At 56.4% G+C, this 56,578-nt stretch carries 52 protein-coding genes and 1 pseudogene (1 of these 53 cut by a window edge); 27 read left to right on the forward strand and 26 right to left on the reverse strand.

All coding sequences use genetic code 11. The features are described 5' to 3' along the window. A pseudogene (locus tag QZ869_RS19725) lies at positions 1-410 on the forward strand (methyl-accepting chemotaxis protein); the annotation flags it as partial. 273 nt (positions 411-683) lie between these two features. Here the strand turns inward: QZ869_RS19725 and QZ869_RS19730 are convergent. After that, positions 684-1,421, reverse strand: coding sequence for an SDR family oxidoreductase (locus tag QZ869_RS19730; protein WP_296106779.1), 738 nt, complete (start codon positions 1,419-1,421; stop codon positions 684-686). A gap of 100 nt (positions 1,422-1,521) precedes the next feature. Here QZ869_RS19730 and QZ869_RS19735 point away from each other — a divergent pair, with 100 nt between their 5' ends. Both QZ869_RS19735 and QZ869_RS19740 read left to right on the forward strand, forming a co-directional pair. Continuing rightward, positions 1,522-2,409, forward strand: a complete 888-nt coding sequence (locus QZ869_RS19735) for an AraC family transcriptional regulator (protein ID WP_296106782.1) — start codon at positions 1,522-1,524, stop codon at positions 2,407-2,409. A 263-nt stretch (positions 2,410-2,672) separates the two neighbouring features. After that, complete coding sequence (locus tag QZ869_RS19740; protein WP_296106784.1) at positions 2,673-2,891, forward strand: hypothetical protein; 219 nt, start codon at positions 2,673-2,675, stop codon at positions 2,889-2,891. Positions 2,892-2,950: 59 nt separating this feature from the next. Here QZ869_RS19740 and gshB read toward each other — a convergent pair whose 3' ends face one another. From gshB to QZ869_RS19760, 4 genes are all read right to left on the reverse strand, one after another. Beyond that, a complete protein-coding gene (gene gshB, locus QZ869_RS19745; RefSeq protein WP_296015475.1) occupies positions 2,951-3,907 on the reverse strand; it encodes a glutathione synthase in 957 nt (318 codons plus the stop codon). A 141-nt stretch (positions 3,908-4,048) separates the two neighbouring features. Continuing rightward, positions 4,049-4,663 (reverse strand): biliverdin-producing heme oxygenase, encoded by a 615-nt coding sequence (locus QZ869_RS19750; protein WP_296106787.1) that lies wholly within the window; start codon positions 4,661-4,663, stop codon positions 4,049-4,051. Between the two features lie 355 nt (positions 4,664-5,018). Beyond that, positions 5,019-6,782: a PAS domain-containing methyl-accepting chemotaxis protein gene (locus tag QZ869_RS19755; RefSeq protein ID WP_296106789.1), complete on the reverse strand. Its 1,764-nt coding sequence runs from the start codon at positions 6,780-6,782 to the stop codon at positions 5,019-5,021. Positions 6,783-7,054: 272 nt separating this feature from the next. Continuing rightward, a complete protein-coding gene (locus tag QZ869_RS19760) occupies positions 7,055-7,498 on the reverse strand; it encodes a PPC domain-containing DNA-binding protein (protein WP_296035465.1) in 444 nt (147 codons plus the stop codon). 123 nt (positions 7,499-7,621) lie between these two features. Between QZ869_RS19760 and QZ869_RS19765 the strand changes: the two genes are divergently transcribed. Continuing rightward, positions 7,622-8,104: a pyridoxamine 5'-phosphate oxidase family protein gene (locus QZ869_RS19765; protein WP_296106792.1), complete on the forward strand. Its 483-nt coding sequence runs from the start codon at positions 7,622-7,624 to the stop codon at positions 8,102-8,104. 58 nt (positions 8,105-8,162) lie between these two features. Here the strand turns inward: QZ869_RS19765 and QZ869_RS19770 are convergent, their stop codons facing one another. From QZ869_RS19770 to repA, 4 genes are all read right to left on the reverse strand, one after another. After that, a complete protein-coding gene (locus QZ869_RS19770; RefSeq protein ID WP_296106793.1) occupies positions 8,163-9,518 on the reverse strand; it encodes a cytochrome P450 in 1,356 nt (451 codons plus the stop codon). Between the two features lie 150 nt (positions 9,519-9,668). After that, a complete protein-coding gene (repC, locus tag QZ869_RS19775) occupies positions 9,669-10,931 on the reverse strand; it encodes a plasmid replication protein RepC (RefSeq protein ID WP_296106796.1) in 1,263 nt (420 codons plus the stop codon). Positions 10,932-11,225: 294 nt separating this feature from the next. Continuing rightward, entirely contained in the window at positions 11,226-12,239 is a 1,014-nt protein-coding gene (repB, locus tag QZ869_RS19780) for a plasmid partitioning protein RepB (RefSeq protein ID WP_296015460.1), read from the reverse strand. Beyond that, on the reverse strand, positions 12,236-13,450 hold the full coding sequence (gene repA / locus QZ869_RS19785; RefSeq protein WP_296015459.1) for a plasmid partitioning protein RepA: 1,215 nt from the start codon (positions 13,448-13,450) through the stop codon (positions 12,236-12,238). Before repA ends, repB begins: the two co-directional genes overlap by 4 nt. Before the next feature lie 448 nt (positions 13,451-13,898). Here repA and QZ869_RS19790 point away from each other — a divergent pair, with 448 nt between their 5' ends. Next, a complete protein-coding gene (locus tag QZ869_RS19790; protein WP_296106799.1) occupies positions 13,899-15,320 on the forward strand; it encodes an FAD/NAD(P)-binding protein in 1,422 nt (473 codons plus the stop codon). 129 nt (positions 15,321-15,449) lie between these two features. Here the strand turns inward: QZ869_RS19790 and QZ869_RS19795 are convergent, their stop codons facing one another. Further along, positions 15,450-16,784, reverse strand: coding sequence for an aspartate aminotransferase family protein (locus tag QZ869_RS19795; protein WP_296035474.1), 1,335 nt, complete (start codon positions 16,782-16,784; stop codon positions 15,450-15,452). Between the two features lie 148 nt (positions 16,785-16,932). Here QZ869_RS19795 and QZ869_RS19800 point away from each other — a divergent pair, with 148 nt between their 5' ends. Further along, positions 16,933-17,481, forward strand: a complete 549-nt coding sequence (locus QZ869_RS19800; protein WP_296106802.1) for a cupin domain-containing protein — start codon at positions 16,933-16,935, stop codon at positions 17,479-17,481. A gap of 194 nt (positions 17,482-17,675) precedes the next feature. On the opposite strand, the gene QZ869_RS19805 is transcribed toward QZ869_RS19800, so the two are convergent. Then, a complete protein-coding gene (locus tag QZ869_RS19805) occupies positions 17,676-18,791 on the reverse strand; it encodes a Gfo/Idh/MocA family oxidoreductase (RefSeq protein WP_296106805.1) in 1,116 nt (371 codons plus the stop codon). Between the two features lie 385 nt (positions 18,792-19,176). Between QZ869_RS19805 and mbfA the strand changes: the two genes are divergently transcribed. Then, positions 19,177-20,160: an iron exporter MbfA gene (gene mbfA / locus QZ869_RS19810; protein WP_296106807.1), complete on the forward strand. Its 984-nt coding sequence runs from the start codon at positions 19,177-19,179 to the stop codon at positions 20,158-20,160. A 3-nt stretch (positions 20,161-20,163) separates the two neighbouring features. Here the strand turns inward: mbfA and QZ869_RS19815 are convergent, their stop codons facing one another. Then, positions 20,164-20,601, reverse strand: coding sequence for an Lrp/AsnC family transcriptional regulator (locus QZ869_RS19815; protein ID WP_296015449.1), 438 nt, complete (start codon positions 20,599-20,601; stop codon positions 20,164-20,166). Positions 20,602-20,735: 134 nt separating this feature from the next. On the opposite strand from QZ869_RS19815, the gene QZ869_RS19820 reads away from it, so the two are divergent. Then, a complete protein-coding gene (locus QZ869_RS19820; protein ID WP_296106809.1) occupies positions 20,736-21,659 on the forward strand; it encodes a DMT family transporter in 924 nt (307 codons plus the stop codon). Between the two features lie 33 nt (positions 21,660-21,692). Here QZ869_RS19820 and QZ869_RS19825 read toward each other — a convergent pair whose 3' ends face one another. Both QZ869_RS19825 and QZ869_RS19830 read right to left on the reverse strand, forming a co-directional pair. After that, a complete protein-coding gene (locus QZ869_RS19825) occupies positions 21,693-22,307 on the reverse strand; it encodes a transglutaminase-like cysteine peptidase (RefSeq protein ID WP_296099830.1) in 615 nt (204 codons plus the stop codon). A 218-nt stretch (positions 22,308-22,525) separates the two neighbouring features. After that, positions 22,526-23,320: an alpha/beta hydrolase gene (locus QZ869_RS19830; protein WP_296106812.1), complete on the reverse strand. Its 795-nt coding sequence runs from the start codon at positions 23,318-23,320 to the stop codon at positions 22,526-22,528. A gap of 181 nt (positions 23,321-23,501) precedes the next feature. On the opposite strand from QZ869_RS19830, the gene infC reads away from it, so the two are divergent. The 9 genes from infC (at position 23,502) to QZ869_RS19875 (ending at position 33,984) form a co-directional block, all read left to right on the forward strand. Continuing rightward, the gene (infC, locus tag QZ869_RS19835; protein ID WP_062424525.1) at positions 23,502-24,038 is read left to right on the forward strand and encodes a translation initiation factor IF-3; all 537 of its coding nucleotides are present in this window, start codon (positions 23,502-23,504) and stop codon (positions 24,036-24,038) included. A gap of 195 nt (positions 24,039-24,233) precedes the next feature. Further along, positions 24,234-24,437 (forward strand): 50S ribosomal protein L35, encoded by a 204-nt coding sequence (gene rpmI, locus QZ869_RS19840; RefSeq protein WP_027674722.1) that lies wholly within the window; start codon positions 24,234-24,236, stop codon positions 24,435-24,437. A 40-nt stretch (positions 24,438-24,477) separates the two neighbouring features. After that, on the forward strand, positions 24,478-24,882 hold the full coding sequence (gene rplT / locus QZ869_RS19845; RefSeq protein ID WP_027674723.1) for a 50S ribosomal protein L20: 405 nt from the start codon (positions 24,478-24,480) through the stop codon (positions 24,880-24,882). Between the two features lie 127 nt (positions 24,883-25,009). Then, a complete protein-coding gene (locus tag QZ869_RS19850; protein ID WP_062423627.1) occupies positions 25,010-25,882 on the forward strand; it encodes a hypothetical protein in 873 nt (290 codons plus the stop codon). After that, complete coding sequence (gene pheS / locus QZ869_RS19855) at positions 25,875-26,957, forward strand: phenylalanine--tRNA ligase subunit alpha (protein ID WP_296015412.1); 1,083 nt, start codon at positions 25,875-25,877, stop codon at positions 26,955-26,957. Before QZ869_RS19850 ends, pheS begins: the two co-directional genes overlap by 8 nt. Before the next feature lie 26 nt (positions 26,958-26,983). Then, a complete protein-coding gene (pheT, locus tag QZ869_RS19860; protein WP_296106815.1) occupies positions 26,984-29,407 on the forward strand; it encodes a phenylalanine--tRNA ligase subunit beta in 2,424 nt (807 codons plus the stop codon). A gap of 244 nt (positions 29,408-29,651) precedes the next feature. Further along, entirely contained in the window at positions 29,652-30,605 is a 954-nt protein-coding gene (locus QZ869_RS19865; protein WP_296106909.1) for a tripartite tricarboxylate transporter substrate binding protein, read from the forward strand. A gap of 387 nt (positions 30,606-30,992) precedes the next feature. Beyond that, positions 30,993-33,152, forward strand: a complete 2,160-nt coding sequence (locus QZ869_RS19870; RefSeq protein ID WP_296106818.1) for a methyl-accepting chemotaxis protein — start codon at positions 30,993-30,995, stop codon at positions 33,150-33,152. A 307-nt stretch (positions 33,153-33,459) separates the two neighbouring features. Continuing rightward, positions 33,460-33,984 (forward strand): flavin reductase, encoded by a 525-nt coding sequence (locus QZ869_RS19875; protein WP_296035497.1) that lies wholly within the window; start codon positions 33,460-33,462, stop codon positions 33,982-33,984. 16 nt (positions 33,985-34,000) lie between these two features. Here the strand turns inward: QZ869_RS19875 and QZ869_RS19880 are convergent, their stop codons facing one another. Both QZ869_RS19880 and QZ869_RS19885 read right to left on the reverse strand, forming a co-directional pair. Beyond that, a complete protein-coding gene (locus tag QZ869_RS19880) occupies positions 34,001-35,119 on the reverse strand; it encodes a mandelate racemase/muconate lactonizing enzyme family protein (RefSeq protein ID WP_296106820.1) in 1,119 nt (372 codons plus the stop codon). Between the two features lie 58 nt (positions 35,120-35,177). Next, positions 35,178-36,179, reverse strand: coding sequence for a GntR family transcriptional regulator (locus tag QZ869_RS19885; protein WP_296106822.1), 1,002 nt, complete (start codon positions 36,177-36,179; stop codon positions 35,178-35,180). Between the two features lie 122 nt (positions 36,180-36,301). On the opposite strand from QZ869_RS19885, the gene QZ869_RS19890 reads away from it, so the two are divergent. From QZ869_RS19890 to QZ869_RS19925, 8 genes are all read left to right on the forward strand, one after another. Beyond that, positions 36,302-37,369 (forward strand): Ldh family oxidoreductase, encoded by a 1,068-nt coding sequence (locus QZ869_RS19890; protein WP_296106825.1) that lies wholly within the window; start codon positions 36,302-36,304, stop codon positions 37,367-37,369. Positions 37,370-37,491: 122 nt separating this feature from the next. Then, positions 37,492-38,190 (forward strand): FadR/GntR family transcriptional regulator, encoded by a 699-nt coding sequence (locus QZ869_RS19895; RefSeq protein WP_296099806.1) that lies wholly within the window; start codon positions 37,492-37,494, stop codon positions 38,188-38,190. A 77-nt stretch (positions 38,191-38,267) separates the two neighbouring features. Continuing rightward, entirely contained in the window at positions 38,268-39,242 is a 975-nt protein-coding gene (locus QZ869_RS19900; RefSeq protein WP_296015357.1) for a sialic acid TRAP transporter substrate-binding protein SiaP, read from the forward strand. 111 nt (positions 39,243-39,353) lie between these two features. Further along, positions 39,354-39,929 (forward strand): TRAP transporter small permease, encoded by a 576-nt coding sequence (locus QZ869_RS19905; protein WP_296015351.1) that lies wholly within the window; start codon positions 39,354-39,356, stop codon positions 39,927-39,929. A 1-nt stretch (position 39,930) separates the two neighbouring features. After that, entirely contained in the window at positions 39,931-41,337 is a 1,407-nt protein-coding gene (locus QZ869_RS19910; protein ID WP_296106828.1) for a TRAP transporter large permease, read from the forward strand. A gap of 72 nt (positions 41,338-41,409) precedes the next feature. Beyond that, positions 41,410-42,459, forward strand: coding sequence for an L-idonate 5-dehydrogenase (locus QZ869_RS19915; RefSeq protein WP_296106830.1), 1,050 nt, complete (start codon positions 41,410-41,412; stop codon positions 42,457-42,459). A gap of 17 nt (positions 42,460-42,476) precedes the next feature. After that, positions 42,477-43,673 carry a mannonate dehydratase gene (gene uxuA / locus QZ869_RS19920; protein WP_296086364.1) on the forward strand — a complete coding sequence of 399 codons (1,197 nt, stop codon included), beginning with the start codon at positions 42,477-42,479 and terminating at the stop codon, positions 43,671-43,673. A 2-nt stretch (positions 43,674-43,675) separates the two neighbouring features. After that, on the forward strand, positions 43,676-45,082 hold the full coding sequence (locus QZ869_RS19925) for a mannitol dehydrogenase family protein (RefSeq protein ID WP_296106833.1): 1,407 nt from the start codon (positions 43,676-43,678) through the stop codon (positions 45,080-45,082). A 73-nt stretch (positions 45,083-45,155) separates the two neighbouring features. On the opposite strand, the gene QZ869_RS19930 is transcribed toward QZ869_RS19925, so the two are convergent. The 4 genes from QZ869_RS19930 to QZ869_RS19945 form a co-directional block, all read right to left on the reverse strand. Then, positions 45,156-47,042 (reverse strand): MFS transporter, encoded by a 1,887-nt coding sequence (locus tag QZ869_RS19930; RefSeq protein WP_296035521.1) that lies wholly within the window; start codon positions 47,040-47,042, stop codon positions 45,156-45,158. Between the two features lie 280 nt (positions 47,043-47,322). Beyond that, positions 47,323-48,561 carry an aminopeptidase gene (locus QZ869_RS19935; protein WP_296106836.1) on the reverse strand — a complete coding sequence of 413 codons (1,239 nt, stop codon included), beginning with the start codon at positions 48,559-48,561 and terminating at the stop codon, positions 47,323-47,325. Between the two features lie 82 nt (positions 48,562-48,643). After that, positions 48,644-49,120, reverse strand: a complete 477-nt coding sequence (gene ybaK, locus QZ869_RS19940) for a Cys-tRNA(Pro) deacylase (RefSeq protein ID WP_296099793.1) — start codon at positions 49,118-49,120, stop codon at positions 48,644-48,646. 3 nt (positions 49,121-49,123) lie between these two features. Next, the gene (locus QZ869_RS19945; RefSeq protein WP_296106839.1) at positions 49,124-49,474 is read right to left on the reverse strand and encodes an ArsC family reductase; all 351 of its coding nucleotides are present in this window, start codon (positions 49,472-49,474) and stop codon (positions 49,124-49,126) included. 300 nt (positions 49,475-49,774) lie between these two features. Between QZ869_RS19945 and QZ869_RS19950 the strand changes: the two genes are divergently transcribed. Then, a complete protein-coding gene (locus QZ869_RS19950; RefSeq protein ID WP_165457025.1) occupies positions 49,775-49,942 on the forward strand; it encodes a hypothetical protein in 168 nt (55 codons plus the stop codon). Positions 49,943-50,065: 123 nt separating this feature from the next. On the opposite strand, the gene attM is transcribed toward QZ869_RS19950, so the two are convergent. The 3 genes from attM to QZ869_RS19965 are packed head-to-tail and all read right to left on the reverse strand — an operon-like array spanning position 50,066 to position 53,537. Continuing rightward, positions 50,066-50,857: an N-acyl homoserine lactonase AttM gene (gene attM, locus QZ869_RS19955; protein WP_296086350.1), complete on the reverse strand. Its 792-nt coding sequence runs from the start codon at positions 50,855-50,857 to the stop codon at positions 50,066-50,068. 44 nt (positions 50,858-50,901) lie between these two features. After that, on the reverse strand, positions 50,902-52,062 hold the full coding sequence (locus tag QZ869_RS19960) for an iron-containing alcohol dehydrogenase (RefSeq protein ID WP_296035530.1): 1,161 nt from the start codon (positions 52,060-52,062) through the stop codon (positions 50,902-50,904). A gap of 20 nt (positions 52,063-52,082) precedes the next feature. After that, positions 52,083-53,537 carry an NAD-dependent succinate-semialdehyde dehydrogenase gene (locus QZ869_RS19965; protein WP_296106842.1) on the reverse strand — a complete coding sequence of 485 codons (1,455 nt, stop codon included), beginning with the start codon at positions 53,535-53,537 and terminating at the stop codon, positions 52,083-52,085. Between the two features lie 89 nt (positions 53,538-53,626). Here QZ869_RS19965 and QZ869_RS19970 point away from each other — a divergent pair, with 89 nt between their 5' ends. Further along, positions 53,627-54,403: an IclR family transcriptional regulator gene (locus tag QZ869_RS19970; protein ID WP_296035536.1), complete on the forward strand. Its 777-nt coding sequence runs from the start codon at positions 53,627-53,629 to the stop codon at positions 54,401-54,403. Positions 54,404-54,478: 75 nt separating this feature from the next. Here QZ869_RS19970 and QZ869_RS19975 read toward each other — a convergent pair whose 3' ends face one another. From QZ869_RS19975 to QZ869_RS19985, 3 genes are all read right to left on the reverse strand, one after another. Further along, complete coding sequence (locus tag QZ869_RS19975) at positions 54,479-54,913, reverse strand: pyridoxamine 5'-phosphate oxidase family protein (protein ID WP_296106845.1); 435 nt, start codon at positions 54,911-54,913, stop codon at positions 54,479-54,481. A gap of 51 nt (positions 54,914-54,964) precedes the next feature. Then, a complete protein-coding gene (locus QZ869_RS19980) occupies positions 54,965-55,792 on the reverse strand; it encodes a DUF1206 domain-containing protein (RefSeq protein WP_296021594.1) in 828 nt (275 codons plus the stop codon). 146 nt (positions 55,793-55,938) lie between these two features. After that, positions 55,939-56,578: the 3' portion of a LysR family transcriptional regulator gene (locus tag QZ869_RS19985; RefSeq protein ID WP_296106847.1), read on the reverse strand. The gene runs 281 nt beyond the window's last position; only the last 640 of its 921 coding nucleotides appear in the window; the start codon falls outside the window, past its right edge; it ends in the stop codon at positions 55,939-55,941.

Here is a 56,578-nt window from a genome sequence, read left to right on the forward strand (position 1 = left end):
GCAAGACCGCCGAACTGGTCGCGGAAATCTCTGCTGCCTGCCGTGAGCAGGACATCGGTGCAAGTCAGATCAACGAAGCGATCCAGCAGCTCGACAAGGTAACGCAGCAGAACTCCGGCGCGTCCGAGGAAATGTCTGCCACTTCCGAAGAACTGGCTGCACAGGCCGAAGAGCTTCAGGCGAGCATTGCCTTCTTCAAGGTCGAGCGTGCGGATAGCTACTCTCGACAAGTAGCGGTTCGTCAGCCAGCCGCAGCGAAACGTCCTACGGCTAAGCCCGCAGTCCCTGCGCGCCAGTCTTCTGCAAACGGCAGCATCCAAGCTCAACAGTCTCGCGCCAAGGGCTTTGCCATTGACATGTCGATGGGAGGACCGGACGGAGAGGATGAGGAATTCCGGCAGGCCGTCTAATCGAAAACGATCCAGACATCGGCGATCTTTGCGGGAAATCCGTTTCTTGAGATAGACCGACACTATGGTGCCCGCATCCGACAGTTCCGGATGCGGGCACAGTAATTTCCGACCAGAACCAAGTTCGCGAACAGTAGGTCACGACGCGACAGAGCCTCATCTGACACAAAAGCGTGTCGCGATCTTTCAAGCCCGTTCGGCACACTTTATATCGGTGTTCTGCTGAATGTCGTTTTTTGAAAAACCGCTGCACACACTTGCTTGGAAAATGCTTTAATCCTGCGCGGTTGGGCGAACGACGATACTGCCGATTTCGACATCCTTAGGCTGGTCGATGGCGAAGGCAATGGCCCGCGCGATAGCATCCGGTGAGATCGCCAACCGTTTCTTCTGTTGGTTGATCATTGCTTTTACGTCCGGATCGGTAATCGATGAATCGGTGAAGCTCGTATCGATGAACCCAGGAGATACTTCTGTAACCCTCAGTCTAGCGCCGGACTCTTGCCTTAGCGCTTCGGTCGCGGTGCGCAGTGCGTTTTTGGTCGCGGCATAAACGCCCATGGTCGGCACGATCTTCAGGCCTGCGGTGGATATCACGTTGATCACGTGGCCTGTTCCTTGCTGTGCGAACACCGGAAGCGCAGCAGCAATGCCATAGAGAGCACCTCTGAGATTTACGTCGATCATCGCGTCCCAATCCTCCACGCGCAACGCATCGAAGCGCGAGATCGGGCCAATACCGGCATTGTTGACGAGTACGTCGACCCTGTCGAAACGCTTGCAACCGAGACTGATGAGTGACTGAAGATCAGACCGCCTCGTCACATCTGTGACGCACAGGGCCACTTCACCCCCACCTTTTTCGATCTCCTGAGCAACCTGCACCAGTTCTGTCTCATTGCGCGCCCCGATCACCACGCGGGCGCCGCATAAAGCAAGATGAAGCGCCGTTGCACGTCCTATGCCGCGTCCAGCGCCGGTAATGGCGACGACTTTGCCTTTGATAGTCATAAGCTTCTCCTCTGGTTTCAATACCGCGAGAATAAAGTGGCACTTACGGTCTATCTATGCTTGATAGGCCTGTACTTTGTCGCAATCGGCCAAAATCGAAATGAAAGATCCTTTTTCTGAAGTCCTATCGGTTTTGGAAACACAGAGCGTGCGCGGCACCAGTCTAGAGGCAGGTGGCACTTGGTCCTTATCGTTTGATGGAAGGCTGCGCTTAAAATTCATCGCCGTCCTGACCGGGCAATGCTGGCTCATCTTGGCTGATCGTGATCCTGAACCTCTGATTGAAGGAGATGTGATCCTGCTCAGCAACACCTCCTACACGGTGGCAAGCCATCCAAATATTGAACCTTGCGATGGCATGACGCTCTATGCTCCTTCCGGCCACAACACGGTGCGTTTGGGAGATCGTATTGAGACAATGCTGATGGGTGGCGGCAGCGGGTTTGCCAGTGTTAACGCTTCATTCCTCCTCGATGCGCTGCCAACGTTTCTGCGGGTCGATCCGTGTTCAGCGAGCGCTCACTCGATCGCGCGGACCCTCTCCGCTCTCAAAGAGGAATCGGATGCTGACAAAGTTGGCGGGAGCTTGGTAGCGGAGAGGTTGGCGGAAATCCTCATCGTGGAGGCCATCCGCTCCTACATTTCCACCGACCCCAATGAGAATATCGGCTGGATAGCCGCGCTTGCCGATGCCCGAATAGCAAGGGCGATGAGGCTTATGCATAATGATGTCGCCCGCCGATGGACGATCGACTCCCTAGCAAGGGAAATCGGCATGTCTCGCTCGTCTCTCACGCTTCGCTTTTCACAACGCGTCGGACGCGCTCCGATGGACTATCTAACACGATGGCGGATGATCTTGGCAGAGCGGCAACTGGCGAGGGGAAGCAGCATCTCAGATGTCGCGCTTTCTGTTGGCTATACGTCGCAAAGCGCTTTCACCCATGCGTTCAAGCGCGTGATGGGACGCACGCCAAGAGGGCGATAGAGACTGCAGCTCTCCGGACTCACGGCGGCGTCATGGGAATGAGGCGATCAGTCTAACGGCGGCTCGTTTATTTGCAGGTAAAGCGTATCACGTAAAACCGTACAGAGGTTCCGCAATAATCAAGTGCAACGAACAGAAAGAGCGTGAGGGGCCGATCCGGATGATCGAGATGCGCTGGCGGTCTTTCATCGAGGCAGTGACAATGCCGATCAGACCTTTAGCGCGGAAGGCAGGGGGTTTCGCTTTTGCAGGCGAAGTCACTCATGACGGAGGTTAAGTTGAAGACAATCTTGCTGATCGCGGGGGCGCTGCTTTTGTGCCTGACCTTCGTCTGGTTCTTCTTTTTTGTCCCGCTTGGGTGCGGTATGAACCCGACAGGTTGTAAAGAACAGTTTCCCGTCTTCAGCGCAATCGGCCTCCTGCACCTATGGCTGCCGCTCGCGGTCGCGTCCCTTCTCATCATTGTGGGACTTCGCCGCTGAAATTGGGCGTTAGAGCCTGATGCGATGACGTCAAGGCGAAGACGGTCGCAACGGGTGTATCATCCCTGAGCGTCGCGCTTGCGCTCGATTGCGTCCCACAGCAAGCTCGCGACATCGGCGCCGCCGAACTTCTTAACTTCGCGAATGCCGGTGGGAGACGTGACGTTGATTTCCGTCATGTAAGTGCCAATGACATCGATGCCAACGAAGAGGAAGCCGCGTTCGCGCAGCGCTGGGCCAATACGCTCGCAGATTTCCTTTTCGCGGGCCGTCAGTTCCGTCGGCTCCGGGCGTCCGCCGGCATGCATGTTGGAGCGTGCGTCGTTTTCTGCAGGCACTCGATTGATCGCCCCCACCGGTTCGCCATCCACCAGCAGAATGCGCTTGTCGCCCTTGCGCACATCCGGCAGATATTGCTGGGCGATATAGGGCTCACGGAACATCTGGCCGAACATTTCCAGAAGCGATGAGAAGTTGCGGTCGTCACGTGTGGAATGAAACACCCCTGCCCCACCGTTTCCATACAGAGGCTTGAGGATGATATCGCCCATTTCCTGACGGAAGCGAGCAATTTCGCCAATGTCCTTGGTGATCAGCGTTGCCGGCATCAGATCCGCAAATTCCGTCACGAAGATCTTTTCAGGCGAATTGCGCACCCAGGCCGGATCGTTCACCACCAGCGTCTTGGGGTGGATGCGCTCCAAGAGATGCGTGGAGGTAATATAGGCCATGTCGAATGGCGGGTCCTGGCGCAGGTGAATGACATCCATGGTCGACAGATCCACCCGCTCTGGCTCGGAGAGCGAATAGTGGTCGCCGTTGATGTCACGCAGCTCCATCTGCTCGACTGTCGCGTAGATCTTTCCATCCCGCATTGAGAGGCGATCAGGCGTATAATGGAACAGACGATATCCACGGGCTTGGGCTTCAAGGCTGATCGCGAAAGTCGAATCCCCAGCAATATTGATGCCGGAAACATGATCCATCTGGATCGCAACATTCTTGATCTTCGCCATAAGCCGTTCCTTTTCAAAAGCCAGTCTGATGTAGGACAGAGCTCCTTCAAAGGCAACCAGCGCGTTGAGAGCGATCTGCGAGTTTTATTCACATGCCTCAGCGGGCAAGGAGAGGCTAACATAGCCTGCTCGCCTCAAGTATCAGTCCATCATCTGTCGGGCGTAATTATGGACCGCGACGAACGCAGCCTCAGCGCCAGAAACGACGCGACGTTCCTCATCTCCCGTCAACGAGATATCATCGAGCGCTGCGGTGAATGTGCGCCAGTGGAGCCCTCTGCCTTCGGGGGCACCGGCAAGATGGCGCGCGCCGAACGCCTCGCCAAGACCAAGTTTGGCCGCATCCTTCAACAGGAAAGCGGCACCGAGATTGGATCCCTCAACCACATACAGCCATCCCATCGCTTCCGGCAGATCAAACATATCGTCATCGAGACGAAAACGGTCGCTGCCTTTGCCAGGAACCTCAAGCCCCAGATCCTGCAAGTCCTGCTCGATCAGTCCGATGCGGCGGCGACCCCTTAGGTCCGGCAACAGTTCATCAAGCGTCCGATTGAAGAACAGCGCATCGAGATCCTTGTGAAAGAGATACTGTGTCTTGACGAATTTTCCGAAATTCTCGCGGCTCTCGAATGGCTTTGCCGTCATGATAAAGCTGTCCAGCGCGCCATGTGCATCCCGGGTTGCAGCCTTCAAACGCTTCGTACGGCTGGCTTCGATCTCAGTGCCATGCATGGCGGGGCTCGCGCTATTCATTGTCTCAGGTCGTCCTGTCTATCGGCTTGTGCGTTCATCAGTGCGCCATCACATAAAAATCTTTCCTCTCAAGGTCAAATTTAAATGTCGTAGATTCATGGGCAAAAAATGCTCTTGGATCTCAGCTTGTTGAAGAGATCAGGAACGCCAGCTCGTGCAAAGTCAAGTTGGAGGCTCACCATAGCGAGCTGAACAGGTGTCGAATCGTCCGTCTAGAGCCTTACGCTCCACTGGAATGGCCTCTTTCCGACACTGCAACCGGACACCTTCCAAGAAGATACTTCTTCAGCAAAAGACCACCAGAATACGCGCTTTTACCACATCATGGTGGTCGAGAGCATCCAAAGGCGCAATATCAGAATTCGGTCCATTCAGCTTTCAGCGCGGCGTTGCCTTGGGTGGCGAACTTCGGCGCCGTGCGGGCAGCAGATGGCTTTGACGCGACGGACCTTGAATAGGAGTGACTTGCAGCCGGGCGGTAGTCGAAACGAAACTGCCCGAGCAATGCGAAGAGTGCCTTCGCCTCTTCAGCCAGTCCGTGGCTGGCGGCTGTCTGCTCTTCCACCATGGCGGCATTCTGCTGCGTGCTTTGGTCAACGAGATTGATGGCGCGGTTTATATCATTGAGTGCCGTCGACTGCTCGCGGGCGGACTCGATAATGGCGCCGATATCCTCGTTGATGTGCTGAACATCACCCGCAATATGCTGAAGCGCTTCGCCCGCCTTGCTGACCAGCGTCACGCCATTGGCAACCTGTCCTCCGGACGCGGTGATCAGCGTCTTGATTTCTTTTGCCGCAGAGGCCGAACGTTGGGCCAGTTCTCTGACTTCCTGGGCGACGACGGCAAAGCCTTTTCCGGCTTCGCCAGCACGTGCCGCTTCCACACCCGCATTCAGCGCCAGCAAATTGGTCTGGAAGGCGATCTCATCGATCACCCCGATTATGTTGGAGATTTCACTCGAGGACTGATTGATCTTGTCCATCGCCACGATGGCCTCGTTTACGATCTCGCCCGAACGGTCGGCCTGGTTTTTCGCGCGTCCGACCAATTGACCGGATTCTTCGGCTCTATGGCTGGAATCCTTCACCGTCGTTGTAATCTCTTCAAGCGCAGCGGCGGTCTCCTCGACGGAAGCCGCCTGCTGCTCTGTGCGTTTCGCCAGTTCGTCGGCGGATGTACGTATCTGATGGGCTCCCGCAGCGATAGTCTCGGCATTGTTGCGCACGGTTGCCATGGCATCGCGCAGCTTTGCCGAAGCAGCATTGAAGTCGCAGCGCAGCCTATCGAGCGCTGTGATGAAGGGTTTGTCGATGGTCTGGGACAGATCGCCTTCTGCGAGGCTTGTCAGCGAATTGGCCAGTCGTTCAACGTTTTCGACGCGATCGGTCACATCCGTTGCAAATTTGACGACCTTGAGAACCCGGCCCTTAAAATCGAAGACAGGATTGTAGGAGGCCTGGATATGGACCGTACGACCGCCCTTGCCCACTCTCATGAACTCGCCGGCGACAAATTCTCCCGCGTTCAGCCTGCGCCACATATCGGCATATTCCGGGGTCGCGGCAAAAGCAGCGTCGACGAACATACTGTGTTTTCTGCCGATGATTTCCGAAGCTGTGTAGCCCAACGCCTGCAGAAAATTCTGGTTGGCAGCAAGGATCGTACCGTTCATGTCGAACTCGATGACCGCCTGGGCTCTGGATATGGCGTCGATCTTTGCTCCGGTATCGATCGCCTGCATCTTGGTTTGAGTGATATCATTCGCGAATTTGATGATTTTCAATACCTTACCCGCGCTGTTCTTGACCGGGTTGTAGTTGCCGCGAATAAAGATTTCGGCGCCATTCTTAGCGAGCCGGGTGAATTCGCTGCACACGAATTCTCCGCCTTTGAGTTTATTCCAGAACTCGGCGTAATCTGCGGACCGTGCATAATCCTCGTCGAGAAACAATCGGTGGTGCTTTCCGAGAAGTTCTGCCTCGGAGTATCCCATCAAGTCGCAGAAATTCTTGTTGGCCTTGAGAATATTTCCTTCTACGTCAAACTCGATGACCGCAAAGGAGAGATCCAGCGCATCCATGACTTTGGCAGCATAAGAATTGAAGAAGAATGACATGAGGTGATTTCCCAAAATGCGGTTTGGATCATCCTCTCATGTCGAAGTTAATAAAGTAGGAAAGACAATAGATTAAGAAGTTAATCTGGTTTCGCCTCTAAGTCGAAATATATGTTTCGTTAGCTTCGATCCCCGGTTGCAGTAACCCCCAAAGAAGGCGTAGATCGACCATTGATTTAAGCGGTTTTTTGTGGTTGTCGCAGACCTTATTTTCACAACCCGATTGATGCTTTCTTGTAAGACGCTTGCAAGTTTGCGCCTACCACCTTTTGTCAGACATCGATTAGCGCAATGCCGAGATCTGGCTTCTTCCGTCGGCGCAGCGCCACCGCGCTTTCTCGAATTATGACTTCCATCGTGGGATGAACGATGCCGCTGATGAAATGGCCGCCCTTGGTTGAACCATCTGAGAAGCCGAGAACCGCGTGCATATGAACACTTGCTTGTCCTTCATCATCAATGGCTACATCTCCGATAGCGCTCAAAACTTCCGACTGTGTCTCAACTGGAATGTCGATGTAACTTTTTCGACTGAAATCGAAAAAGCCGAGATTTGCCTGCCGAAATGCACCAATTGCGGTGAGCGACGCACCTGTGATGTTGTTCTCCTCGCAGAACCGCGTGATCGATGCGAAAGCCTCCTCTCCGTCATCTAGGACCAGAACGAAGTTTCGCTCGCTCCAGGGATCGCTCCTGCCAAGTTCCTTGCTTCGCATCGAACATACCTCGTTGACTTATACCATTCGTCAGCAGAACAAATGATCCGCTTTGGGGTTCCCGTGTGAGGAACGATGTCTCGCTCAAGCTCGTTGTTGGATCATCGATTAGAGGAGGGCCGAATGGCACATATCGAAGACGACACCACCAAGGTTTGGGATCTGGCCGAGAAAATTGGCTTTTGCATGCTGACCACCCAGACAGGTTCAGATCTGCGCGCCCGCCCAATGGCGGCTCAGGTCGAGCGCCTGGAAAACGCATTTTATTTCCTCACCGATGTCGCAAGTCACAAGGATGATGAGATCGCGCGTTACCCGAACGTGTGCCTTGCCTTTGCCGACTCGAAGGGTCAAAAGTACGTTTCAGTATCCGGCACCGCAGAGGTTCAGAACGACCGAGAACGTATTCGAGACCTGTTTTCCACACCGGCCAAAGCCTGGTGGGACAGCGCCGAAGACCCGTCGATCCGAATCTTGAAGGTCTCTCCCTCCGCTGCCGAATACTGGGATAGCCCAGGTACAGTAATCAGCTACATCAAGATGGCCGCGGCGGCGGTCAGCAACACTCGGCCTGATATGGGCGAGAACGCCAAGGTCAAAATGTAACAGATACTGTGGCCAGCTCAACGGCTGGCCATTTTCGTATTCAGGTCTGAATACACTCTCACGCTGGCACGACCTGCATTTGAAGACTGGTTCGCGGTCGTAGCGTCACTCGCATGATCGGTTGCGGCGTCTTATCTATTGTCCGAAACCGCAGCTTCTGGAGAATGACGGCGAGTATGATGACGGCTTCCGTCATGGCGAAGGCATTACCGATACAAACTCGTGGACCTGCGCCAAAAGGCATATAAGCATAACGGTGGCGGCTCTTGGCTGCTTCCGGCAAAAACCGGTCGGGATCGAATGTCTCAGGCTCGTTCCAGATCGACGCGTGATGATGCACGGCGTATATTGGAACGAATATGACAGTTCCCTCCGGTACGAGGAAATCACCCATCGTGAAGTCCTTCAGCGCGGTTCTTGTGATGACGGGAGCTGGCGGATACAACCTCATGGCCTCGGAAAACACCTGTTTTGTGTAGTGAAGGTCTGGAACATGATGTGCCATAACGTCACTGCCCTGCGTGACCTCTTCAATTTCGTCGATGACGCGGGCTTCACATTCCGGGTGTCTGGCCAGCAGATCGAAAGTCCAGGCAAGGCCGAGGGCAGTCGTTTCGTGCCCTGCCGTGATGAAGGTCATAAGATTGTCGATGATTTCGACGTCTGTCATCTCTCGCCCCGTCTCCGGGTCAGCTGCGGAGATCAGCATTGAGACAAGATCCTCTGATCCGGAATTGTTGAGCCTGCGTTTCTCCAGAACTGTCGTCAGGCTCGAACGCAGAAACTCGACAGCCTTCATAGCGCGCCGTCGGCCTGGATAAGGCGTCCATTGAGGAGCGCCGACAACACTCAGGGCAAAGTTCCATCCGCTTGGGCTAAGATAGTCGGTGATGCTACGCTCCACGCGCCCCACATCGATGCCATGTCCCCCGGACATCATCGTCTCTACAATGATGTCGAAGGTAGTTTTCATCATCTCATGCCCGATATCCACCGGCTGATGTGTGTGTTCGAGTAGACGATCGCGCGCGTTGCGTGCGGCACAAAGCATGGCAGGCTGAAGTTCCTTCAATGAGGAAGGTCGGAAAGCGCTCGCGACCGATTGGCGCTGCCATTTCCAGTGTGCGCCATCTGCCGTCAGCAGGCCCGTGCCGAGTGCAGGACCCAAAGCGCGGCGCACCTGATCGCCTTTCCCCAACGCATCGGCATTCGTTACCAGTGTCTCATGGATCAACGCGGGATCAGATAGATAAATCTTAACGCTTCCAGCCGTTTTCGAAAACACAAAAGGCTCCGAAAAGATCGAGGGAGGCAGTGCATCCAATGGATTGCGGATCAGTGCCAACAAGGCTTTTACCGTTGGTGTTATGGTCACCGGTGCCATTGGCTTCATGGAAAGGCTCCGTTCGCTCATCGAACTACTCCCGCTGCATGGTTTGCTTAATCCTCCATATAGGAACCAGCCATCGTCTTTCGAACACCAAGCGATAAGGTTAGGCCATCTGGTGCGTGAAGTTGGCTGTCTGTTCTTCCTTGCGAGAGACGTCCTCGATCATGATTATCCTCAGCACAGGAATGGCACTGTTGAGGATTTTCCAGCCATTCTTGATCGCAGAAGAGCCATCAGCATCGGTCGGACTGAGAAATTGCGGCTATTCTTCTTTTTGATCAGGCTTCGCAGATATCCGCCTGCCGAACTGATATGCTCCGATCTTTCCAGTATGCACGCTATGATTGTATAGGTAGCATGTGGACCAATCTCTATTTCCGCTTCCTCAAAGGCAGATTGGCTAATGGAAAGCATAGTTTTCACCACATTTGCTGCAGTTTTGAGGTCGATCCAGCTCCTCACTGCACCATTGGGGCCGTAGAGGGCTATCTCCGGGCATGCCTTCAGTACCGTCTGGAGATCATATCGGTCTTCGGCAGGGTTTGCTGTTGTGGAAGTTGGGGATGATGCCTGCCTTTGCTCTCTGCTTGGCGAAACGGCTGAGGTTTGAGCATTGGGTTTTTCCACAGCGTCACCGTTTTCAAAATAGGATTCGGATTCTGAACTCTGTATAAGCCGCTCATTTTGATAGGCATTGACGCTTGTTTTTTCGATTTCTAGCTGGTTTTCCAAAAGCTTAGCGATATCAGAGCGTATTTCGCTCAAATTCTCGAGAATAAGGGAGAGTTGTGGCGCCTTCGTTTTCCGGTCGATGGTTGATGTGATGACACGGTAGCGTCCTTGCAGGATTTCAAGCCGTTCAAAATCCACATTTTCGGACAGAAGTTCGATAAGTTTTACGATGTCTCGCCGGCATAGGCTGACCTTCTCACGAAGGCGCTGGAGTTGCAGACGCTCTTCGGCAAGAGTTTCGGCGATTTGCTCGAATTCGTCGGCACGGGTGATGAGAGGAGATAGCGAGAATCCGAAGGCATCGCTGATGCTGCCGGAGCGGCTCTTTCGAGCGTAGCGTTTTCCGTTTGGACTGTCCTTGCGCAGAATAAGTCCTGCGTCGACTAAAGCGGCAAGATGCCGTCTTAAGGTCTGTTCCGACATTCCATGTGCGCGCAAAGACAGCTGCTCATTGGAAGGAAAGACGATTAGACCGTTGTCTTCGCAGAGCTCGGTTTTTGGATAGAAGCTCAGCAATGCATTGAGGACAGCCAGCGACCTGTCCGAGATACCCAGAACTGTTCGTGCTTCACAGATTCGACGAAACAGCTTCCACTTGTCGATGGACTGCTCCGTATTGATGTTTTCAGACGCAAACTGACGTGCGAGTTGGGCATAAGTCACCCCTCGCCGCCCGAAAGGCGTCGCTATATTGGCGCTATTCATGTCTTTCACCTTCAAAAAGGCAAAAGAAAATCGCTCACCGAAAAGATTTCGATGCCAAGACTCTTGACTATGATTCGCGGAAATGAGATTCTTCGGGTGCTTAAATCAAAGAAAGGCTTCCGCGCGGCAACGTTCGGGGGCTTTTTTCTTTTGGGCCAGATGCTCCTGTTCGTGTTTCGGTTGTTGGTTTCGTTGAAGCGCAGCGGAATCCTTTAAGATTGCCTCCACGCCTTAGTTAGTGGTTTCACAGGCCGTGCCGCAGAGCCTTCACTAGACCCTGCGATAAAGCTGGTGTCACTGCTTGGAGCGATACTCCTCATACAGAGACTGCAAATGCTCTAGAACGAAGGACGCGAATTCAGGCGCTTCCCTCCGGTCAATCGAAATATCGATCTTTCGGTCCGTTTCGACGATCTTGGCAAGCTTTTGTCCGCTTCTCGATGCCATGACGCCGCTACGCTTGGGTTCGACCTTTGGTTTGAGATGCTCCAACAGAGCTTTGAAACGTTCTTCCGAAGCGAGATTTTCGACGCGACTGTCATCAAGGAACGACCGTGCGGTCTCATTCACGTGCGAGGACGTCAACTGATCGGCAAGATCCATCCAGTTTCTCCGGCCGACACCGGGGGCTGGGCCGATCTTGTCGACAATGTCATCGGGGATCCGTCCAACGACGGACAACATGTTGGAAAGGTCGCTCTTGTAAAGAGACATCGCCGCCATGATCGTATCGCGCGAAAATCGCAGCTGCAGTTTTTGTGCGAAACGTGCTTTTTCGATGTAGCTTAGATCGCGCCGTTCGTTGTTTTCCTGACCCTGCGCGACGACGAGTTGTTCATCTGTCAACTCACGCACGACAGCGCGAACCGGAATGCCGATCTCGGCGACGGCGCGAAGACGGCGGTGTCCGAAAGCAACTTGGTAGCGACCAGGCGTTTCAGGGTGGGGACGAACGAGGATAGGAACCTGTTGCCCCTGCTCTCGGATCGCCTCGACTAACCCCACATCGGCTTCCCGAGAGGCAGGCATGCGATCTGGTATGAAGGAAGGATCGATATCGGCTGGATCGAGCGCTACGATTGCCAGGCCTTCAGCCAGCTTCTTCTCAATTTCTTCGGCACGCTTGCTGCGTTCGGAAACCTCGCTCAGAGACTGCCCGATCATTCCCACCGGAGAATTGACGGTGTCCTTTACGAGGTCAGGTGAACCGAGAATAGGCCGAATGCGCGGACGCGGACGTTCGGCGGCGGCTTCGTTGTTATCGGCATTATTGCCGCCGAGATTGGCGAAGATTTGCTTTCTGCTCATGCGGTTCTACCCCACGCTTTTTTTATCAGGCCTTCAATTTCAGCGTTCACATTGGTCATTGCTTCCAGTGCCCGATCGTAGGTTGATCGGGTAAAGAGGGTACGTTCAACTTCGAACAGGGTTTGATTGGTCAAACCGGCGTCGGAGATAGCCGTACTCTTGAGCATCGGGTGGTTCAGAACGTTTTCACCGAATATGGAACGGAGAAACGCTACCATCTGGTTCTGTGGTCCGTCGCTCGGTTCGAACCGGGTCACGAGATAACGCATCCAATGATAATCGGAGCGCGCGCCGGCACGACCGATTTCGGACAGGAGATCGCCGGTCATGGCAAGGAACTGATTCATGGACATGACGTCCAGCATCTGAGGATGAACCGTCACCAGCACGGATGTTGCAGCAGTAAGCGCCGACAAAGTGAGATAGCCGAGCTGCGGCGGGCAGTCGATCACCACGACGTCATAGAAGTTCTGCACCTGCGCGATTGCTTGACCGATACGGGCGAAAAACAAGGTGTCGCCTGGCGCACGACGCATCAAGGCGCGCGGCGTATCGTGCTCGAACTCCATCAGTTCCAGATTGCCGGGAATGATATGCAGATCCGGAATATAGGTTCCTCTGACGATCTCTGCGACAGGGCGCTGCTCGTCATCATAGCGGATAGCACCGTATAGAGTTTCGTTAGGACCGACATCCAGTTCCGGCTGGTGACCGAACAGAGCAGACAGACTTGCTTGCGGATCGAGGTCGATTGCCAGAACGCGGTAACCGCGCAGCGCCAAGTACTGAGCCAGATGCGCCGATGTCGTGGTCTTGCCGGAGCCGCCTTTGAAATTCATGACGGCGACGACTTGCAGCGCCTCATTGTCACGACGGTGCGGGAGATAGCGTCGCGTGCCGCGCGCGCCCTGATCGAGATGTTTGCGGATTGCATGAATGTCATCGACCGAGTAGCTGCGACGACCGCCGCTCTGTGAAGCGCTGAGGTCAGGCATCTCTGCGGCGATCTGACGAAGATAGGCTTCGCCGATGCCTATGAGCTTGGCGGTTTCGGAGGGAGAAAAGGTGCGCATCGTCTTTTCAGACAGCGGCGCGAAAGTGTGAGCATTATGCGCCTGAAGCTGGGCAGACAAAGCTGCCGAATGCTGTAAGATGAGGCTCGTGAGATCGGGCGCTCTTTCAGCAGTATTTGGGTCGGCACCAGGTGTCATTTCTCTCTTTTCCGCTCGTTTGTTCAGTTGCGGTTTTTTCCGTTGAAATCGAATTTTTCCGCAACTGGGATATAAGCGCCGATTCTCTTTTGGACGCAATAGGCTTTTGTCTCGTCAAACATGAATCTTTTCAGCGGGGTAGGCGGGTCTTTTGAATCAAAAAACCAATGTTTCTTCCCATGCGGCCGGTGATTGGGAGTCACTTCGCAACGGTCCTCCATCTACGTATGGGTATCAGGTCGCAAAGCGCGGCGCTAATTCCGTGCCAGTCTGCATGTTTGCGTGCGCTCGCCGCTGCCGTTCTGCTGGATACCTTGGGTCGTTAGCCGCGGCTAACTCTAATCTGTAGAAGGAGGGAGCAGTCCTTCACTCAGAAAGGATATGAGTCTTAATTTGATTTCTGAAGTCGTATAGGTTCTTCTGTCTTAGGTAAGCAGAGGAGTCCATTATGATCTATGATGTAGCGGTTGTTGGTTCCGGGTTTTCAGCGATCAGCCTCGTGACTAATCTGTTGCAAGCTTTGCCGGATGGCGCGTCTGTTGCTGTCATTGGCGAGGATTCCAGTTTCGGTCGCGGGACCGCATATCGAACTGAGTTGCATCTCCATCGACTGAATGTGCCTGCGGCGCGCATGAGTGCATTTCCCGACCGGCCAGACGACTTCCTGGCTTGGCTGAAAAGTCGAGGACGGGATGTCGACAATCTTACCTTCGCAAGCCGTAACGATTATGGGCTTTACCTGCGAGATACGCTGGCGGCTCTCTTGCGCGATCATCGCCAGCGCGTGCGCATAGATTTCATCAAGGCAAAGGCGATGTCCTGCGTTGGGCTGAAAGGCGACGAGATCGCATTCCATCTCAATGACGGCAAAGTGCTTCCCGCATCAAGCGCGGTTCTGTGTCTTGGTGTGGGCACAGCCAGTTTACCGCGACTAACAAAAGAGGCCGATATGGCGCTCCTGCGACGAGTGGTCAGAAATCCCTGGCGTCTCAACTGGCTTTCCAAGGTTGGAGTCGATGATACGGTTTGCATCCTTGGCTCCGGGCTCACCATGATCGACCAGGTCTTATCCTTGCGCAATAAAGGACACAGAGGGAAAATCCATGTCGTTTCTCGCCGAGGCCTGGTTCCTCATGGCCACAGCATTTCCCCGGTTGCACCGATTGAGCCGGAATTGGATTCGGACGGCGAAATCAGCCAGATGCTTGCCGGCCTGCGCCGACAGATAAGGGCAGGTGCCAATTGGCGTGGCGTCATGGATGGCTTGCGACCGCATACACAAAAGCTGTGGCAGTCCATGGATGAAGAGAAAAGATCACGCTTTCTAAGGCATGCGCTGGCTTGGTGGAATGTCCATCGCCACCGCGTCGCGCCTCAGGTTCATGAGGTTTTTGCAGGCCTGCTGTCTGAAGGTGTCGTCGAGGTTCACGCGGGGTTCGTTCGAACGATAGCCAGAACCGACGATGGTACTTCGCTGACCTACCGCATGCGAGGACATAGCAAAGAGGTTTTGTGGCCATTCGACTGGCTGGTTAACTGCACCGGAATGGAGCGCGCCGGTATCGCTCATTCTCCACTGCTGCAGAGAATGCTCGAACTGGATATGATTGAAAAAGACCCGCTCGGGCTGGGAATTAAGGTTGATACCGATTCGGTTGTGCTGGCGCCTTCCAAGCAGGAACGGCGCGGCCTCTTTGCCGTCGGTGCCTTGACAGCGGGGCAGTTTTGGGAAATTACTGCTGTGCCTGACATACGAGTGCAGACCCTCAAGGTGTCTGAGAAGATCGTAGATATTGTTCAGGATAAGCGGCGAAATAGCGCTGCATATTCATCCAACCCGGCTATACGAAGTGTGGAAAGCAAAGCGTGATTTAGCTTTGGTATCGAGATTTTTCTCGTTAAAAAACAACGGGATGAATTTATTAAAATTTAGATAAAAAATGGATCTTTTGACCATCCGGGACGCGATGTCGCCCCGGATGGCAGCCATTAGCTTATATTATGCAGCGCGCTGCAATGCGTCGGCGATTGTCGAGACGATTGTGTCGATCTGTTCTTCCTCAATGATCAAAGGCGGAGATAGTGCGATGATATCTCCCGTGACACGAACGAGGAGGCCTTTCTTGAAGCAGTCGACGAAGACGTCGTAGGCGCGGGTTCCAGGAGCGCCATCGCGCGGGGTAAGCTCGATTGCTCCGACCAGACCGAGGTTGCGGATATCCATGACATGCCGCGTGCCCTTCAATCCATGCAGTGTGTCTTCCCATTTCTGAGCCAGGGATGCCGCGCGAGTGAGAAGACCTTCCTCCTCGTAAATTTCGAGCGTCGCAATGCCCGCAGCGCAAGCGACAGGATGGCCCGAATAGGTATAGCCGTGGAAAAGTTCGATCTGGTTTTCGGGGCCATGCATCAGCGCGTCATAGACATAACGCTTGGCAAAGACCGCACCCATGGGGATCGAGCCGTTGGTAATGCCCTTGGCAGTCGTTACCAGGTCAGGGACGACGCCGAAGTAATCCGTGGCAAATGGCTGCCCGAGACGGCCAAATCCGGTAATGACTTCGTCAAAGATCACCAGTATGCCATGCTTGTCGGCAATGGCGCGCAATCGCTCGAGATATCCCTTCGGGGGAAGGACCACACCAGCCGAACCGGACATAGGTTCGACGATCACTGCGGCAATGGTTTCGGCCCCATGCAGAGCGACAAGACGCTCCAGATCTTCGGCAAGTTCCAGGCCGTGCTGGGGAAGTCCCTTGCTGAAGGCATTGCGCTCGACATCGAGCGTATGACGCATATGATCTGCCGGAATTTGCGGAAAGACCCGGCGGTTGTTGACAAGACCGCCCACGGAAATACCGCCGAAGCCCACGCCGTGATAGCCCTTTTCGCGACCGATGATCCGTGTCCGAGTACCCTGTCCGATGGCACGCTGATAGGCGATGGCAATTTTCAGCGCTGTATCGACGGATTCCGATCCGGAACCGGTGAAGAAAACGCGATCCAGTTCCGCTGCGGCACCGCCTGGCGCATGGGCTGCGAGTTTTTCGGCAAACTCAAAGGCAATCGGATGACCCATCTGGAAGGTGGGCGCAAAGTCCATCGTTGAGAGCTGACGTTCGACGGCTGTTGAAATCCGCTTGCGTCCGTGTCCTGCATTGACGCACCACAAACCTGCGGTTCCATCGAGAATCCGATTGCCGTCAATATCGGTGTAGTACATGCCTTCAGCGCTTGCCAGCAGACGAGGTGACGCCTTGAACTGGCGGTTCGCCGTGAATGGCATCCAGAAATTGGAAAGGTTTGGCATGTTGGATTTGCTTTGATGGTCCATAAGGGTCCCCTTGACTTGGATGATGCATCCATCCGCGACTTTATGGCTGCAAACAAGTCCTTTTCTGATTGTCTCTAAACTATTGTTTTCGCAGGCAGGAAGGGACTATGTTTGCGCTATACCGAACATGTGAAACGCGGAGATTTCAATGAGCGTCGATATTGGCAACAGATTGCGTCATCTTCGGTCAATGCACAAGTTGTCGCAGCGGGAATTGGCGCGACGAGCAGGGGTGACGAACTCGACGATTTCTCTCATCGAGTCCAATTCGGCCAACCCGTCGGTGGGCGCCTTGAAACGGATACTGGACGGTATCCCGATCGGTCTGGCGGAGTTCTTCGCCTTCGAGCCAGACAAGCCGCGGAAGGCCTTTTATGCTGCCGAGGAACTAGTTGAGATTGGCAAAGGTCCGATTTCCTATCGGCAGATTGGCGACAACCTGTTTGGAAGGAGCCTGCAGATACTCAAAGAGTGCTACCAGCCTGGCGCCAGTACCGGCCGTGTGCCTCTGGCGCATGATGGGGAGGAGGGTGGCATCGTGCTTTCAGGCCGACTCGAGGTCACTGTGGATGACGAGCGTCGTATTCTTGGGCCGGGTGATGCCTATTATTTCGAGAGTAGACGGCCGCATATTTTTCGGTGCGTCGGGCCTGTGCCATGTGAGGTGATCAGTGCGTGTACGCCACCAAGCTTCTGACACCTTTTCCGTAACAGTTCCATAATGGCATACAGCAATTGCTTGGCCTGGATCTCTGAGTTTCAGGTTATTTTTTATGTCAGACCGTCATGGCAAGACGCTCTGGGCATTTATCCGCGATACATGATTTAGCCGGCTAATTTACCATTGTGTCTGGCGCCTTGCGATACCGTCGCGAGGCGCCAAAACTGCGATCATTTCGACTGTGGAACGATGTTGATCATCTCGTCTTCCGATGGCTGTTCAGCAGGAGCGAGATGAAGAGCTTGGTCTGCCGCGACGCGTCGCGATCGTGAAGCGGCGGGCAAGGTTATCGTCTCGCCAGTTTCGAGCGATTTCTCGACAGCGGCCAGAACACGCATATCCATCAGACCTTCTTCACCGTCGGCTTCAGGGTTTGTGTCGTTGAGAATGCAATAGGAGAAATACTGCGTCTCATTACCGAATTGGTCTACGGGCTCGAAAGTGTGTTCCTGCTCGCCATCCTCGGTGATTTCCCGATAGGCGATGCCAATAGAAGGACCGAACATATAGCAGGGTGAGGCTTCTATGGTAGATTTCGTTCCTACCAGGGTAAAATTCTCGGCCGAAGCAGTGGCATAGCTCACGGTAAACTGGGCAGTGCGCTCCTGCGGAAAGAGCAATGTGAGTGCGACAGTATCATGGAAGTTGAAGCCGCGATCGCGAGTCTTTGTCCCGACCGCGTGAACTGCGATTGGTTCGTCACCAAAAAGGTTGCGCACGGCATTAAGCGGATAGGCGCCCATATCCGGCACCGGCCCACACCAGTAACCATTGTGACCACGGGAATTCTCTTCGGCAACATTCTGCGCGAAGGTCGAGGAAAAGCTGCGTAGCTCACCGAAATCGCCCCGACCGGCCCGTGTGAAGAGCTCGACGTTTCCGGGTTCATGATGAAGACGGTATGCGATCATGAGCTTGGCACCACTTTTCTTCTGTGCCGCCAGAATTTGCTCTGCCTCTTCTATGCTCGACGCCATCGGCTTTTCCAGCAGGACGTGAATGCCGGCCTCAAGAGCGGCAACAGCGAATGGGGCGTGGAGGAAGTTCGGGGTCGCCACGTAAACCGCGTCGATATCTCCGGATCTCAACAATTCGTCATATTGCTCATAGGACCACGCCTTTATGCCGTAGAGCCCTGCAAGCTTGTCTGCTTTCACCGGATCGCCGGTGACGAGCGCTACGAGCTCTGAATTATCGGTCTGCTTGATGCCGGGCATGAATGCTTGTTGCGATATCTGGCCTCCCGCGACCACTGCGTAACGGATTTTCTGTTCTGATGTCGGCATTGCACTCTCGGAATTTTATGATGGAGGCTCAACACAGCTGAATACGGCATTGATTAACAGGGAATGCCGGAACGTGAGCAATGTTCCGACCGATCGTCATTGATGTTACGCTGGGCTCGCCTTCACGGGACATCGTTGGCCTAACCCGGATGCTCGACTTAAAATCGCGGGGCGTGTCGATGGTCGCTCAGTCGGCGTGATGTTTCCGTTGCCGATTGCGGATCCGTTGTCATTTCAAAAGGTCATGAAAGTGGATGCCGTGTTACGACAGGCATTGATCAAGCCCGCTCCTGTCTGAGCGAAAACCACATTTAGAATTATTCTAAAACCCCTTGAAGAAAGTTTTCAATCGCAGTAATTAGAACCATTCTAAAAGGATGGTCCCATGTTTCGTAGCCTCTTCTCCTCCTCCAAGCGCCCTTTTTCATCCCTCAACGAGCAGGAAATCCTAGCACTCGCCATTTCTTCCGAGGAGGACGATTCAAGAATCTACCGCTCTTATGCGGACCATCTGCGGGCCCAATATCCGCAATCCGCCAAGATTTTCGACGATATGGCCGAGGTGGAGCATGCGCATCGCAATGTCCTGATCGACATGCACAAGCAACGCTTTGGCGATGTCATTCCGCTTATCCGGCGTGAACATGTCCGTGGTTTTTACGAACGTAAACCGGACTGGCTGGTGAAGACTTTGACGGTTGAGCATGTCCGCGAGCAGGCCGAAGAGATGGAGCAGCAGGCTATCCGTTTCTACGACGAGGCTATCCGTCACGTCACGGACGCGCAGACGCGAAAGCTCCTTGGCGATCTGGCCGAGGCTGAGCGGGGGCATGAGGACATTGCCAGTATGCTCGGAGAAAAGCATCTGCCGGAAGATGCACGTGCGGACGAAGAGGAAACCGCCAAGCGACAGTTCCTGCTGACCTATGTGCAACCGGGTCTTGCGGGCCTGATGGACGGTTCGGTTTCGACGCTTGCGCCAATCTTCGCCGCAGCTTTTGCCACGCAGGATACATGGCAGACGTTTCTGATCGGCCTGTCCGCGTCCGTCGGTGCTGGCATCTCCATGGGCTTTACGGAGGCGGCGCATGATGATGGCAAGCTTTCGGGGCGCGGATCGCCGTTAAAGCGCGGCCTCGCATCCGGCATCATGACCGCTGTCGGCGGTCTCGGTCACGCGCTTCCCTACCTCATTCCGCATTTTTGGACCGCAACCGCGATTGCCGCCGTCGTTGTGTTCATTGAATTGTGGGCAATCGCCTTCATCCAGAACAGGTTCATGGAAACCCCTTTCTTGCGCGCCGTGTTTCAGGTGGTCCTTGGTGGCTCTCTGGTCTTGGCGGCTGGCATTATCATCGGCCACGGGTGACGTTCATCCGAGAGGAAGCAGCCGGCGTTTGACCGGCTGCAACTTTACGATCGACGTGTTGGTCTCCGCCTTATCGGCGATCCGGTCGAGGATCGTGTCCAACTCTTCGATAGACCGGACGTGCAGACGCGCAATAAAGCAATCATCGCCCGTCACCTTGTCACATTCGGAAATCTCAGGGATTTGCTCGATGAGTTGCTGAACAACATGCAGCTTTCCGGGTAACGGGCGGACACGAATGATGGCTTGAAGCGTGAACCCGATACTCTCCGGGTCGACTTCCACGGTAAAGCCCCGAATAACGCCCCGCTCTTCCAGGCGTCTGATCCGGTCCGACGTGCTCGGCGCAGATAGCCCCACATTCTGCGCGAGATCCTTGACCGACATTCTCCCGTCGCGTGACAGAAGCTCAAGAATGCGCTTATCGACATCATCGAGCACTGGATTTTCCTTTCAAAGCTCGGGTCGCCAAAAACCTTCTTTTGATAGGACATATCCAGGTTTTGCCTCTTAAGAATAGAGGCAATATCTGATCGGGTCCATTAAAATCCTCGCATGGCAATGAGGGGCTCACAATGACTGAAAAGATGCGCGGCGTTCTTGAGATGGCAAGCGCGATGGTGATTTCGGGAACGATCGGGTTATTCGTGGTCTTGTCCGGTCAGCCCGTTACAAGCGTCGTGTTTTGGCGCTGCGTGTTCGGCGCGGCGGTCCTGCTGCCGATTTGTGCGGGGATGGGATTTCTTCGGCTTGGCCTCATATCACGTCGGCAAGCTGGTCTGGCAGTGCTCGGTGGTGTCGCGATTGTCACGAACTGGCTGCTTTTGTTCGCCGCCTATCCACGCGCATCGATTTCGATCGCGACCGCGGTCTACAACACTCAGCCCTTTATGCTGGTTGCCTTGGGCGCACTCGTTCTCTCTGAGAAGTTGACGCTCAATAAACTGCTGTGGCTCGTCATTTCGTTTCTCGGCACACTTGCGATTATCTATGCGAAGCCCGGTGCGGGATATTCCGGCGAAAACTATGTCGCGGGAATCGCGCTTGCCCTTGCAGCGGCGTTCTTCTACGCCGTGGCCGCCATCATCGCCAAGACGCTGAAAGGCGTTCCGCCGCAATTGATCGCGCTCATTCAGGTGGCAACCGGTATTTTTCTCCTCCTGCCATTTTCGGCACATGGGCCTCGCATCGAGGCGCAAGCATGGACAATTTTGCTGACGCTGGGCGTCGTTCATACCGGGCTGATGTATATTCTGCTCTACGGCGCAATCCAGAAATTGCCGACCAACCTGACCGGCTCCCTGTCCTTCATATACCCGGTGGCGGCGATCATCATCGATCGTATCGCCTTTGGGCATCATCTGCAGCTATTACAGATCGTCGGTGTGGTCGCCATTCTTGTGGCCGCTGCTGGTTCGACATTGGGCTGGTCAGCCGTGCCGCATCTCAAAGCAAAACGCGACGCCTCAGAGAAGACATCGCGTTCTATGCGTCAATGATCGTGCTTTCAGGTTTTTGTCGATGCGATCTCTTTAGCGCAGTGCGCCGACAAGAACATCGCGCCCATCTTCGATCGAAACCCAGCGACCCGTGTTGAAGGAGGCCTGGCGCTTCAGATAGGTGTAATTGGTGTCCGTCCAAAGCTTCACCTCATTCGACAGATTGTCGAGAATGAAGTCGCCATTGTTGGTTCGAACGGTCAACACTGCATGACCTTCACCATCCGGCTTGCGAACCACGGTGATCAGAAGGTCGGAAACGGCAAAGCCCTTTTCGATCAGCTTCTTGCGCTTGAGAAGTACAAAATCTTCGCAGTCGCCCGCGGTCTTGGGATATTCCCAATACTCGTCCTTGCCATAGACTTCCTGGTCGGTCATGGCGACGATGGTGGTGTTCACCTCGGTATTGATATCACGAATGACGGTCCAGCCATATTCGGTGACGCGCGGTGGCGGTGTGAGTTTGCTGCGAATGTCGCACTCCGCTGCGTATCTCTGGCAGAACTCATAATGACCAATGGGCTGGGACGTAATGCCACCCGTTACCATGGCAGGGCTGCCCTTGTTCTCGGCCTGCACCGAGGCAGCAGAAAGTAGTCCGGCCGCAACTGCAAAAAGCAGCGCCCGTGCCTGCGATGCATTCATCATCAAACCCGTCCCTTGAAGTCTTAATAAAGTGTTAAGAGAGATCAGGGGTAAGTGTCAATTGGGAGCAGGGCTTCCATGAATGCAAGATGAATAATATGGTTAAGAGCGTTGCCGAAATGCTCACGGCGCAGTCCCGAGAACCGACATCGCTCTTCGGAAAGAGCGGGCGTCGGTCCAAACCCGTGGAGCGGCTGTGGGCCTTTGGGGCGCTCGGCGCCCTAGGCTACAAGGCTTTTGACCGCCGCGAGCATCCGCTCGATATCCTGAGGCCGAGACAGCCTGTGGTCGCCGTCGCGGATAAGGCTGAGCACAACATCATCTGCGGGAAGGTGCTCCATCAGCCGCAGCGCATGTTGATACGGCACGTCTTCGTCGCGCATGCCTTGAAGAATGTGGACTGGGCAACCCGTATCGATCACGCCCTTCAAAACCAGATTGTTGCGACCATCCGTCATCAGATCGCGCGTGAAGATGTTGGGCTCGGAGCTGTATTCCGATGGCTCCTCGAAGTAACCGTTTTCGATAAGCGATGCCTTTTCAGCCTCGGTCAAGTTTGGCTCTATCAGTTCAGCGGTGAAATCCGGTGCGGGAGCGATGAGGACGAGGCCTGCCACCTTCGGTCCATCCTGGCGCTTGCGCAACTCTTCGATCAGGCGCAGCGCAATCCATCCGCCCATGGACGAGCCGATGAGAATGACGCTTTCGGGTGCCTTATCATTGAGAACGGCAAGCGATTCCTCCAGCCAACGGGAAATAGTGCCCTTTTTGAAGTCGCCCTTCGAAACACCGTGGCCCGAATAATCGAAGCGGATACAGGCAAGCTGCTCCTGCTCGGCAAAGCGATCGAGCTCGACGGCTTTTGTACCGGTCATGTCGGAGCGATAGCCACCCAGCCAGACGAGGGCAGGGCGGTGATCCGACTTTGACGCCGACCGGGACACGATCGCAATTTCGCGTGCGGCGTCGCCATGGCCAACGACAATATAGTGTGGGGCTTGGTGTGCGTCGGTCATCTCAATCTCCTGTCGTTTCTTTCTCCCCTGTAGAACAGATTCGTAAAAACCACGAGAGGAGGTGATTTTTTTGCAAAGGCATGCTATTGACTTCGCGGCGGCATTCACGACATTTCCGCCATTTGCACCGACAAGCTGTTTTTGCCGACGCGATCCCGAAACAGATCAGGAGAATACGACCATTCGCAGACCGTTCAAAGCCGATGCCCCCGTCAAGGAAGGCCCGCGCTCAAACAGGGAAATTCGAATTCCCAAAATTCAGCTGATTGATGAAGAAGGCCAGAACCTCGGCGTGATGCCGACGGATCAGGCGTTGAAGATGGCGGAAGAGGCCGGTCTTGATCTTGTCGAGATTTCGCCGAACGCCGAACCGCCTGTATGCAAGATTCTCGATCTCGGTAAGCTGAAATATTCGACCCAGAAGAAAGCGGCCGAAGCGCGTAAGAAGCAAAAGATCGTCGAGGTCAAGGAAATCAAGATGCGTCCGAACATCGACACCCATGACTATGAGGTGAAGATGAAGGCGATCAGCCGTTTCTTTGAAGAAGGCGACAAGGTTAAGGTAACGCTGAAATTCCGTGGCCGCGAAATGGCCCACCAAGAACTCGGCATGAAGCTGCTTCAGCAGGTCAAGGAAGACACCGTGGCAATTGCCAAGGTGGAAGCTGAGCCGAAGCTCGAAGGCCGCCAGATGATGATGGTGCTTGCACCGAAGTAATGCCTGGGCGCGCTGGTATCGAAGCTGGCGTTTTCCACCCTTGCAGGGGAAGTTCTGCTTCCCCGTTGCGCTTTTTCATAACTGCGGTTATAAGCGCGCGTCCGAACGGTCCGGCAGGGCATGCCGTGGCCGTTCCTGAATAGCTTGAAGCGGGCTTCGTCTGCCTGTTTCGATACAAAATAACGGAGTAGCAAAATGCCCAAGATGAAGACGAAATCCGCTGCTAAGAAGCGGTTCAAGATCACTGGCACCGGCAAGGTTCTCGCAGCCGCCGCCGGTAAGCGCCACGGCATGATCAAGCGTTCCAACAAGTTCATTCGCGACGCGCGCGGAACCATGGTTCTGGCCGAAGCTGACGGCAAAAAGGTCGTCAAGAACTACCTGCCGAACGGTCTCTAAGACTTTTCCGCATTTTTGGACACTTTAAGGAGATCATGACATGGCACGCGTAAAACGTGGCGTAACTTCCCGCGCCAAGCACACCAAGACACTCAAGGCTGCGAAGGGCTTCTACGGCCGTCGCAAGAACACCATCCGCGCAGCAAAGGCGGCGGTTGATCGTTCCAAGCAGTACGCTTACCGCGACCGCAAGGTCAACAAGCGCAACTTCCGCGCTCTGTGGATCCAGCGTATCAATGCTGCTGTTCGCGAATTCGGCCTGACCTACGGCCGCTTCATCGACGGCCTGAACAAGGCTGGCATCGAAGTCGACCGTAAGGTTCTGTCCGACATGGCTATCCATGAGCCGGCCGCTTTCGGCGCGCTCGTCGACGCTGCGAAGAAGGCTCTTGAGTACCTCAAGGATGCCGGTACGGCCAACGAGTTTGAATCCGCTGTAAAGTAATTACGGCGCGGACAAATTGTTGTTCATTCGAAACCCGCGCCGGGCAACCGGGGCGGGTTTTACTTTTGGAATGGCTTCCGTCCATAGGGAGCGCTCTGGGGCGCCGCGATGCGCCAACGGGAACATCATGCTTCAGGCTGCCACTGCCAGCGAGAGAGAACAGGGCTTCCACGTTCACTTGGAGGACGCCGATATTGCTGCGCTTATGCAGACCCTGTTAATGAGCGAAAGACGCATCCAGAGACTGGAGCTGAGTTCTGGCGCCGTCTGGATCAAGCGCCAAGGCACGGAAGAACCGCGATGGTGGGGCAAGTTACAGGGTTTGGCCGGTCGCCTTCTGCCCTATGCTTTCCTGAGGCCGTCGCCGATCCTGTCACCCGTCGAGATGATGGGGCGCGAGAAGCGCCGGATGATCGAGTTCCGCGACGCAGGCTTTACCGTTCCTGCCATCATCTACTCCTCCGACACGGCAATCGTTCTGGAAGATGTGGGAGAGACGATACAGGGCATCATCGCGCACAAGGCAGTAGCGGGCGATCCCGATCAGCTTCTGGTTCAATCGGCCAAGACGCTCGGACAACTCCATGCTGCCGGCCTGTGTCATGGGCGGCCGCATATTCGTGACTTTTTCCTCAAAGAGGGCCGTATCGGCTTTATGGATTTCGAAGAAGAGCCGCAGGCCGTCATGCCACTTGCCAGCGCCCAGGCACGCGATCTTTGGCTGTTGTTTTTGCCGCTTAGCGCCTTTGCCGAAAAGCGCGAAGAAACGCTTGGTGCAGCCTATCGCGGATGGGCAGCCAATGCGCCGCAGGCCACGATCGATGAATTGCGCCGTCTGGTGCGTGTGCTCAGCCGATTTTTGCCTCTCGCCCGGTTGATCGGGCGCGTCCAGATGGGTAGTGATCTGCGACGCTTTATCGTGGCGACCGACTTTCTAAAGAATGCTGTTGAAACCGATGCCGAGGCTAAGACCTTTGGCAAGGCAGGAAAAGATGACTGAACTGGACACTTTGAAATCGCAACTGATGTCGGACATCGCCTCGGCCGCAGACGAGGCGGCCATCGAGGCTGTGCGCCTGTCAGCACTTGGCAAGAAAGGTTCGGTCTCCGAGCTGCTGAAGACACTGGGCACCATGACGCCGGAGGAACGCCAGACGCGTGGTGCCGCCATCAATCAGTTGAAGACGGAAGTGACGGATTTCCTGACCGCCCGCAAGAGCGAGTTGAAGGACGCAGCGATCGAAGCGCGGTTGAAAGCCGAAACGCTCGACGTGAGCTTGCCAGTCCGTCAGTCTCCGGCCGAGCGCGGTCGCATCCATCCGATCAGCCAGATCGTCGATGAGATTACCGCAATCTTTGCAGATATGGGATTTTCCATTGCCGAAGGTCCGGATATCGAAACCGACTACTATAACTTCACGGCCCTGAATTTCCCGGAAGGCCATCCGGCGCGCGAAATGCACGACACGTTCTTCTTCCAACCGGATGAAAAGGGTGAACGCAAGGTACTGCGCACGCACACCTCGCCGGTGCAGGTGCGCACAATGGAAGCGCAGAAGCCGCCGATCCGCATCGTCATTCCCGGCAAGACCTACCGCCAGGATTCGGACGCGACCCACTCGCCGATGTTCCATCAGGTCGAAGGCCTGGTGGTCGACAAGAAGGCGCATGTCGGAAACCTGCGTTGGATCCTCGAGGAGTTCTGCAAGACCTTCTTCGAGGTCGACAGCGTCGTCATGCGCTTCCGTCCGTCCTTCTTCCCCTTCACCGAGCCGAGCTTCGAGGTCGATATCCAGTGCGACCGTTCCGGGCCGATCGTCAAGTTCGGCGAAGGCAAGGACTGGATGGAAATCCTTGGCTGCGGCATGGTGCACCCGAATGTGCTGCGCGCCGGCGGTCTCGATCCGGATGAGTATCAGGGCTTTGCCTGGGGCATGGGTCTGGATCGCATCGCCATGCTGAAATACGGCATGCCGGACCTGCGCGATTTCTTCAACGCCGATGTTCGCTGGATGAACCATTACGGCTTCCGCCCGCTCGACATGCCGACGCTGTTCGGCGGTCTGAGCGTCTGATCGGCCAAGTCGAGGAGTAATAGATTATGAAATTCACACTCTCCTGGCTGAAAGAGCATCTCGATACCGATGCCTCTCTGGAGCAGATCTGCGAACGCCTGACGGCCATCGGTCTTGAAGTCGAAGACGTTGACGACAAGGCCGCTTACAAGCCTTTTGTCATCGCCAAGATCCTGTCGGCGGAAAAGCATCCCGAGGCAGATCGCCTGAAGGTGTTGTCGGTGGATGCCGGTGACGGCAAGCCTGTGCAGATCGTCTGCGGCGCGCCGAATGCGCGGGCCGGTCTCGTCGGCGCTCTGGCGCGTCCTGGCACCTATGTTCCGGGAATCGATGTAACGTTGTCTGTCGGAAAGATCCGTGGTGTCGAAAGTCACGGCATGATGTGCTCCGAGAAGGAGCTCAACATGTCCGACAATCACGACGGCATTATCGACCTGCCGGACGATGCGCCGGTCGGCACATCCTTCGCCTCCTATGCGGGGCTGGATGATCCGGTCATCGAGATCAATCTCACGCCGAACCGCCCGGACTGCACCTCGATTTACGGCATCGCTCGCGATCTGGCGGCATCCGGTCTCGGCACGCTGAAGACACGGCCTGCGCCGAGCTTCAAGGTCGAGGGTTCGACGCCGGTCGACGTCAAACTCGAGCTGGATGATGCAGCACTTTGCCCTGGCTTTTCGCTTCGTATCGTGCGCGGCGCGAAGAATGGTCCGAGCCCAAAATGGATGCAGCAGCGTTTGCTTGCCATCGGTCTTCGCCCCATCAATGCGCTGGTGGATATCACCAACTACATGACTTTCGATCAGGGCCGTCCGATGCATGTCTTCGACGCCGCCAAGGTGAAGGGTGATCTGGTCGTGCGTCGCGCAAAGGAAGGCGAAACCATTCTCGCTCTCGACCAGCGCGAATATAAGCTTGGTCCGAACAATGTGGTGATTGCTGACGACAATGGGCTTGAATCCATCGGTGGCATCATGGGCGGCGAGCATTCCGGCTGCGACGAGAACACTGTGGACGTGCTGATCGAGTCGGCGCTCTGGGATCCGATCAATATTGCCAAGACGGGCCGTTCTCTCGGCATCATCACCGATGCGCGCTATCGTTTCGAACGCGGCGTCGATCCGGAATATATGGTGCCGGGCCTCGAGCGCACGACGGAGCTGGTGCTCGAGCTTTGCGGTGGTTCGGCTGGAGAAGCAAAGGTCGTCGGCTACAAGGGCTTCGAGCCGAAGTGGATTGATTTCCCACTCTCCGAGGTAAAGCGCCTGACGGGTCTCGAGGTTTCGGCGGAAGAAAGTCTTGCTATCCTCAAAGGTCTCGGTTTCGGCATCGAAGGCTCCGGCGAGCGTGTTTCCGTGTCGGTGCCATCATGGCGTCCGGACGTCGATGGCAAGGCGGATCTGGTGGAAGAGGTCATGCGTATCCATGGCGTGGATAACATCAAGCCGGAACCGCTTGAGAACCTTGGTGCCGTCAACGGTCGCATTCTAACGACGTTGCAAATCCGCACGCGCACCGCACGCCGCGCGCTTGCCAGCCGCGGTATGCTGGAGGCTGTCACATGGTCCTTCATTCCGGAAGCGCAGGCCAAGCTCTTCGGTGGCGGTTCGCCCGCGTTGAAGCTCGCCAACCCGATCGCGGCCGACATGTCGGACATGCGGCCATCTTTGCTTCCCGGCCTTTTGACTGCTGCACAGCGTAATTCCGACAAGGGCTATGGCGATGTCGCCATCTTCGAAGTGTCCGGCACCTATGAAAGCGATACGCCGGAAGGACAGCGTCGCGTTGCCGGTGGTGTTCGCCGCGGCACGGCCTCGCTTGCCGGTGCAGGCCGCATGTGGTCGAACGCCACAAAGGGCGGCGGCAAGGCTGTCGACGTCTATGATGCCAAGGCAGATGCGCTGGCAGTGATCGAGGCGTGCGGTCTGCCAATGGCCAATGTTCAGATAGAGGCTGGTGCCCCTTCCTGGTATCATCCCGGCCGTTCCGGCACGATCAAGATGGGCCCGAAGGTCGTTCTTGGTTACTTCGGCGAGTTCCATCCGAAGACGCTCGGCGCTCTTGATGTCTCCGGTGCCTATTGCGGCTTCGAGATTTATCTCGACGCCATGGCCGAACCGAAGAAGAAGGCGACACGTACGAAGCCAGCCTTGGATCTTTCACCGTTCCAGGTCGTGAAGCGCGATTTCGCCTTCGTGGTCGACAAGTCTGTCGAAGCGGGAGCCATCATCAAGGCAGCTACCAGCGCTGATCGCAAGCTCGTCACCGGAGTCAATGTCTTTGACGTCTTCGAAGGCGCGTCGCTTGGTGATAACAAGAAGTCGATCGCGATCGAAGTTCAGATCCAGCCGGTGGACAAGACATTGACCGACGAGGACTTCGAGGCCTTGACCGCGAAGATCGTCGGGAATGTCGAAAAGACAACGGGCGGCGTGCTTCGCGCATAACCCGCCCTCGATATTGTGGCACTGAAAACCCGCTTCACGGCGGGTTTTTTGTTTCCGGGCACGGTCACTCAAGACTTCAAAGACGCGCAATACGTGTATTCTGTAACAATTTGAAGCGAGACTCTTCGCCCAACGCATGTACAGGTTGATGCGGACGTTGCTTTTAGTACTATGCGTACCAGCCAGTTGGCCGTGTGGAGGAGATTTTATGGCAATTGGATTTTTGAAACGACGTGCAGCTTTGATGCTTGCTGCATCTGCGGCAGCTTTGTTGACGTTTAACACGGCTGCTTATGCCGAAGGCTTTCCTGAGCGCGCGATCACGCTCGTCGTGCCTTTTGCGGCAGGCGGCTCTACCGATGTCGTTGCACGTGTGATTGCGCAGAAAATGGGCGATGCTCTTGGTCAGCAGATCGTCGTGGAAAATGTCGGTGGGGCAGGTGGAAATCTCGGTGCCGACCGCGTCGCCCGTGCCGAGCCGGATGGCTATACGATCCTGATGGGCACGGTTGCGACACATGCGCTCAACCCGTTGATCCTCAAGACAAAGCCATATGATCCCGAAAAAGATTTCGCGCCGATTTCTCTTCTGGTTATCGTGCCTAACGTGCTCGTGGTCAATCCGCAGCTGCCCGTCGACAACGTGGCCGAACTAATCGCGCTTCTGAAAAAGGAGCCAGATAAACACGCTTATGCCTCTTCCGGCAACGGCACGCCGCTTCACCTTTCCGGCGAACTGTTCAAGAGCATGGCCGGCGTTGAGATGCAGCACGTGCCTTACAAGGGTTCCGGTCCGGCCTTGAATGACCTTCTCGGTAACCAGATCTCAATCATGTTCGACAATTTGCCGTCCTCTTCTGCACATATCAAATCTGGAACCTTGAAGGCGCTGGGTGTGACGACGGCGGAGCGAGCTTCCTCATTCCCAGATGTGCCGACAATTGCCGAAACCGTGCCTGGTTACGAAACCTATACTTGGAACGCACTTTTCGCACCGGCGGGGACGCCGCCTGAGGCAATCGCCAAGCTGAATGAGGCTGCCAAAACGGCACTGTCCGATCCGGATGTGGCAAAGCGCATGGCGGATTTCAGCGCTAAAATCGTCGGTTCGTCGCCGGAGGAGCTGAAGACCCACGTGTCCGAAGAGATTGCCAAATGGGGTCCAGTGGTGAAGGAAGCCAACGTTCAGATGGACTAAGGCCAGTACAGCCTCGCGATGGATCGTCTTCCCCAGTATCTCCGCAGGGGAAGGCACCTCCAATCCTTACCTGTTGGTTAAGCCATGAAAAATGTGATCAACTGCTGTTACACCTGATCATCATTTAGGCAATTAAACCGATAATAAATTATTTTATCCTATTACCTTCATCCATGACGAAAGTCGTCGCAGGCGTTTAAGCGCCGTCGAAGAGTCTTCAGATGGATCGAGGCAAAAGTGAATTTTTTCAGGAACTTGAAAATCAGCACCCGCATCGTCGTGGTTGCCGCTATCCCAACAATCGCCCTCCTAGGCGCTGTGGTCCAAGATAATTTCCGAAGGCTGGACGTTGCCTCTCAAGCCAGTTCCGTCTCTGAGATCTCAGCCATGGCACCTCTGATCGGTGGTATGGTCCACGAAATTCAGAAGGAGCGCGGTGCTTCTGCCGGCTTTGTGGGTGCGAAGGGGCAGGGCGAGTTCGGACCTCTTCTCGAAAAACAGCGCCTCGTGACCGATGCCGCGATTGCGAGATTTCGAAAGCTTAATCTGACGACTGAAGAAGCCGCCGGCTCTCCTGCTTTCATGCAGCTCGCCATCACCGCGCAAACAAAGCTCGACAAGCTTGACGCCATGCGGCAGGACATCAACTCGCTAAAGGCATCCGTTGCCGATATCGGTGCTTATTTCGCCGATACGATCGGCAGCCAGATCAAGCTCATCGAATCGATGAGTTCTCTGACGTCGGACAGCCGCATTTCCAATCGGATCATCGCCTATTCTGCACTCCTGCAAGGGAAGGAACGGGCGGGCCAGGAACGAACCGTGGGAACCGCGGCCTTTACCACCGGAAGCATCACTCCCGAAAGCTATCAGAAATTCGTTCGCCTCGGTGCCATGCAGGGCGTCTATTTCTCGATCTTCGATTCCTATGCGGGTGCTGCTGAAAAATCAGCGCTGGAGGCTGCACTTGGCAGCGATGCCGCCAAGCTTGTCGATACGCAGCGCTCTGTCCTTCTCCAGGCGCCGTTTGGTGGCCAGTTGAGTGGCATCAGCGGAGAGGCTTGGTACAAAGCGACCACGGACCGCATCAACGTTCTCAAGACGGTCGAAGACAAGGTCGGTGCGGAACTGAGTGACTATGCCACTGGCGTTGCGACGTCTGAACAACGTGGCCTTACGGTATCAATTCTAACATCCTTAGCTGTCCTTGCCGTCGTGGCTGTTCTTGCAGCAATCATTACCCGCTCGATCACGGGCCCTATCGGCAGCGTAGTCGGCACCATGCGTGAGCTTGCAGCAGGTCGCGCCGATGCGGCATTGGATGTTGAACCGGACCGCAGCGAGATCGGCGAAATGGTTCGTTCCGTTGCAGTCTTCAAAACCAACGCCCAGGAGCGTCTCAAGCTCGAGGCCGAAGCCGAGGCCAACCGATCGCTCACAGAACGTGAACGTCTGGAGCGCGAAGCGCGGCAGGCCCAGGACGCGGCGGAAGTGCAGCACGTGGTCGATACGCTCGGTGCGGGTCTCGGCGCTCTTGCAAACGGCAAGCTGAACTACCGCATCCAAGACAGCTTCGCTGACCGTCTCGACAAGATCCGCGTGGACTTCAATGGTGCGATAGAGCGGCTTGAGGATACGATCATAAAGGTCAGCGGAAACGCCCAGGGTATCGCGGCCGGTTCCAACCAGATCAGAGCATCTGCCGACGATTTGGCACGACGCACAGAACAGCAGGCAGCGTCGGTCGAAGAGACCGCCGCGGCGCTGGAGCAGATCACGACCACGGTGGCGGATACGACGCGCCGGGCAGAGGAGGCCGGCCGCCTCGTGAACGAAACGCGTGAAAACGCCGAACGCTCCGGCGTTGTCGTGACAAAGGCCATCGGCGCCATGAACGAGATCGAAGCGTCTTCAAGAGAGATTTCCAATATCATTGGAGTCATCGACGAGATTGCGTTTCAGACCAATCTGCTAGCACTCAATGCTGGCGTCGAAGCCGCACGCGCCGGCGAGGCCGGCAAGGGATTTGCTGTCGTCGCTCAGGAAGTGCGCGAGCTTGCCCAACGATCGGCCAGTGCTGCAAAGGACATCAAGGCACTGATTGCCAAGTCAGGCGATTATGTCAAAAACGGTGTTGGCCTTGTCGGTGAGACGGGTGAGGCTCTCACCCACATCGTCGCGCAGGTGAAGGATATCAGCGTCAACGTGTTGTCAATCGTTGAGGCATCGCGTGAGCAGTCCACCGGTATCAAGGAAATCAATAACGCGGTTTCCCAAATGGATCAGGGCACGCAGCAGAACGCTGCCATGGTGGAAGAGTCGACGGCAGCCAGCCACTCGCTCGCCAGAGAGGCCGATTCGCTGTTTTCCCTTGTGGGCGCGTTCGAAACGGGTTCGCAGCGCAGCGCTCAAACGGCGGCCTCGGCACGTCCCGTCGTTCCTTCTGCGGCACCTCAGCGCTCTCCAGTCCGTAACCTCGTCAATCGCGTTGCGTCTTCCTTCAACGGGAACGCTGCGCTGAAGGCAAACAGCTGGGAAGAGTTCTGAAACTGCGCGATCAGCATCGCTGATGAAAGGCCCCGGCTGTCGTCCGGGGCTTTTTCCGTCACCACTAGAGGTACAAAAATCAGGCTCGGAATCTCGCAAAAATCACGATGCGCGTCTTCAAGAAGGCAAGGCGTTGTTTGTGCATCCAACAAGACGACGTAAGGCGCTCTGGGGGATAGCGAATTGAGGCCGGTCCGCATTTATTCGCTGCGGGGAGAATTTTCGATTCCCTTGCGGCCTCGAGACGTTAATGTGGAGCGGAACAGACGTCCGGTATTTGACGACTTTTTAGGAACAGTCGCTTGAGATGCGTATGTCAGATGGTGAGAAGGAAGCCGCAATGGGGATTAAGACTGCGGAAGAGCGCAGCCTGGACTACAGAAACGCGATGGCGCAGCTTGCCGGCGCAGTCAATATCGTCACGACGGATGGGCCTGCGGGCAGGGCGGGTTTTTCCGCCACCGCTGTCTGCAGCGTCTCCGACAATCCCCCGACCCTCCTTGTCTGCATCAATCGCAGCTCGTCCGCTCACAGGATGTTGTTTGAAAATGCCGTGGTCTGCGTCAACACGCTGTCTGCCGATCAGGAACATTTGAGCCGTCTCTTCGGCGGCAAGACCCCGAGCGACGAACGATTTGCAGGCGGTGAGTGGACTTCTCTTCAAACCGGCGCGCCGGTTCTGAAGGGCGCGCTTGCGTCCTTCGATTGTCGCGTCCGCGCCATCCACGATGGCAGCACGCACGACATCATCATTTGCGATGTCGTCGATACTGCCATTGGTGACGGCGAAGAGGCGTTGATCTACTTCAAGCGCGGGTATCGCTCGCTCTGATCCCGCGCAACGCGGCTCACCCTATGCTTTTGCCAAAGCGGGCGAAGCTTTCTTCCAGCACGGTCGTACCCGCACCGGGGCGCTGCGGCAGGTTGTAGATTCCGCCCTGAACATCTGCCGGCTCCTCGAAATGGTCCTTGATCCATGGGATATATTCGAGGATCGTCGAGGCGGGGTGCCAGTAGCTCAAGTGGACATGCACCTGGCTCATCTCGCCGGCATGCGGCACCACCGGCAGTCGGTGAGCAAGTGCCAAATCCGCCACCTGAATATATTCGGTAATACCGCCGAGGCGGGTTACGTCGGGCTGAACATAGGCAACCGCACCTGCCGCTATGAAGGAACGGAAGGCATCGACGGTGTAGAGCTGTTCACCGAGCGCGATCGGAATTGCGGTGTTACGAGCAAGTGTGGCATGACTGCCGACATCGTCATACCAGAGCGGTTCTTCAAACCAGTATAAGTCGAGATCGCGGGCAAGAGCACAAAAGCGCTGGCATGTAGGCAGATCCCATTTGCCGTTTCCATCAATGGCAATTCTCACCGAACCGCCCAGACGCGCGCGAACTGCCGTCAGCCTTTCGATATCTACATTCGGATCGTCGTGGCCGACCTTGATCTTTAGCCGGGTAAATCCATCCTGCTCCACAGCCTGTGCGGATCCTTCCAGAAGAGCGTCCTTTGAGAAAGACAGCCATCCAATGTCGGTATTATAGGCTTCGAGCTTGTCGGTGCGCGCGCCACCGAGATAGCTCCAGAGCGGTACACCTGCCTTCTTCGCCTTCAAATCCCAGAGTGCGACATCGACGGCGGCGAGCGCCAGATGGGTGATCCCGGCGCGACCGACCCATTGAAGCGATGGATAACGTGCAAGTTTGATCCACAGCCTTGAATGGTCGTCGGCATCCTCGCCGATCAGCAGCGGCGCGTAGCAATCACGAATGCAAGATGTGATCAGTCGATCCGATGCGAGGTGGGCATGCGTGCCTGTGAAGCCGTAGCCTTCCAGTCCGTCTGTTGTCATGATCTTGGCGCCAACGACGCCCCAATGGGTGATGGAATGGGTCGAGTCCGAAATGGAATCTGAGGTGAGTGGCAGGTGCAGAATGAACGGGTGGACAGATGCTATTTTCATGATGGATAACCCTCCTCCGGTTATCGGGTAGTATGTGTTTTGTCGAAATGCGCTGCCCTCAATCGCTCTCCAGCTTTTCGAGATACGGCAATTCGTCGGGTGATATGACTTCAGCGACAGCCTTGATGCGCATCATCGCGCGGCTTCTGGAAATTTGTAGGTGGCGCACCAGCCCGGCTTTGGCACCATCGATATCTCCTTCAAGAAGGCTATCGAAAATCGCCAGATGTTCGGGCAAGAAGGGTTCGCTATCGAAAAGCCCCATTGTCCAGTGATAGAGGAAATGATGTGCGACAAGCAGCGCCTGCGGCAGACTGATCGCGCGCATCAGCGACGTATTTCCACAGTAACCCAGAAGCTCGACATGGAGTTGCTGTTCCAGCGCGTCCAGCGTTTCGCCATCGATCTTGTCGACCGACTGGATAGTGTCCGCGACGTTCTTGCGCAGTGAAAGCAACAGCCCGTCGGGGAGATTTGCCGCTGCCTTTTCCAATGCGATCGGTTCGAGAAGCCAGCGCAGCTCATAAAGCTCGCCGATATGTTTGGCGGTCAGTGCCGGGGCATACCATCGCCCACTGTCATCCTTGCGGACGATGCCGCGTTCTTGCAGGCGAGCGACCACATCGCGTGCCACCGTCCGGCTGACGCCATAATGTTTAGCCAGAACCGCCTCGTTGATCCGCCAGTCGGCAAGCGATGTGCGCGACACGATTTCAATTTCGATATTATCGTAGATGAGTTCCCAGCTGGATCGCGCCTGAATGCGCGTCGTATCGGCAAGAATTGGGGAATCACCATCCGTTGCCCCCATTGCGACTGAGACTCGGCTTTTTGCCACGACATCATAGCCGCGGCTCTCCGATTTTCGCACAAGATGCAGTCGCTCAAGTTCTGCAAGCGCCTGGCGTGCGGGAGCGCGGCTAATACCAAAGCGATTGGCGACCATGGTTTCCGTCACGCGGGAGCCGTGCGATATGACGCCGTTGGCAATATCAGCTGCCAGAATCTCGCAGGCCCGCCGGTAAAGGCGAGGCGCAATGCCGGTCGTCACACGTTTCATTTGATTAATGCCATCCCTTAGCTTGTCCTGATCGACAGTCAGGATTTTGCCGTCACAGGGATTGCATGTCTCTTATTTGATGTCTAGTGTATGCATAAGACATTTTTAGAAAGGGAACCGCAATGCTGCAGGACGAGGCGCAGGCTCATGTTCCTTTGACGCTGCTCGACCAGTTTTGTAGGGCGGTCTTTGGCGCCTGTGGCGCCGATGTGGCGACTGCGGATGCCGCTACCCGCGCCATGATGCACGGTACGCGATACGGCGTGGACAGCCATGGCGTCCGTCTGCTTGATCATTATGTTACGGCCCTCCAGGGAGGACGCATCAACCGCGCTCCGCAGTTGAAGACGGCGACAAGTTTTGGTGCGGTGGAGACGCTGGATGCGGACGACGCGCACGGTGCGCTTGCCGCATACACTGCGATGAACCGCGCTATCGAGCTGTCGTCGAGGTTCGGGATTGGCGCTGTGGCCATTCGCAATACGTCGCACTTCGGTCCGGCTGGAGCCTATTCGTTAGAGGCGGCGCGGCGAGGGTTCATCGGAATAACGTTCTGCAATTCCGATAGCTTCGTTCGCCTGCACGATGGCGCCCAGCGCTTCCACGGCACCAATCCGATAGCAGTCGGGGTTCCGTCTGGCGGGTCTGATCCCTGGCTGCTCGACATGGCAACGAGTTCCATCCCCTATAACCGCGTGCTCCTGTACCGAAGCCTCGGCCAGCCTTTGCCGCGTGCGACAGCATCGGACGAAAAGGGTCTCGATACCAGAGATGCCGATGCCGCGGCGATGCTTGCGCCGCTCGGCGGCGAGTTCGGATTCAAAGGCGCAGCGCTTGCTGGCGTCGCGGAAATATTCAGTGCCGTTTTGACCGGCATGAAACTGAGTTTCGATATCGCGTCCATGGGAGGACCGGATTTCTCCACGCCGCGCGGCATGGGAGCTTTCGTTCTGGCGCTGAAGCCCGAGGCATTTCTGGAGCGAGCCATCTTCGATGATGCGATGAAGCGTTACGTCGATACGTTGCGGGGATCGGCTGCCCGCGATGGTGCGCGTGTCATGGTGCCGGGAGATCGTGAATGGCAGGTGGCAGCGCAAAGAGTTCGTGAAGGCGTTGCTCTCGATCCTGCGACCCGCAAGTCCTTCGCTGAGTTGTCCAATCGCTTTGGTGTCGAGTGGCCCTTTGCCTAAGGCGGCATGTTCGGACGGCTTCGGGCAAAGCTTTGCCTGTTGACTTTTGTCACGGTTCCGCCTTAATGAAGATGATTGGTAAGACCACTTGACCAATATTGATCCTTGGGGGAGGAGACAGCATGTTTGTGGCGCTGGAGCCGCGTCGCCTCTACAGGCAGGTGGCAGATCAGATCAGGACATTGATCGAGACGGGTGAAATTTCCGAGGGCGCCAAGCTTCCTGCAGAGCGCGATCTCGCCGAACGCTTTTCCGTTTCGCGACCCACCGTTCGAGAGGCGCTGATCGTTCTCGAGGTGGAGGGCTATATTCAGATCAGAATGGGGTCCGGGGTCTATGTCAGCCAGCGCCCGAAATCGACTTCAGCTCTTCCAGCGGATGAAGGCGATGGTCCTTTCGAGATCCTTCAGGCACGCAGCATCATCGAAGGCGCTATCGCCGAAGAGGCGGCGAGGCAGGCGACGCCATCGCACGTCGCGCTTCTCGACGACAATCTTAAGCGCATGGAAGATGCCATTGGCGATGCCGTAAAGATGCTGGTCAATGACCGGGCATTTCATCTCGCCATTGCCGACATCATCGGGAATGGAACACTGCATCGCTTCACCGGCCACATTTTCGATCGAAGAATGACGCCCTATTTTGAGCGTCTTGCCAGCCATTTCGAGGGGCCGCGCACATGGCGTCTGGCGCTCGAAGAGCATGTTGTGATCCGCGATGCTATTGCAGCCAATGATCCGGACGCTGCCAAGGCTGCAATGCAGCGCCATCTCAGCCAATCGCAAAAAAGATTTTCTCAAAGCTTCGGAGAGGAGGCTTGAGGGAGGGACGATGCCGCTTGGTTTATCCGCGCGGTAGAGAATGAGACATCTGACACTGTTTCGGGAGGAGACAAGAAATGACGTTCAGATTGAAAACCTTGCTGGGTGCCACAGCGATCATCATGGCTTCCGCACTATCTGCGCAGGCGCAGACCGTGCTGAAATGGGCTCACGTCTATGAAACGACGGAGCCATTCCACACCGAGTCTGTCTGGGCTGCCAAGGAAATCGAAAAGCGCACCGAAGGTCGTTACAAAATCGATGTGTTCCCAGCTTCTCAGCTCGGCAAGGAGGCCGATATCAACCAGGGCCTGAAACTCGGCACGGTCGATATCATCATTTCCGGCTCTAGCTTTGCCGCACGCGATTCCAAGCCGATCGGCGTGACCTATTTCCCTTACATTTTCCGCAATCCAGAACACCTGATCGCATACACCAAGAGCGACGTCTTCAAGCGCCTGGCCAAGGGCTATGAGGACAAGACTGGCAACGTGATTGCGGCGGTCAGCTATTACGGAACGCGTCACACGACATCCAACAAGCCTATCGAAAAGTGCAGCGACCTGAACGGGGTTAAGATGCGCGTTCCCGACGTGCCTGCCTATCTCGCCATGCCACGCGCATGCGGCGCCAACACCACGCCAATTGCTTTCGCCGAGGTCTACCTCGCGCTGCAGAACGGCACCGTCGATGCGCAGGAAAACCCGCTGACGACCATCGAGGCGAAGAAGTTCTTTGAAGTGCAGAAGAACATCGTTCTGACCGGCCACATTGTTGACCACCTCAACACGGTCATCTCCAAGTCGCGCTGGGCAAGTCTCTCTGACGAAGACAAGAAAATCTTCGTCGACGTGATGCAGGAAGCCGCCACCAAGACGACGAAAATCATCGAGGAAAGGGAAGTGGCGCTTGTTGACGACTTCAAGAAGCGTGGCTTGACCGTGACGGAAGTCGACAAGGCCGACTTCGAAAAGAACGTGCTCGACAAGGTGAAGTTCGAAGACTTCGGATACAACAAGGCCGATTGGGAAGCGATCCGCGCCATCCAGTAAATCGCGCATGGCGCGGGGCTTGCTCCGCGCCATCCTTCTCGTTTTCAGCACCGGCAGATGAGCGCATCTTGAACCTGCTGCTTGCGCCGATGCTCCAACCGGATCATTTCAATGACGCAGGAAATTCATACTCAGGTCACGCCCGAGGAACTTGCCCATACGTTCGACGAGGCCCCGCCGGATGCCGACCTTTCCGTTTACGCCTTTGAAGACTGGCTGACGCTCGCCCTTTTCTGGATGATGACGGGTTGCGTGTTCCTCCAGTTCTTCACGCGCTATGTTCTCAACGACAGCTACGCGTGGACGGAAGAAATCGCCGTCAACTGCCTGATCGGCGTCGTCTTCCTCGGCTCGGTCATGTGCGTTCGCATGTCGCGCCACATCCAGGTCGACGTGCTTTATCACTATCTGCCGCCAAATCTGACGCGCATCATGGCGATCCTAGTCGATGTCATCCGCATCGGTTTTTTCGCCTACGGCTCTTGGCTGATGTGGCGTTATCTGGAGATCGTAGCGGACGAGGAAATGGTCACCGTGGCGCTGCCACGCAACATTGTCTTTTACACCGTCTTCGGCGCATTCGTGCTGATGTTCCTGCGCTCGGTCCAGGTTTTCGTGGCCAATCAGCGTCGCGGCTACTCCGTTCTGGAGCGGCCGGAAGAATTCCAGACGAGCGAGGAGATTTGAGATGCTGCTGCTGATCGGTTCTTTCCTCGTTTTGATGGTCGTCGGCCTTCCTGTCGCCATCTCCATGGCAGTGTCGTCACTGCTCTATATTGTCTCTTACAATGTCGCGCCGGATATCATCGCAGCCCAACGCATGATCGCGGGCGTCGAAAGCTTTCCGCTTCTTGCGGTGCCCTTCTTCATTCTGGCTGGCAACCTGATGAACTCGGCTGGTGTTACGGGCCGCATCTATTCCTTTGCCGTGGCGCTTGTCGGCTGGATGAAGGGTGGTCTCGCTCAGGTCAACATCATTGGCTCGGTGATCTTCTCCGGCATGTCCGGCACAGCCCTGGCAGACGCAGCCGGCATCGGCACAATCGAAATCAAGGCCATGAAGGATCACGGCTACCCGGTTGAAGCTGCGGTCGGGGTCACCGCCGCTTCGGCAACGCTTGGTCCTATCTTTCCGCCATCCTTGCCTTTTGTCATCTATGGGATGATGGCCAACGTCTCGATCGGTGCGCTGTTCATGGCGGGTATCGTTCCAGGCGTCGTCATGACGCTGTTGATGATGATCACGGTTGCTGTCTTCGCCTATGTCAAACAGTGGGGGTCGGACACGCCCTTTAGCCTGCGCACGATCTTCGGCGCGTCTTTCGAAGTCTTCGTCGTCATGCTGGTTCCGGCCAGTATCTATGTCATGACGATGTTTGGTCTGTCGCTGAACCTCGCCATTCTGATTGCTCTCGTGGTGCTGGTCTTCTGCGACTGGTACTTCGATTTCTCCGCGGTGATGGCGCTGATGACGCCTGTCATTCTGATCGGTGGCATGACGATGGGCTGGTTCACGCCCACGGAAGCGGCAGTTGCTGCGGTTCTATGGTCGCTCTTCCTCGGTCTCGTTCGTTACCGCACGATGACCCTCAAGACACTGGCGAAAGCAACCTTCGACACGATCGAAACCACGGCATCGGTTCTGTTCATCGTGGCGGCAGCTTCGGTGTTCGCATGGCTTCTGACTGTCAGTCAGGCAGCGCAGGTTCTGTCGTCGGCAATTCTGACGCTGACGGACAGCAAGTGGATTTTCCTCGTGCTGGTCAACCTACTGATGCTGTTTGTCGGCTGCTTCCTGGATACGATTGCCGCTATCACCATTCTGGTGCCGATCCTGTTGCCGCTGGTCTTGCAGTTCCACATCGATCCGGTGCATTTCGGGATCATCATGACGCTGAACCTTATGATCGGCCTGCTTCATCCGCCGCTTGGCATGGTGCTCTTCGTTCTCTCACGCGTTGCGAAGCTCTCGGTGGAGCGAACGACCATAGCAATTCTGCCGTGGCTGGTTCCGCTTTTTGTGGCGCTGATACTGATCACCTTCATTCCGGCGATCACACTTTGGTTGCCGCAGGAAATGGGGCTGATCCGATAGGTCACACTCTTCGGTCCGCGCGGCACTTGCCGCGCGGGCCTCGTCTAACACCACAAAGAAAGTCGACTGGAAATGCTGACACGCGTGGCGCGTCTTTACGGCAAAAGAGACCTCAAGGTCGAAACGCAGGACTACTCGCAGCCAGGGAAAGGCGAAGTCCTTCTCCGCATGGCATCCGGCGGTATCTGTGGATCGGACCTCCATTATTATCAGGATGGCGGTTTTGGGCCGGTACAGGTGCGCGAGCCGATCATTTCCGGACATGAAGCTTCGGGCTATGTCGAGCAACTCGGTGCCGGTGTCAGTCATCTTGCGATCGGCGCGCTGGTCGCGGTCAATCCATCGCAGCCCTGCGGTGCTTGCGATTATTGCCTCAAGGGTATGCCTATTCATTGCCTCGACATGCGTTTCATGGGAAGCGCCATGCGGCTGCCGCACGAACAGGGCATGTTTCGCGACCATCTTGTCGTACCCGCCAAACAGTGCTTCGCCTTTACCGAAGGCGTAACCCCGCATGAGGCAGCTTGCGCCGAACCGCTTGCCGTTTGCCTGCACGCCGTCGCTCAGGCCGGTGATCTTTCCGGCAAGCGCGTGCTCGTCACCGGAGCAGGGCCGATCGGGCTCTTGACGGTTGCCGCCGCAAGACATGCCGGCGCGGCCGAGATCATTGTGACGGATCTTACGGACGCGGCGGTCGCCCGCGCACCCGCTATGGGCGCAACAGGAACGATCAACGTCGCAACAAACCCGCAGGCGCTTGCGCCTTATCAGGAGAACAAGGGAAGCTTCGACGTCGTTTTCGATTGTTCGGCGGCAGCACCTGCGCTTCGCTCAGCCTTCAGCGCCATCAAGCCGCGCGGCACGCTGGTACAGGTCGGGGTCACGGGAGACATCGCGATCCCGCTCAACCTCTTGGTAGGCAAGGAGATCGTCTGGCGTGGATCACAACGTTTCCACGCGGAATTTGCCGAGGCCGTCTCGCTGATCTCCTCTCGCGCCATCGATGTGCGGCCGATCATTTCGCATCATTTTCCGCTTGAACGGGCGGTCGAGGCCTTTGAACAGGCCGGTGACCGCCAGGTGGCCTGCAAGGTGCAGATCACCTTCAGCGACCAGCACTAAATTCAGAGGATAATATCATGAGACATACATGGCGCTGGTTCGGACCAGTGGACAGGGTAACGGTTCAGGATGCCGCACAGGCCGGTGCTGTCGGCATTGTCAGCGCGTTGCACCACATTCCGACCGGCGACGTCTGGCCCGTCGAGGAAATCGAGAAGCGTCATGCCGAAATCAAGGCGGGCGGACTTTACTGGGACGTGGTGGAAAGTGTGTGGATGTCGGAAGACATCAAGACACAGACCGGCGACTGGAAGCAGCATATTACCAACTGGCAGGAAACACTTCGCCGGCTCTCCGCCAGCGGTATTCGCACGGTCTGCTATAACTTCATGCCGGTGCTGGATTGGACCCGGACGGATCTCAGATGGGAGACCCGTCATGGTGCCAAGGCAATGCGCTTTGACCTGACCGATTTTGCCGCCTTCGATGTCCATATTCTCAAGCGCCCGAATGCCACTGCCGATTATCCTGATTGGCTGGTGGACGAGGCAGCACGCCGCTTCGCGGGGATGGCGGACGCGAAGATTACCGCGCTTGGCAGAAATATCGGCGCAGGGCTTCCCGGCTCAGCCGACGGATACACGCTCGATCAACTTCTGGAAAAGCTGCGCAGCTATCACGGGATCGACCGGGCAAGGTTGCAGCAAAACCTCGTCGATTTCCTTTCCGAGGTCGTGCCGGTGGCCGAAGATGTCGGCATCAATCTTTGCGCTCATGGCGATGATCCGCCATGGCCGCTGCTCGGTCTGCCGCGCATCCTTTCGACGCAAGACGATTACGCGCATATGCTGAAGGCGGTCGATAGCCGTGCGAATGGTGTTACACTCTGCACCGGCTCATTGGGGGCGCGACAGGATAACGATCTTCCTTTCATCGCCAAGCGCTTTGCCGATCGCATCCACTTTGTTCATCTGCGCAATGTCAAGCGTGATACGGACACTGTGCCGTGCTCCTTCTTCGAGGACGAGCATCTGGAAGGTGGCACGGATATGGTTGCCGTCATCGCTGCCCTTCTCGCCGAAGAGAAGCGTCGCCTCGATGCCGGTCTTTCCGACCATCAAATCCCCATGCGACCGGATCACGGACAGGAAATTCTGGATGACGCGACCCGTGGCGCACAGCCCGGTTATCCGGCTATCGGCCGTCTTAAGGGCCTTGCAGAGCTGCGCGGCATCGAGCGTACTCTTTCTCATCCCATTCACGGAATTATTTGATCATGAGCAGATTGTCTTCTTCAACGATAATGCCTGACGGTGTTGCTTTGCCTTCCTACGACAGAGCAGATTTGCAGCCCGGCATCATACACATGGGTCTTGGCGCCTTTCACCGCGCCCACCAGGCCGTCTATACACAACGCGCTCTGTCAGAGCAGTTCGGCCCCTGGGGCATCGTTGCCGTCAACCTTCGTTCACCCGATCCGGTGGAGGCGCTTGCCGAACAGGATGGTCTCTACTCCGTCATCGTGCGCAATGCCAAGGGCGATACGGCGGAAGTCATCGGTGCGACGGTGGATTGGCTTTGTGCTGCAGAACGCGGCGCGGATGTGCTCGGTTATCTCGCCAGCGAAACCATTAAAATCGTTACCCTGACGGTCAGTGAGAAGGCCTACGGTCTTGATCCTGTGTCAGGGGGCCTTGATCTGAAACATCCATCCATTGCCGCCGATCTAACCAATCCTCATGAACCGATCGGTGCGATCGGTTTCCTCGTCGAAGGTCTCGCCAAGCGCCGCGAAAAGGGGATCGCTCCTTACACTGTGCTTTGCTGTGATAACCTGCCCTCCAACGGCCATGTGGTTCGTCGCCTCGTGCTGGAAATGGCAGAGCGACGCGACCCGGAACTGGCGCGTTGGATTGCTGAGAACGGTGCGTTCCCCTGCAGCATGGTCGATCGTATCGTGCCTGCGGCGACGGGCGAGAGCCGTGCGCGTGCGCAAGCTCTTCTCGGTGTTGAAGACAAGCTTTCGATCGAGACCGAGCCATTCATGCAATGGGTCATCGAAGAGAATTTCGTTTCAGGTCGCCCCGCCTGGGAGGCGGGCGGCGCCGTCTTCGCAAAGGCCGTCGAGCCCTATGAGAAGATGAAGCTTCGTCTTCTCAACGGCCCGCACACCATGATTGCTCATCTCGGCATCCTGAATGATCTGGAGTTCGTGCGTGACGTGATGGCCGTTCCTGAATTCGTCGAGAAGGTCAGACGGCACATGCAGGCAGCGGTCAAGACGCTTGATCCAGTGCCGGGCATCGATCTTCCGGCCTATATGGACGAGCTTCTCGAGCGTTTCGCCAATCCGACCATTGCGCACAAGAATGTCCAGATTGCCATGGACACCAGCCAGAAGCTGCCACAGCGCGCTCTCGCAGCAACGGTGGAGACGCTGGAGGCGGGCCGTGATGCGGCAGAATTTGCCTATGTGATCGCACTCTGGATTGCTTCGATCCACAAGCGTGGAACTCTCGACGATCCGCGTCGCGAGGAAATCCTTGCCGCTGCCCGCGCCGTCGATCCGAGCGATCCCTCGGCCTCCTTCTTCGCTATCGACGGACTGTTTCCGCCGGCATTGGTCCAGAACAGAGCCTGGCGCGATCGCGTCAACGCAGAACTGAAGGACCTCAAGGCCTAAGTTTCCAAATTTTCCTCAATAAAAAACCCGGCGGTCGTCTCGCCGGGTTTTCTTTTGGGTGTGAGAGGGATGCTCAATCCATCTTATGGATGTCGCGATCCTTTGTTTCCGGCAGGAAGAGCAGGCCGATCACGAGCGTGATGCCGGCAAAGACGATCGGGTACCAGAGACCATAGTAGATATCGCCCTTGGCCGCACTCATCGCAAAAGCCGTTGCCGGGAGAAGACCGCCGAACCAGCCGTTACCGATATGGTAGGGCAGGGACATGCCAGAGTAGCGGATGCGGGTGGGGAAGAGTTCGACCAGCAAAGCTGCAATCGGGCCGTAGACCATCGTCACATAGATGACGAGGACGGTCAGGACCGCGATAATCACTACCCAGTTCACCGCAGCTGGATCGGCAACCATGGTGAATGCGCCGCCGCCTGGCACCGTATAGACGGCCATCTCGGTTGCACCATTGGCTTCAGCCGCTGTCAGCAGCTTGTCGGCAACCAGCTTGTCGACTGGAACGGTTTTGGCAGGTGTGGCGCGCACTGCATCTGCGTTGAGCGCCAGTTCCGGATTTGCAGCGACGAATGCATCGAGCTTTGCTGCAGGAACTTGAGCGGCACCACGGACCAGCGGATAACCGCCGTCATGCAGAGCAATGTTGATCTGCTTCTGGAAAGCGCGATCCTTCGCGGCTGCATCGGCACCTGCGGAGACGGCATCATAGCTGGTGACAGTAGCGTCAGCGATTTTCACCACTGCTGGCTGTCCGGCTGGACCTTCGACCACATCATAAGGCACTGAGTTGCGGGTGAGGAACGCGGTCGCGATATCGCAGGATGTCGTAAACTTCGCCGTACCCGTGGGGTTGAACTGGAATTTGCAGTCACCGGGTGCTGCGGTCACCGTTGCGCGAACCGACGCTTGGGCCTGTGCAAGCGCAGGGTTGCCTGCCCAAGTCAGCGCTTTAAACAGCGGGAAATAGGTAAGCATCGCCAGAACGAGGCCCGCCATGATGATCGGTTTGCGACCGACCTTGTCGGAAAGCCAACCGAAGAGAACGAAGAAGCCGGTGCCGAGTAGCAGGGCGCAGGCGACCATGATGTTTGCCGATTGGCCATCAACCTTCAGAATGCTCTGGAGGAAGAAGAGCGCGTAGAACTGACCCGTGTACCACACAACTGCCTGGCCAACGACAGCGCCGAGGAGCGCAATGATTGCGATCTTGGCGTTCTTCCACTGGCCGAAGGCTTCGCTGAGCGGCGCCTTGGAGGTCTTGCCTTCTGCCTTCATCTTCTTGAAGGCGGGAGATTCGTTCATTTTCAGACGAATCCAGACCGAGACACCAAGAAGGATAACGGACAGCATGAAGGGAATGCGCCAGCCCCAGGCAGCAAAGGCTTCCTTGCCGACGCTAAACTGAACACCGAGAATGACGACCAGCGACAGAAAAAGTCCGAGCGTCGCCGTGGTCTGAATCCACGACGTATAATAGCCGCGACGGCCATTCGGTGCATGCTCAGCCACATAGGTGGCCGCCCCGCCATACTCGCCACCGAGTGCCAGACCCTGAAGCATGCGCAGGAGGATAAGGATGATGGGAGCCGCAATGCCGATCTGCGCGGCACCTGGCAGAATGCCGACCACGAAGGTCGAGAAACCCATGATCAGAATGGTCACGAGGAAGGTGTATTTACGTCCGACGATATCGCCAAGACGGCCAAAGACCAGAGCGCCGAATGGTCGAACGAGGAAGCCTGCCGCAAAGGCCAGGAGCGCGAAGATGTTGCGCGTCGTTTCGGGATACTGGCTGAAAAAGTTCGCGCCGATATAGATGGCGAGCGAGCCATAAAGATAAAAGTCGTACCACTCGAAAACCGTGCCGAGAGAAGAGGCGAAAATGACCTTCTTCTCCTCCGCTGTCATGGGGCGCGCTTTTTCTGCGCCCGTCGCTGCTACATGTGCCATTGTCTGTCCTCCACAGAAATCAAGAAGACGCATCGCACCAGTTCGACTCCCCTCGAACTTCCCTTTTGGGGCGCGATGCACCTGACTGCAAAGTGACAGAAATTTAACGAAAGGAAGAGCGATCCTTTCGACTTATGACTTTAGTCTAAGAAGCGCCTCTTCTTTGACGAGCACAGGTCCTCAAATGACAGACATCGCGAAAAAATGCCGGCCCCTTTGCAGGAGCCGGCGGACTTTGCCGGGGTTCTCTCCCGGGTTGACGCGAAGGCCTGAAAAATTCCTAAGCCCATTCACCTTTGCGCATGACTGGCACGACGGAGCCATCCGGTTTGATGCCGTCGATATCGACCTTGTCGGAGCCGATCATCCAGTCGATATGGATGAGGCTCGAATTGCCGCCCTGAGACTTGATCTGATCCTGGCTGAGCGAGGCGCCATCGATAAAGCACTTGGAGTAGCACTGGCCGAGCGCGATATGGCAGGAGGCGTTTTCGTCGAAGAGTGTGTTGTAGAAGAGGATGCCGCTTGCCGAGATCGGCGAGGAATGCGGCACAAGCGCCACTTCGCCGAGACGGCGCGCGCCCTCGTCGGTATCGAGCACCTTGTTCAGGACGGATTCACCCTTCGAAGCCTTGGCCTCGACGATGCGGCCCGCCTCAAACTTCACCTGTATGTCGTCGATCAGCGTGCCCTGGTGCGACAAGGGCTTGGTGCTGGAGACATAGCCATCGACACGCAGGGCATGCGGAGTGGTGAAGACTTCCTCGGTGGGGATATTCGGATTGCAGGTCACGCCATTCTTTGCCATCGACGCACCGCCGTGCCATTCATGGCCGTCGGCCAGACCGATTGTAACGTCGGTGCCTGGACCTTTGAAGTGTAGCGACGCGAAGCGCTCGCCATTCAACCACTTGGACCGCTTGGCAAGATTAGCATTGTGCTCTGCCCAGGCAGCCACCGGATCGGCGACATCGACACGCGAGGCGGCGAAGATCGCGTCGGCCAGCTTGCGGACTGCCTCTTCCTCTCTCACACCGGGGAAAACCTGTTTTGCCCAGGATGGGTTTGGATAGGAGATGATATTCCAGTTGATATCGAAGTTGGAAATCTTCTCAAGCGCTGGTTTGTAGGCCGTGGAGTTGGCTTTGTTGGCACGTGCCACTTTTGACGGATCTTGCTCGGACAGCAGCATGGGGTTGTCCCCGGAAATGGCCAGTCGTGCTGCGCCATTCGCGTATGCCTTGGCCATGCCTTCATAAAGCCAGCTGGACGCCTTGTCGAAATTGGCGTCGCTTGCATGGCGGTAACGCGCCAGCGTCGTCTCTTCATCGGAATAGAAGGTCGTCACCAGACCGCTGCCTGCCATGTAGGCGTGCTTGGTCAACTGGCGCACCAGCGGCAAGGCCGCAAGCGGCGCCGTGATCACCAGATCCTGATCCTTCTGAAGCTGAAGTCCGACCTTGACGGCGACTTCGGCCAGTTTTTCGAGTTTAACGGGATCGATAGGGGAAACGCTCATGATCTGCCTTCACATGTCTGCTTGAACGGGTGGACAATAGACCATCCATCGGGAAAGCCAACCACCTTCCGGCTGGCGTGGCTCACTCGGCGATGAGCGGCACAGCTGAGGCCTTTAAAGCTGTCAGCGCATCTTTTGGCGAAAGGCGGATTTGAAGTCCGCGTTGCCCGCCATTCATGTAAACATAGGCGTGGTCCATGGACTGGACCTCGATGGCTGTTGGCACCAGCTTTTTCTGCCCGAAAGGACTGATGCCGCCGACATGGAAGCCCGTCGCTCGCTCGGCATCGGCAGGCTTCATCATATTGGCGGATTTGCCGCCAAAGGCTGCCGCCAGCTTCTTCATGCTGACTTCGCGGTCCGACGGTACGACGACGCACACAGCTCTGCCATCCACTTCGGCCATCAGTGTCTTCAACACCAGATGCGGCGGCTCGCCAATGGATTCGGCTGCCTGAAGACCGATACGCTCGGCATTGGGGTCGTATTCGTAGGATACGGTGGTGAAAGCCACGCCCGCTTTCGTCAGCATCTGGGTTGCACGCGTTGTCTTGGACATGGATTACTGGCCGAAGAGGTTGGCATAGATGTCGGGCTTGAAACCGACGACGATCTTATCCTCTGCTTCCAGCACCGGCCGCTTGATCATCGAAGGCTGTTGCAACATCAGCGCTATGGCCTTTTCACGTGTCAGGTCAGCTTTCTGTTCGTCATCGAGCTTCTTGAAAGTCGTGCCAGCGCGGTTCAGCACCGTCTCCCATCCCGCCGCATCGCACCATGCCTCCAGATGCTCGCGATCGATGCCCTTCACCTTGTAATCGTGAAATGCAGTTTCGATACCGTTCTCGTCCAGCCAACTACGCGCCTTCTTCATCGTGTCGCAGTTCTTGATGCCGTAAATCGCGGTCGCCATGGTGTCCGTCTCCGTTGTGATGTCTGACTTAACAAAAATTGGAGAGTAGGCAAAGCATCGTGTCTTGGCGCGCTGTGCCATCCTTTAGGACCCAAAACGGACGTTCTAACGTCTTGAACTTACGCATCACGCTCTGCGAAAATTGATTCCGATTTTCGGGCCATTGATGTAGCCATGCAAATTTGCTTCGGCTGACATCCAAAGGAGTTCGAGCTCCGTCGCATGGCTCCCTCTCTATATCATGAGTTGTAGATCCGCGTGGTTTTGCCCATATTCTGGGCAGTTCAAAAGGAGAAAGAAATGCGTTCGGTTGCAAAGACATCGCGTAAGTTTTTCAGTGAAACCCTTGCCGTTTTCGGCGCCGCCGTTTCGGTCTCCGCCGCTGTGCGTGCCCACCGCAAGCCTGCCGGTTCCGATCTCGATGCGCTTGGTATCGATCCCAAGGCTTTCGATAAGGTTCAGCTGTAACAGCTGGCTGCGCGCATCGCTGGTCTGCGCAAAGTGTAATGTCAAAGAGCCGGGCGCTGTTGCAGCGCCCGGCTTTTGCTTGTGACCGTTGTCGCGGGCAATTATCTCCGCTGATAGAGTGGCTCAGCCATAATATTCTGGAGCTTTCTTGAAAGTCGACCAAGCGTCGGGATCATGTCCTGTCACCACGATCGCATCTGCCTTCTCTGCAATGGTTCTGAGCTTTTGCACGGAGCGCACTGTATCCACCGTGGAAGCGAGGAAGCCTGGCAGCGCCTTTTCTTCCCAGTGATCCAGTGTGTAGGCGGCGTCGATGGTGAGCAGTAGCGGCTTGCTGTCCGGCACTCGCACCAGGAAGGACTGGTGGCCCGGCGCGTGACCAGGAGTGAAGATCGTCGTCAGAGTGCCATCGCCGTAGATGTCATAAAGATCGTCGTCCGCTCCGTTGAGGAACTGCCATTTCAAGCCCGGCTTGTCGAAATCCTTGCGGATGTAACCGCCTGCCGCAAACCAGTCCGGCGTAAAGGCGTACTCATATTCCCGGCGCTGGACGATGTGGGTCGCATTCGGGAAACGTCCGATGGCGCCGGTGTGGTCGAGATGCAAGTGGGACTGGACCACGTATTTGACATCCGCGGGGTCAAAGCCAAGCGCCTTGATCTGGTCGACGCAGCCCTGATCCTTATCCAGAACCGGCCAGTAGACATCGCAGACGCCACCCCAATGGCCGCGTGGATCGGTGGCTACCTCAATTGCATTGCCGCCGTCGATGACGGTATGCCCGTCCGGGTGGGTAATCAGGAAGAATGGAACGGGGATTTCGTAATCTGCGCCGTCTCCCTGGTTCATCTTGATGTTGTGGACCTTGCATTTCAAGGTTCCGGATTGAAGCATATAGAGCCTGATATCAGTCATAAAGGTTTCCTCCCTGACAATAGATTTCTGGATGGGTTCGGTAGTCAGAATGCTTCCCGATAAAGCGCCAGCGCATCCTCTTCGCGGACCTCGACGGGGTTGTTGACGAGTAGACGCGTCTGCTTCATTGCGTCGGACGCCAGCATCGCGAGGCTGTTGTCGGTCACGCCTACATCGCGCAGGCGCCGAGGCGCCCCGCTCCCATCCATCAGCTTTTCCATGTGCTGAACGAAGGCTGTCGAGCGCGTGGCGGCGTCACCGGTTCCCGGAACCTTCAAGACGTCGGCGAGCTCGGCGTAAAGCGGCGCGGCAGCGGCGGCGTTGAAACGGAGGATCGGGCCGAGCATCAGCGCGTTGGAAAGCCCGTGCGGAATGTGGTAATGGCCTCCGAGCGGGTAGGCGAGGGCATGCACTGCCGCAACCGGCGAGTTGGCAAAGGCTTGGCCTGCCAGCGTGGCTCCCAGAAGCATGGCCTCTCGCGCCTGCCGGTTCGTCCCATCCTTACAGGCGGCCACCAGATTGTCTCCGAGAAGACGCAAGGCTTCGCGTGCCAGGCAGTCGGAGAGCGGGTTCTTCTTGTGTTTGCTGGTATAGGCTTCGATCGCGTGAACCATCGCATCGATCCCGGTTGCGGCGGTGTGTACCTGCGGCAGGCCGACAGTCAACTCAGCGTCGAGGAGCACGAAGTCCGCATAAAGCTGGGGCGAAACGACGCCCATTTTCGTGGTTTCGCCGGTCGTGATGATCGAGATGTTGGTGACTTCCGAGCCCGTGCCGGCAGTCGTCGGGATCAGCACCAAAGGTGCGCGCGATCCCTTGACGTTGCCTATGCCGTACATCTCGGCAAGCGACTGATCCGAGACGAGGAGCACGGCCACGAGCTTTGCGATGTCGAGCGACGATCCGCCGCCCAGACCGATCACGATATCCGCACCAAAGGCTTTTGCGGATGTGACGCATTCAGCCACTACATGTTCCGGCGGATCGGCGACCACCTTGTCGAATATCTCGACGGAAAAGCCGCTGGAAGACAGCGTGTCGGCGATCGGTTGAATAAGCCCTGCTTTCACGAGGCCGCTGTCGGTAATCAGGAGCGCCTTGCGCTGCGCGAACCGGACAGCCAGTATTTCACCAAGCTTTGCAGCTCCGCCCCACGCGATTTGCATGGAGGGAACGGTTCGAAACTCGAAGGGATTGATCGTCATAGTGTCCTCCCGATCATGTCTCAGCTGAGAGCCGAGCAGAGATATTTGATTTCAAGATATTCATCGATGCCGAAGTGGGAGCCCTCGCGGCCAAGACCGGATTGCTTGACGCCACCGAATGGGGCAACCTCATTGGAGATCATGCCGGTGTTGTGGCCAACCATTCCATATTCCAGAGCCTCCGCGACGCGCCACGTACGGCTGAAGTTCTCGGTGTAAAAATAAGCAGCCAAGCCGAACTCTGTGTCGTTGGCCATGGCAATCACCTCGTCTTCCGTCTCGAAACGAAAGAGAGGGGCGACGGGCCCAAAGGTTTCCTCGCGCGCCACCTTCATCGTCTGTGTCGCACCGGTAATGACAGTCGGCTCGAAAAAGGTACCGCCAAGTGCGTGTCGTCCACCGCCGGTAAGGATGCTGGCGCCTTTCGCCACAGCGTCGGCGACGTGCTCCTCGACCTTCTTGACGGCGTCCTCATCGATCAATGGACCGATGGTGACGCCCTCCTCGACGCCGGCTCCGACCTTCATCGCCTTCACCTTCGCGGCAAGTTTCTCCGCAAAGGCATCAAAAATTCCAGCCTGAACGTAAATTCGATTGCTGCAGACACATGTCTGTCCGGCATTGCGATACTTCGATGCGACAGCGCCCTCGACTGCGGCGTCGATATTGGCATCGTCAAAGACGATGAAGGGTGCATTGCCGCCGAGTTCAAGCGAAAGCTTTTTTATTGTCGGGGCTGATTGCGCCATCAGCACGCGCCCGACTTCTGTCGACCCGGTGAAGGAAATCTTGCGCACCGTGTCACTCTCGGTGAACACCTTGCCGATCTCCCGTGCCTTGCCGGTCACCACCTGCAGCACGCCAGCGGGAATGCCAGCCTCTTCGGCAAGCACGCCGAGAGCGAGCGCTGTAAGCGGTGTTTGCTCGGCAGGTTTGACGATCATCGTGCAGCCTGCGGCAAGTGCCGGCCCGGCCTTGCGAGTGATCATCGCAGCCGGGAAATTCCACGGCGTGATGGCTGCGCAGACACCGATCGGCTGCTTGAGAATGGTGATGCGTTTGTCGGTCGTCGGTGCGGGGATAGTGTCGCCATAGACCCGCTTCGCCTCCTCGGAAAACCACTCCACGAAGGAAGCAGCATAGAGCGCTTCGCCCTTGGCTTCGGCGAGCGGCTTACCCTGTTCTGCCGTCATCAACGCTGCGAGATCGTCGGCATGTGCGACCATCAGCTCGAACCAGCGTCTCAAGACAGACGCGCGCTCCTTTGCAGAACGGCTTCGCCAGCCGACGAAGGCTTTCTCCGCTGCTTCGACCGCATGCTCCACCTGAATTGGCGTCAGGGAGGGGACTTCAGCGATAACCTCACCGGTTGCCGGATTTTCAACCTTGATCGTTTCAGAACTATCCGATTGAATCCACTTTCCGTTGATCAGACATGCATCTGTAAGAAGGCGAGGATTCCTCAACTTGAGCACCGTACGATCTCCTGTTAAGTTCAGCTAATTGAACCGCGATCCATGTATTGAACTATGCCGACTGCCGCCGACCCTGTCAAGGAGATGATATGCAAAATGACGAGCCCGACTCATCGTCCACTCAAACCGTGCCGGCGCTACGTCGAGCGGTCGCAATTCTCGATATTCTCGCATCGGGTAAAAATCTGACAGCTGCTGAAATTGCGCGAACTCTCAGCCTTCCGAAGAGCACGGCACATGGGCTGCTGGCGGTGATGGGCGAGTTGGACCTTGTAGGCAAGTCGCCCGATGGCACGTTGAAGATCGGGCCTCACCCGCTTCGATGGGCCAACGCCTTTCTGTCGCAGCTCGATATCGTCACCACATTTCAGGAGGTGCTTGCGCGGGACCGTGAGCTCGACCCTTACACCGTAACGCTCACGGTTCGCGAGGGAGCGGAAGTGGTGTATGTCGGCTGTCGCAATTCGGATCAGCCGCTGGGGCAGACCTTCCGTATCGGCATGAGATTGCCAGCGCCGTTTACGGCAACGGGCAAGATACTTCTATCGGATCTCAAGCCTGCTGAACTCGATCGTCTGCTGACCGATTTTCCCAAGCCGCTGACACCGCGCAGTGTAGGCAGCGTTGAGGAGCTTAAGCGTGAGCTTGAGGTCACACGAAAACGAGGCTTTTCCATTGATGACGGGCAGATCCGCGAAGGAATGATTTGTATCGGGGCCCCACTTCGTGACCATTCCGGCGCGGCCGTTGCCGGGATCGCAATCAGTATTTTACGCAGCGAAGGGAGCGATGATAAAATAGCGGAACTGGGAGCGCAGTTGCAGGCGATCGCACAAGGAATGTCGGAGGGATTGGGGGGAGGCTGATGCCCGTCCATACCTGCACGGGCGGGGAGTTTTCAGGTAACATCTGCAATCCGCTCTCGGCCCCCACCATATCACTTACAATTCGATTGTTCCGTTCTCCTTACCGTCCCAGTATTGTACGCGCACGCCGCGAACCTTGATCAGGACCAAGCCAGGGGTATCGACGCCTTCGGTGAACCAACGATCCAGATCTGAAACCCAATGGCGCTCGAAAGCGGACTTATCCTCGATGAGTTCTGCTGCGCCTTCGATCGAGATGAACATGCCGGGCTTGCCAAGCAGGCTTGGCGGCTCAGTGAAGGAAAGCGTCACCTGAGGATTGCGGTTGATATGGGAGACCTTGTGCGTGTCCTTCAGCGAGAAGAACCAGGAATCGCCATCATAGTCTACATCGCCATTGTTGCTCATGGGGCGGTTGGTGATTGCACCGGAGGAGCCGTGTGTCGCCATCATGCAGAAGTCGATCTTCTTCATCGTTGAGGCGATGTCTTCGATTTTTTTACTTTTCATGGAGGGCTTCCTTTTTAAACATTGAACCGCCGGAAAGTGGTACGTTTCTTGTCACCGGCCAGGTAGCGCAGATCGTACTGACCGAGTGACCGCGCTCAAGGACGGGCTTGGAATCGTGCGGTAGCGGGCTTCGATGAGATTGTAGATGCCAAAGGCCGCGAGCCCCGCGGCTACGCAGATGTAGAGTGCGCTGCCGAACGGCATCTGTCTTAGCCATTGCATCGCGTCGCCCATGCTGCCGGCCTCCTGTGGATCGACCTTCATTCCGGCCGTGATGAAAAGGATGCCGATGATCGCAAACACCAGACCGCGTGCTACGAGCCCGTAGATGCAAATCCAGGTAGCGACCGCATTCTTGTCCGGGATGCGCAGATAGCGCTCGAACTTTCGCGTCAGTCCCTTGGCTGCAGTGACACCGCCGCCGATGACGAATCCAGCGCCGACCGCAATCAGAAGATAGGATCCGAAGGGCTGCGACATGATCCATTGGGCGAGATCTTTCTCACCCGAGCCTTCATCGCCGCCACCGGCAAGGAAGCTGTGGCCGAGCGCGAAGCCGGCAAGACCAAGGTATGTCACAGCACTTCCCACTAGCGCCGTTCGAATGACCAGGCCTTTGGCACTGGTGCCATGATCGTCCGTATCGGCAATGGCTTGCGCCAGACGCCAGCAGACGAAGCCGAGAAGGCCGATGCCGATCGCGCCCACCCAGATGCGTCCGAACGGCTGGCTCAACAGTGTCGAGATCGCCGATTTCGTTTCGGTTTTCTCGCCTGCCACGCCGGACAGGAGTGCCAGCCCGCCAACGAGCATGAAGACGATGCCGCGTGCGGCGTAACCGCTCTTGGCGAGTAGATCGAATCGGAAGGTTGAAGGCATGGCGGGTCCGCGGTGCTGGGAACTATGGGTCCCTAACGCGCCGTGCGGTTGAAAGGTTGAGCTGTGGGTGAGAAAAAGTGTCGACGGCATCGTTGCCACTTCGCGTCGATGCACGCTTCACGACTGGTTTCAACAAGGATCGACGGCTAACCGCTCGAGCGCTGTGCTAGTCGTCCTGCCGCGTAGTCTCGTGCCAGTGCGATGAAGGCTTGGAAGGCTGCTGAGGAATTGCGCCGATTATAATAATAAAGGCAGAGCGGCACGAGCGGTGGAGTCCAGTCTTCGAGGATGCGAACAAGCCGTCCTGCGGTTATGTCTTCGCGGACATCGGCCTCCATAAAATAGCCGATCCCAACACTGTTGATTGCCGCGATCCGGGCCAATGAGGCTTCATCCAGCGTGATTGGTCCTTCGACATCAAGATGCAGCTCTTCTCCGCCCTTCTCAAATCGCCATCGCAGCAGGGCTCCATCTGGGAGGCGTCCGCGAATGCATGGGTAGGCCAGCAGATCCTGCGGCACTTGGGGAACATTTCGTTCTTCGAAAAAGGCGGGTGAGGCGACAACCGCCATGCGTCGCGTTTTCCCCAGCGGTATGGCGATCGCGTCATTTGGCACAAGGTCCGCGCTGCGCAATCCCAGATCGAAGCCCGCCGCCACGACGTCGACAAGCCGACCCTCGGTCACAAGGTCGATGTGGACTTGGGGAAAGCGCTGAAGATAGCTCAACACCAGCGGCACCATGATCTCGCGCGCCGCAGTGGCAAACGCGTTGATACGCAAGGTG

It is taken from the genome of uncultured Agrobacterium sp., assembly GCF_913777885.1.
Taxonomy (GTDB): domain Bacteria; phylum Pseudomonadota; class Alphaproteobacteria; order Rhizobiales; family Rhizobiaceae; genus Agrobacterium.

What these genes read in the sequence shown, in the direction of transcription:
- QZ869_RS19890 (WP_296106825.1), top strand. Translation starts at nt 36,302, where the DNA reads ATGCTGCAGGACGAGGCGCAGGCTCATGTTCCTTTGACGCTGCTCGAC.
- uxuA (WP_296086364.1), top strand. Translation starts at nt 42,477, where the DNA reads ATGAGACATACATGGCGCTGGTTCGGACCAGTGGACAGGGTAACGGTT.
- repB (WP_296015460.1), bottom strand. Translation starts at nt 12,239, where the DNA reads ATGAGCAGAAAGCAAATCTTCGCCAATCTCGGCGGCAATAATGCCGAT.
- QZ869_RS19895 (WP_296099806.1), top strand. Translation starts at nt 37,492, where the DNA reads ATGTTTGTGGCGCTGGAGCCGCGTCGCCTCTACAGGCAGGTGGCAGAT.
- QZ869_RS19925 (WP_296106833.1), top strand. Translation starts at nt 43,676, where the DNA reads ATGAGCAGATTGTCTTCTTCAACGATAATGCCTGACGGTGTTGCTTTG.
- QZ869_RS19980 (WP_296021594.1), bottom strand. Translation starts at nt 55,792, where the DNA reads ATGCCTTCAACCTTCCGATTCGATCTACTCGCCAAGAGCGGTTACGCC.
- QZ869_RS19960 (WP_296035530.1), bottom strand. Translation starts at nt 52,062, where the DNA reads ATGACGATCAATCCCTTCGAGTTTCGAACCGTTCCCTCCATGCAAATC.
- QZ869_RS19830 (WP_296106812.1), bottom strand. Translation starts at nt 23,320, where the DNA reads ATGACCGACGCACACCAAGCCCCACACTATATTGTCGTTGGCCATGGC.
- pheS (WP_296015412.1), top strand. Translation starts at nt 25,875, where the DNA reads ATGACTGAACTGGACACTTTGAAATCGCAACTGATGTCGGACATCGCC.
- QZ869_RS19825 (WP_296099830.1), bottom strand. Translation starts at nt 22,307, where the DNA reads ATGATGAATGCATCGCAGGCACGGGCGCTGCTTTTTGCAGTTGCGGCC.
- QZ869_RS19770 (WP_296106793.1), bottom strand. Translation starts at nt 9,518, where the DNA reads ATGAGCGAACGGAGCCTTTCCATGAAGCCAATGGCACCGGTGACCATA.
- QZ869_RS19870 (WP_296106818.1), top strand. Translation starts at nt 30,993, where the DNA reads ATGGCACCTCTGATCGGTGGTATGGTCCACGAAATTCAGAAGGAGCGC.
- rplT (WP_027674723.1), top strand. Translation starts at nt 24,478, where the DNA reads ATGGCACGCGTAAAACGTGGCGTAACTTCCCGCGCCAAGCACACCAAG.
- QZ869_RS19905 (WP_296015351.1), top strand. Translation starts at nt 39,354, where the DNA reads ATGACGCAGGAAATTCATACTCAGGTCACGCCCGAGGAACTTGCCCAT.
- QZ869_RS19865 (WP_296106909.1), top strand. Translation starts at nt 29,652, where the DNA reads ATGCTTGCTGCATCTGCGGCAGCTTTGTTGACGTTTAACACGGCTGCT.
- QZ869_RS19740 (WP_296106784.1), top strand. Translation starts at nt 2,673, where the DNA reads ATGACGGAGGTTAAGTTGAAGACAATCTTGCTGATCGCGGGGGCGCTG.
- QZ869_RS19900 (WP_296015357.1), top strand. Translation starts at nt 38,268, where the DNA reads ATGACGTTCAGATTGAAAACCTTGCTGGGTGCCACAGCGATCATCATG.
- attM (WP_296086350.1), bottom strand. Translation starts at nt 50,857, where the DNA reads ATGACTGATATCAGGCTCTATATGCTTCAATCCGGAACCTTGAAATGC.
- QZ869_RS19970 (WP_296035536.1), top strand. Translation starts at nt 53,627, where the DNA reads ATGCAAAATGACGAGCCCGACTCATCGTCCACTCAAACCGTGCCGGCG.
- QZ869_RS19800 (WP_296106802.1), top strand. Translation starts at nt 16,933, where the DNA reads ATGAGCGTCGATATTGGCAACAGATTGCGTCATCTTCGGTCAATGCAC.
- QZ869_RS19790 (WP_296106799.1), top strand. Translation starts at nt 13,899, where the DNA reads ATGATCTATGATGTAGCGGTTGTTGGTTCCGGGTTTTCAGCGATCAGC.
- QZ869_RS19915 (WP_296106830.1), top strand. Translation starts at nt 41,410, where the DNA reads ATGCTGACACGCGTGGCGCGTCTTTACGGCAAAAGAGACCTCAAGGTC.
- QZ869_RS19820 (WP_296106809.1), top strand. Translation starts at nt 20,736, where the DNA reads ATGACTGAAAAGATGCGCGGCGTTCTTGAGATGGCAAGCGCGATGGTG.
- QZ869_RS19755 (WP_296106789.1), bottom strand. Translation starts at nt 6,782, where the DNA reads ATGTCATTCTTCTTCAATTCTTATGCTGCCAAAGTCATGGATGCGCTG.
- ybaK (WP_296099793.1), bottom strand. Translation starts at nt 49,120, where the DNA reads ATGTCCAAGACAACGCGTGCAACCCAGATGCTGACGAAAGCGGGCGTG.
- QZ869_RS19875 (WP_296035497.1), top strand. Translation starts at nt 33,460, where the DNA reads ATGCGTATGTCAGATGGTGAGAAGGAAGCCGCAATGGGGATTAAGACT.
- QZ869_RS19880 (WP_296106820.1), bottom strand. Translation starts at nt 35,119, where the DNA reads ATGAAAATAGCATCTGTCCACCCGTTCATTCTGCACCTGCCACTCACC.
- gshB (WP_296015475.1), bottom strand. Translation starts at nt 3,907, where the DNA reads ATGGCGAAGATCAAGAATGTTGCGATCCAGATGGATCATGTTTCCGGC.
- QZ869_RS19945 (WP_296106839.1), bottom strand. Translation starts at nt 49,474, where the DNA reads ATGGCGACCGCGATTTACGGCATCAAGAACTGCGACACGATGAAGAAG.
- pheT (WP_296106815.1), top strand. Translation starts at nt 26,984, where the DNA reads ATGAAATTCACACTCTCCTGGCTGAAAGAGCATCTCGATACCGATGCC.
- rpmI (WP_027674722.1), top strand. Translation starts at nt 24,234, where the DNA reads ATGCCCAAGATGAAGACGAAATCCGCTGCTAAGAAGCGGTTCAAGATC.
- mbfA (WP_296106807.1), top strand. Translation starts at nt 19,177, where the DNA reads ATGTTTCGTAGCCTCTTCTCCTCCTCCAAGCGCCCTTTTTCATCCCTC.
- QZ869_RS19805 (WP_296106805.1), bottom strand. Translation starts at nt 18,791, where the DNA reads ATGCCGACATCAGAACAGAAAATCCGTTACGCAGTGGTCGCGGGAGGC.
- QZ869_RS19930 (WP_296035521.1), bottom strand. Translation starts at nt 47,042, where the DNA reads ATGGCACATGTAGCAGCGACGGGCGCAGAAAAAGCGCGCCCCATGACA.
- QZ869_RS19910 (WP_296106828.1), top strand. Translation starts at nt 39,931, where the DNA reads ATGCTGCTGCTGATCGGTTCTTTCCTCGTTTTGATGGTCGTCGGCCTT.
- QZ869_RS19765 (WP_296106792.1), top strand. Translation starts at nt 7,622, where the DNA reads ATGGCACATATCGAAGACGACACCACCAAGGTTTGGGATCTGGCCGAG.
- QZ869_RS19795 (WP_296035474.1), bottom strand. Translation starts at nt 16,784, where the DNA reads ATGGACCATCAAAGCAAATCCAACATGCCAAACCTTTCCAATTTCTGG.
- QZ869_RS19935 (WP_296106836.1), bottom strand. Translation starts at nt 48,561, where the DNA reads ATGAGCGTTTCCCCTATCGATCCCGTTAAACTCGAAAAACTGGCCGAA.
- QZ869_RS19750 (WP_296106787.1), bottom strand. Translation starts at nt 4,663, where the DNA reads ATGAATAGCGCGAGCCCCGCCATGCATGGCACTGAGATCGAAGCCAGC.
- repC (WP_296106796.1), bottom strand. Translation starts at nt 10,931, where the DNA reads ATGAATAGCGCCAATATAGCGACGCCTTTCGGGCGGCGAGGGGTGACT.
- QZ869_RS19950 (WP_165457025.1), top strand. Translation starts at nt 49,775, where the DNA reads ATGCGTTCGGTTGCAAAGACATCGCGTAAGTTTTTCAGTGAAACCCTT.
- QZ869_RS19885 (WP_296106822.1), bottom strand. Translation starts at nt 36,179, where the DNA reads ATGAAACGTGTGACGACCGGCATTGCGCCTCGCCTTTACCGGCGGGCC.
- QZ869_RS19975 (WP_296106845.1), bottom strand. Translation starts at nt 54,913, where the DNA reads ATGAAAAGTAAAAAAATCGAAGACATCGCCTCAACGATGAAGAAGATC.
- QZ869_RS19730 (WP_296106779.1), bottom strand. Translation starts at nt 1,421, where the DNA reads ATGACTATCAAAGGCAAAGTCGTCGCCATTACCGGCGCTGGACGCGGC.
- QZ869_RS19850 (WP_062423627.1), top strand. Translation starts at nt 25,010, where the DNA reads ATGCTTCAGGCTGCCACTGCCAGCGAGAGAGAACAGGGCTTCCACGTT.
- QZ869_RS19760 (WP_296035465.1), bottom strand. Translation starts at nt 7,498, where the DNA reads ATGCGAAGCAAGGAACTTGGCAGGAGCGATCCCTGGAGCGAGCGAAAC.
- repA (WP_296015459.1), bottom strand. Translation starts at nt 13,450, where the DNA reads ATGACACCTGGTGCCGACCCAAATACTGCTGAAAGAGCGCCCGATCTC.
- QZ869_RS19735 (WP_296106782.1), top strand. Translation starts at nt 1,522, where the DNA reads ATGAAAGATCCTTTTTCTGAAGTCCTATCGGTTTTGGAAACACAGAGC.